This is a genomic window from Rhodococcus mengyinensis (assembly GCF_048381435.1).
Lineage (GTDB): Bacteria > Actinomycetota > Actinomycetes > Mycobacteriales > Mycobacteriaceae > Rhodococcus_F > Rhodococcus_F opacus_D.
The window spans coordinates 1-57,158 of the sequence record NZ_JBLWIT010000039.1 but is presented as its reverse complement, the minus strand read 5'-3'; the positions used below and the strand labels follow the sequence as shown (position 1 = coordinate 57,158).

Below are 57,158 nucleotides of genomic sequence, written 5' to 3'. Positions count from 1 at the left end.
CAAGGACTTCGCCCCCGACGCTGTCGCGGTGGTCGGATTCGAGGAGTCGGCGAAGATCATCACCCGTATGCACGAGGTCGGCATCGGCCCGTCCGACGGGATGAAGGTCTACGGCGTGGACGGCAACATGGGTAACGCGCTCGGCGAGTCGGTGGCCGCACCGCTGCTCGACGGCATGCAGGGCACCACGCCGCTCACGGACGTCGGTCCGGCCTTCCAGGATCGTCTCAAGGGCATCAACCCGGGGCTGATCGACTTCAACTACGCCGGTGAGTCCTACGACGCGGTAGTCGTTTCCGCGCTCGCCGCGGAAGCCGCGAAGTCGACGGCCGGTCGCGACATCGCCGCGAACATCAACGCCGTCACCGAGGGCGGAACCCCGTGCACGTCCTACCAGGAGTGCCTGCCGCTCGTGCAGGCCGGCACGGACGTCGACTACAACGGCATCACCGGCAAACTCGACTTCACCGCCGCAGGCGAGCCGTCCATCGGTTCGTACGGCAAGCTGAAGTTCGGTGCCGACAACAAGCTGACGACGGACGGATACATCGTCGTCGGCGGATGATCGCACTCACCTGAAACGGACTGTGGGCCAGGGAAACCTGGCCCACAGTCGTGTCCGGAACCACCGGACCTACTTCTTCTCCTGACTTCCCGCGAGGGTCCCGAGGTACAGCTCGATCACCTTCGGGTCGTGCATCAGGTTGGGTCCCGAGTCGGTGTACGCGTTGCGGCCCTGGTCGAGGACGTAGCCGCGGTCGCAGATCTGCAGGCACCGGCGGGCGTTCTGCTCGACCATGATCACCGAGACGCCCGCCGCGTTGATTCGCTTGCAGCGGATGAACACCTCGTCCTGGAACATCGGGGACAGTCCGGCGGACGGCTCGTCGAGCAGCAGCACGGACGGTTCCATCATCAGTGCCCGGCCCATCGCGACCATCTGCCGTTCACCGCCGGACAGGGCGCCCGCCTTCACCTTCTTCCGCTCGACGAGCAGCGGGAAGAGGTCGCCGACGAACGCGAATCTCTCCGCGAAGAGCTTGGGCCGCAAATACATCCCCATCTCGAGGTTCTCCTCGATGGTGAGCGACGGAAAGACGTTCTGCGTCTGCGGGACGTAGCCGACACCCTTCTGCACGAGAACGTGGGCGGGTTTGGACGTGATGTCCTCACCGCGCAGTGTCACCGAACCCTCACGCACCGGTATCAGCCCGAACAGCGACTTCAGGAGCGTGGACTTCCCGGCACCGTTGGGACCGATGATGCCGACGATCTCACCCTCGCGCAGGAAGAAGTTGCACTCGCGGAGGATGTTGACGCCGGGGATGTACCCGGCCACCACACCGTCCGCGCGGACGAGGGCACCCTCGGCGAGCCGGGCATGCTCCTCGGGTGTGGCCGCGAATTCCGCTGGGGTCAGTTCGGTCATGAGTTCTCACGCCTCAGCTCGGTGATGTCGGGTTCGGAGAGGTCGCCGCCGGTCTCGAGGGTTGCCGCCTCCGCGTTTTCGAGTGCCTCGGCCAGAACGGCCGTCGCGCCCACCGGATTCCCCTCGTCGTCGAACTCGAGCGCCTGATCGTGGTGGCTGCCCAGGTAGGCGTCGACCACCGCGTTGTTGGACGAGAGGTGTCCCGGTGTGGACTCGGCGATCACACTGCCCTGCGCCATCACCACCACCCAGTCGCTGATGTCGCGGATGACGTCCATGTCGTGTTCGACGAACACGACGGTCATGCCCTCGTCCCGAAGCGACTTGATGTGGCCGAGCAGGCTCTGGGTGAGCGCCGGGTTCACGCCGGCCATCGGCTCGTCGAGCATCACCACGGTCGGCTCGGTCATCAGCGCCCGCGCCATCTCGAGCAGCTTGCGCTGACCACCGGACAGCGAGCCGGCGAGATCGTCGGACTTGGTGTCGAGCTTGAACCGCGCGAGCAGTTCGTTCGCTCGTTCGGTGACGGCCCGTTCCTGCGCCTTCCACGTCCACGGCAGGAGCGTGTTGAAGATCCGCTCACCGCGCTGCCCGGTGGCGCCGAGCCGAACGTTGTCGAGCACCGTCAGCTTCGACAGCGCCTTGGTGAGCTGGAACGTGCGGACGACGCCGCGGCGGGCCACCTGGTGCGGATACATCCGGCCCAGCGACTGGCCATCCATCGACCACGTGCCGCTGTCCGGCCGGTCGAAACCGGTGAGCAGATTGAACAGGGTGGTCTTGCCTGCACCGTTCGGACCGATCAGTCCGGTGATGCAGCCGCGCTGGATCTCCAAATGCGCCACGTCGACGGCCTTGAGCCCGCCGAACGTCCGGGACACGTTGTCGACCACGAGGATCGGGTCGGGTTTCGGTGCGCCGGGGGAGTGCGGGACGTCGGTGAAGATCGAGGCCCGTTCCTCGTCGGTGAGAACGGTGTCGGTCTGCAGATGATCCGGCAGTCTGTGGTCAGGCATTGAGCTGCACCTCCCGCTTGTTGCCCAGTATGCCCTGTGGCCGGAAGACCATCAGCACCGCGATCATGATGCCGAGCAGGACGAACCGCATGGCCCCGACCTGCTGTTCCGTCAGCGGCAGCAGCGGCTCCGGCCCGGAGATCGCTTGTCGCAACAGGGCGTCCGGGATGGCCAGCAGGAACCAGAACAGCATCGCGCCGACCACCGGTCCGAAGACCGTGGCCGCGCCGCCGAGGATGAGGGCGCCGAACGCGAAGAACGTCTGTGCGGTGGAGTAGAAGTCGGGGTTGATCGACTTGGTCTGCAGTGCGTTGAACACGCCGCCGAGCCCGCCGATCATGCCGCCGAGGACCAGCGCCTGCATCTTGTAGACGAACACGTTCTTGCCGAGGGCGCGTGCGGCGTCCTCGTCCTCGCGGACGGCCTTGAGGACACGGCCCCACGGGCTGTGCGTCAGGAGGAACACGAACCCGCACAGCACCAGGACGAGAGTCCACCCCACGACCATCGACCAGAGGTCGTCGCCGTAGAACTTCACGCCGAGGAAGTTGTACTGCTTACCCGAGTCGAACGGGCTGAGCGTCGTGAACGGGTCCGCGAAACCGAACAACCCGTTGGTGGATCCGGTGATGGAATCCGATGCGGTGGAGCGGAAGATCAGGCGGAGGATCTCGGATGCGGCGATCGTGACGATGGCGAGGTAGTCGGCCCGCAACCGCAGCGTCGGGATACCGAGGACGACGGCCAGCAGTCCGGCCGCGGCGAGACCGACGAGGATGCCGACCCACAGCGGCTGCTGGTAGGTGACGGTCATGATCCCGACGCCGTAGCCGCCGAGGAGGGCGAAACCGATCTGACCGAAGTTGAGCAGTCCGGCGTAGCCGAAGTGCAGGTTGAGGCCGATCGCCAGCAGCGCGTAGAAGATCGCGGACGGGCCGATCAGCTGGGCGAGCGAGACCTGGAGTGCTCCTGCGATGTCCATGCCCTCACCCGATCCTTTGCCGGCTGCCGAGAATGCCCTGAGGCCGGACCACCAGGATGACGATCAAGATGAGCAGTCCTCCGATGTACTTGAGGTCGGGGTTGATCACCAGCGTCGACAGCTGGACGAGCAGACCGACGATCACGCAGCCGAGCAGCGCGCCGTAGGCGGTGCCGAGTCCGCCGAGCGTGATGCCGGCGAACATCAGCAGCAGGAGCTTGAAGCCCATCTCCCACTGCACGCGGCCGCCGAGTTCGGAGATGCCGAACAGGACGCCGCCGAGCGCGGCGAGACCGCCGCCGAGACCCCACACGAAGCGGATCACCCGTTCGACGTCGATGCCGGACGACGCGGCCAGGTCGCGGTTGTCGGACACCGCGCGCATGGCCTTGCCGATGCGCGTCTTCTGCAGCAGCAGGGCCACTCCGACGAGAACGACGAGACTGATGCCGATGCTCACGAGGTTGGCGTCGGTGATCGCGATCGGACCCCAGTGCCTCTCGACCTGGGCCTGGTAGTCGACGAACGGTTCCGCGCGATCGGAGAAGAAGATCAGGATCAGGTAGCGCAGGGAGATCGCGAGCCCGATCGACACCACCAGCTGCGCTATCAGGCCGGTCTTGCGTCGCCGCAGCGGTTTCCAGATCCCGGCGTTATTCAGCAGTCCGATCAGGATGCCCACGAACACTGCGAGGATGGTGGCCGGGATCAGCTGCACACCGAACGTCACGTTGATCACCCACGCCGCGACCGCGCCGAGGGTGACGAGTTCGCCGTGCGCGAAGTTCGTCAGGCCGGTGGTGCCGTAGATCAGGCTCAGCCCGACTCCGGCGATGGCGATCACGAGACCGAACCGGAGTCCGTCGATGGTCTGGCGAATCAGCTTCTCGTAGAACGGGACCGCGGAACCGGTACGGGCCTCGCCGAACGAGAAGATCACCGTGTTGGTGCGACCGGCCACCACTTCCCGCTGCACCGTGGCCTGCACGCTGACGTCGTCGGGAAGCGAGTCCGCCACGATCTCGAACGTGTACGTGCCGGGCGCGACCTGGAGTTCCCAGCGGCCGTTCGACTCCGACGTCGCCTTCGCCACCTCGTTGCCCGACGAATCGAGAGCGCGCACCTCGACGTCCGCGAGCCGTTCGCCGGCGTTGTTCAGATTGCCGCTGACCCGGACCGCGTTCTCCGGGGGCGTCGGTTGCCCGCTCGTCGCGGGCGGTGGGGGCGGTGGGGTGGGTTCCTGCGCCGCCGCGGGACCGCCGAACGCGATCGCCGCGACGAGGCCGAGCAGGACGAGGACGAACGCACGGCCGAGTTGCCGGGTGACCGACCCTCGTCTCGTGCGTTTCCTCGCGGATTTCGGTCGCGTCCTCACTGCTGGGAGTCGCTTCCTCACGGTTGGGGCCACGCAGGTCCTCCGGGGACGTGTAGATCGGTCAGGAACGTGCCGCGACGGACTCGACTACCGCCCGTGCCGCAATTTCCGGACTCTAACGGCTCCGGTCGCGCGAAATGGGGTTCTCGGATTTCCGGCACGTTTCGGTTGGGTATCGAACCATCCGGCTGATCGGTGTCGGATCCGCTCCCTAGACTGGGCAACCGTGAGCCCTGCAACCACCCCCCGGTCCACCACGTCCCCCGCGTCCGGCGCAGCAGCGTCGTCCGACGATCGCCCCACCCTGATGCTGCTCGACGGCCACTCGCTGGCCTTCCGTGCGTTCTACGCCCTGCCCGCCGAGAACTTCAAGACACACAGCGGTCAGGTCACCAACGCCGTCTACGGGTTCACGTCGATGTTGATCAACCTGCTGCGCGACGAACAGCCCAGCCACGTGGCGGCGGCGTTCGACGTGTCCAGGCAGACGTTCCGGGCCGAGAAGTTCCCGGAGTACAAGGCCAATCGCAGCAAGGCACCGGACGAGTTCAAGGGGCAGGTCGAGATCACCAAGGACGTCCTCGGGGCCCTCGGTATCCCGGTGATGGCCGAGGAAGGCTTCGAGGCCGACGACATCATCGCCACGCTCACCACCCAGGCCGAGGCGCTCGGGTACCGCGTCCTGGTGGTGACCGGCGACCGGGACTCGCTCCAGTTGGTCACCGACGGGGTCACGGTGCTGTACCCCAAGAAGGGCGTCTCGGACCTCACCCGGTTCACACCGGCGGCCGTCGAGGAGAAATACGGGCTCACACCTGCGCAGTACCCCGACTTCGCGGCGCTGCGCGGCGACCCGAGCGACAACCTGCCGGGCATCCCGGGGGTGGGGGAGAAGACCGCCACCAAGTGGATCAAGGAGTACGGCGATCTCGTCGGCCTGGTCGACAACGTCGACAAGGTCCGCGGCAAGGTCGGTGACGCGCTGCGCGAGAACCTGCCGAACGTCCTGCTCAACCGGGAACTCACCGAAATGGTGCGCGACGTCCCGCTGCCGTACACCCCGGACCAGCTGATGCTCGCGCAGTGGGATCGGGAGAAGATCCACGCGCTGTTCGACGACCTCGAGTTCAAGGTGCTGCGCGACCGGCTGTTCGCCACATTGGCCCCCGTCGAAGCCGAGGCCGAGGAGGGCTTCGAGGTGCGGGGGAGCGCGCTCGATCCCGGGGCCGTCGCGGACTGGCTGTCGGCGCACGCGTCGACGGGCGAGCGATCCGGCGTGTCGGTGGTCGGCACCCGCACCCCGTACGGCGGTGACGTGACGGCGATCGCCATCGCCGCCGCAGACGGCGAGGGCGCCTACATCGCCACCGCGTCCGCCACCCCGGAGGACGAGAAGGCGCTCGGCGACTGGCTCGCGGACGCCGGTCAGCCGAAGGCCCTGCACGAGGCCAAATGGGCGATGCACGCGCTGCGCGGACGCGGCAGGGTGCTCGGTGGTCTCACCAGCGACACCGCGCTGGCGGCCTACCTGGTGCGTCCCGGGCAGCGGACGTTCAACCTCGACGACCTGTCGCTGAGGTACCTGCGCAGGGAGCTGCGGGTGGAGGAGACCGGCCAGGAGCAGCTGTCGCTGCTCGACGACGCCGACCAGGTCGACGCGGAAGCCGCCGAGACCGAAATTCTCAGCGCCCGCGCCGTCCTCGACCTCGCGGCCGCGCTCGACACCGAACTCGACAACATCGAATCGACGGCTCTGCTGTCCGAGATGGAGTTGCCGCTGCTGGACGTGCTGGCCGACATCGAGGCGTCCGGTATCGCCGTCGACGGCACCCACCTGCACGACCTGCAGAGCCGATTCGCGGCCGAGGTCTCCGCGGCGGCGGAGGCGGCCTACGGGGTCATCGGCAAGCAGATCAACCTCGGGTCGCCCAAGCAGCTGCAGGTCGTGCTGTTCGACGAGCTGGAGATGCCCAAGACGAAGAAGACGAAGACCGGGTACACCACGGACGCCGAGGCGTTGCAGAACCTGTTCGAGAAGACGTCGCACCCGTTCCTCGAGCACCTGCTCGCGCACCGCGACGCGACGCGGCTGAAGGTCACCGTCGACGGTCTGCTCAAGACGGTCGCCGAGGACGGGCGGATCCACACGACGTTCAACCAGACCGTCGCGGCCACCGGCCGGCTGTCGTCGACCGAGCCGAACCTCCAGAACATCCCGGTGCGCACGGATGCAGGCCGGCAGATCCGGGACGGCTTCGTCGTCGGCGAGGGCTACGATTCGCTGCTCACGGCCGACTACAGCCAGATCGAGATGCGGATCATGGCCCACGTGTCCGGCGACGAGGGCCTGATCGAGGCGTTCAACACCGGCGAAGACCTGCACAGCTTCGTCGGCGCGCGTGCGTTCGGCGTTCCGATCGAGGAGGTCACACCGGAGCTTCGCCGCCGCGTGAAGGCGATGTCGTACGGGCTGGCGTACGGGCTGAGCGCGTTCGGTCTGGCCGCCCAGCTCAAGATCTCGACCGAAGAGGCCAAATCGCAGATGGAGGCGTACTTCGCCCGGTTCGGCGGGGTCCGCGACTACCTGCACGAGGTCGTCGAGCAGGCCCGCAAGGACGGCTACACGTCGACGCTGTACGGGCGTCGCCGCTACCTGCCCGACCTCACCAGTGACAACCGCCAGCGGCGGGAGGTCGCCGAGCGCGCCGCGCTCAACGCCCCCATCCAGGGCACGGCCGCCGACATCATCAAGGTCGCGATGATCAACGTGCAGCGATCACTGCGCGACGCGGGCCTGAAGTCGCGGATGCTGCTGCAGGTCCACGACGAACTCGTGCTCGAGGTCGTCGATTCGGAACGAGAACAGGTCGAACAGCTGGTCCGCGACAAGATGTCCTCGGCCATCGAACTGTCGGTGCCGCTCGACGTGTCCGTCGGCACCGGTCGCAGCTGGGACGCCGCCGCACACTAGGCGGCGGCGGTCCTCCGCCCTATTCGGCCGGGGCCTGCTCGGCGATCTGCTTACGCACCTCGTCCATGTCGAGGGCCTTGACCTGCGTGACCAGATCCTCGAGCGCCGCAGGCGGCAGCGCACCCGGCTGGCTGAACACCAGCACACCCTCGCGGAACGCCATGATGGTCGGGATCGACCGGATGTTCGCGGCGGCGGCGATGCCCTGTTCCGCCTCGGTGTCGACCTTGGCGTGTACGACGTCGGGGTGCTGCTCGGACGAGGCCTCGAAGGTGGGGGCGAAGGAGCGGCACGGACCGCACCACGATGCCCAGAAGTCGACCAGAACGACGTCGTTGCCGGTCACGGTCTCGTCGAAGTTCTGCTGAGTCAGAGTCTTGGTGGCCACAAGGGTCCTTTCGTTCGGTGACTGCTTTGCGTGTGCAACGCCGCGCCGCCGTCGATTCTTCCCTGCGGCGCCGTCAGCCGGTGCGCTCCGTGTCCCGGAACGTGCGGCGGTACGCCTGCGGGGTGGTGTGCCGCAGCCGCAGGAAATGCTGCCGCAGCACGGCGCCGCCGCCGAAACCGACCCGTTCGGCGATCACGTCCACCGACAGGTCCGAGTTCTCCAGCAGGTGCTGCGCGGCCAGCACCCGCTGATCGCTGAGCCAGCGGGCCGGGGTGGTTCCGGTCTCGGCCTGGAACCGCCGCGCGAACGTGCGGGGCGACAGGTTGGCCTTGGCCGCCACCGCGGTCACGGACAGGTCGAGGGCGAGGTGCTCGGTCATCCAGTCGAGCAGCGGGCCGAGGGTGTCGATCGTCGTCGACGGCAGCGGCATCGCCACGTACTGCGCCTGACCGCCGTCCCGGTGCGGCGGGACGACCATGCGCCGCGCGATCCCGTTGGCCACCCGGCTGCCCTGCTCCTTGCGCACGATGTGCAGGCACAGGTCGATACCCGCGGCGGTGCCCGCGCTGGTCAGGACGGGATCGTCGTCGACGTACAGGACATTCGGGTCGACCGTCGCAGCCGGGTGGAGGTCGGCGAGCCGCTGAGCGTGCCGCCAGTGGGTGGTGCACTTGCGTCCGTCCAGCAGTCCGGCCGCGCCGAGCACGAAGGCGCCGCTGCAGAGGCTGGCGACCTTGGCGCCCCGGTCCACCGCGGCCCGGAGTTTATCGAGGAGGGGGTCCATGCACGGGTCGGGGTCCTTCGCGCAGACGAAGGTGCCGTCCGCCTCGGCGTAGGTTCCGCCCGCGGGAACCACGATGAGGTCGGCGTCGTCGAGCCGGTCGAGGTCGTACGGGACGTCGATGCCGTAACCGAATCGGGTGCGGATGGGTTCCCGTGAGCCGGCGACGAGGGAGAAGTCGTAGGTGGGGAGTCCGTCGTCGGATCGGTCGAAACCGAACACCTCGCAGGCGACTCCGAGCTCGAACGCTTCGGTGAGCGGCATGAGCGGGACTACGACTTTATTCAGCACCATCCCACTATGGCAGAAATATGGTCAACAATGTCGTTTCTGCCACTATTTCTCGGACGCCGATGCTACGAGGCTGAAGACATGACAATCCTGGTCGTGGTACTCCTCGTGTTCCTGGCGCTCGACGCGCTGGCGCTCGCCGGCCGCACGCCCGACACGCACAACGAAGTCATCCAGCACGGGGACTTCCGGTTTTGAGAGGGAACCTGGCGGTCCAGTACGCGGGCACGGCGCTCGCCTGGGGCGCGAGTTTCCTCTTCATCAAGGTCGGGCTCGAGGGCCTGTCCTTCACGCAGGTCGTGCTGTGGCGACTCGTGTTCGGGGCGGTGACCCTCGGTGCCGTCCTCGGACTCACCCGGACGCGGTTGCCGCGCGAAGCGGCGACATGGGCGCACCTGTCGGTACTGGCGGTCGCCCAGTGTGTGGTGCCGTGGTTGCTGTTCAGCTGGGCCGAGCAGAGCATCAGTTCGGGCCTGGCCAGCATCTACAACGCGACCACACCGCTCATGACGATGTCGGTGGCACTGGCGTTCCTGCCGGGGGAGAAGCTTACGGATGCAAAGCTGTTCGGCCTCCTGCTCGGATTCACCGGGGTGGTCGTGGTGCTGGCGCCGTGGCAGGCGGGGATCATCGGCAGCGTCCCCGCCCAGCTCGCGTGCCTCGGTGCGACCGCGTCGTACGGCGTGGCACTGGTCTACCTGAGGCGGTTCATCCTTCCGCGAGGCGTCGGAACACCCACCATCGCGTTCATGCAGGTGTCGATCGCCGCGGCCGCCATGCTCCTCGCCACCCCGTGGGTCGCGAGCACGCCGATGCACCTGACCCCCGCGATCGTCGCCTCGATGATCGGGCTCGGGGCGTTCGGCACCGGGCTGGCGTTCGTGTGGAACACGAACGTGGTGCGCGGCTGGGGGCCCACCGCGGCCTCCACCGTCACCTACCTGACGCCGGTGGTCGGGGTCGTGCTCGGCGCGGTCGCGCTCGACGAGCACATCTCCTGGAACCAGCCCGTCGGGGCACTTGCGGTGATCGCGGGAATCGTCGTCACCCAACGGTCTTCGCGCAAGGCCGCCGAGACGGTCGCCGCGGACGCACCGTGATCACGGCGGTGCCGTGACCACCCACTCGCGTTTGGCGTCCCCGTCCCACCGGCGCACCACCGACGCCCGGCCGACGATGTCGCCACCGTCGAGCAGCCGCGCGGCCTCCGCGATCTGATCGGCAGGCAGTCGCCGCGCGAGAGTCACGTGCGGCGTCCACTCGCCCGGGCGGATGTGCGGCGTGATCTCCGTGGCGTGCGCCGCGAGATCGAACACGCTGCGGTGCAGGGACAGCAGGGCCTTCGACGGCACCACCAACCGCGACAGCGTGACGTGCCTGCCGCCGAACATCACGAGCCCGCCCAGCCTGATGTGGAACGAGGGCGTCGCGATCCGGCGGCCCAGCAGTTCGTCGATCTCGGGTGGGATGTGGCGTGCCACGAACAGGGTGATGTGGGGCCGATTCGATTCGGCGCGAACACGAGTGCGGCTGGGCATCCCGGCATCCCACAGGCGTTGCCACTCCGCGCGCACGGCAACGTCGGTCGCTTCGTCGAACAGCAGTTCCACCGACTGGACCATGGTAGGCAATGATGGCCTCATGAGCGGTGCCACGGCAAACATTTCCGATACCCGGATCGGCGTACTCCTCGGCGACGGCATCGGTCACGAGATCGTCCCGGCAACCCAGCGGGTGGTCTCGGCCGCGGTGGCCGCGGCGGGCGGCGGCGCCGTCGACTGGGTGGAACTGCCCCTCGGCCTGGGCGCCATCGAGTCGCACGGAACGCCGATCCCCGACTCCACGCTCTCCGCGCTGGACGAACTCGACGCGTGGATCCTGGGTCCGCACGACAGCGCCGCCTACCCGGAACCGTTCCGCGGCCGGCTGACCCCCGGCGGGGTGGTGCGCAAGAGATTCGACCTCTTCGCGAACATCCGCCCCGCCCGCTCGCTCGAGGGCGTCGCCTCGACGGTCCCGGACATGGACCTGGTGATCGTCCGGGAGAACACCGAAGGGTTGTACGCGGACCGGAACATGTTCGCCGGCAGCGGAGAGTTCATGCCGACCCCCGACGTGGCGCTGGCGGTCGGCGTCGTGACGAGGAAGGCGTGTGAGCGCATCGCGCACACCGCATTCGCGCTGGCGCGCACCCGCGGCCGCCACGTCACGATCGTGCACAAGGCCAACGTCCTGTCGATGACGACCGGACTGTTCCGCGACGTCTGCCGGGAGGTGGGGGAGCGCGACTACCCGGACGTGCGGATCGACGACGAGCACGTCGACGCCATGACCGCGCACCTCGTCCGCAGGGGGCGCGACTTCGACGTCGTGGTGACGGAGAACATGTTCGGCGACATCCTGTCGGATCTGACGGGTGAGCTGTCCGGCTCGCTCGGCACCGCCCCGTCGATCAACAGTTCGGAGACCAAGGTGATGGCGCAGGCGGCGCACGGAGCCGCCCCCGACATCGCGGGCCACAACCGGGCCAATCCCACGGCGCTGATGCTGTCGGCCGCGATGATGCTCGAATGGCTCGGGGACCGCCGCGCAGACCGGCATCTGGGCGGCGCGGCACACCGGATCCGCGACGCGGTCCGTGCGACGATCGCGTCCGGAGTCGCCACGGCTGACCTGGGTGGACTCGCGTCGACCGGTGAATTCACCGAGACCGTCCTCGCCCGGACACTGCGTCGCTGAAACCGCCGCCACGGGCCGGGACAGGCCGTTAATGTTCGGTAACGACGTCCGCAGATGCGGGTGCCGTAACCTACCGTTCGACTATTCGGAGTTCGAGAGTTCTCCGTCGCCGTAGCTCGCTCGGTGTACCACGATTTCCTTGGAGGACATGCCAGTGTCTGGTCGATCCGTCTTCGCGCGAGGCCGAGTGGCCCGCACCATCTGTGCACTGGCGGGCGGCAGTGCTCTGCTGCTCGCCGGATGCGCCAGCAACACCGAGGGCGGCGGTACGCCTTCCGGAGAAGAGACCGTCGCCGTGGAAGTCGACAAGGTGGATGCCATCGCGGCGACACTGCCCGAGAAGATCGCCTCGTCCGGCAAGATCATCGTCGGTGTCAATATTCCCTACTCGCCCAACGAGTTCAAGGATCCGAGCGGCAAGATCGTCGGCTTCGACGTCGACCTCGTGGACGCCGTGAGCAAGGTGCTCGGCGTGACACCCGAGTACACCGAGGCGGACTTCGACAAGATCATCCCGTCGATCCAGGCCGGCAGCTACGACATGGGTATGTCGTCGTTCACGGACACCAAGGAACGCGAGCAGTCGGTCGACTTCACCACCTACTTCAGCGCCGGAGTGCAGTGGGCGCAGCCCGCAGGCAAGTCCGTCGACCCCACCAACGCCTGCGGCCTGCGGGTCGGCGTGCAGACCACCACCATCGAGGATCTCGAGGAGGTGCCCGCCAAGAGCGCGGCGTGCGTGGCGGCCGGGAAGCCGCCCATCGAGATCGTGAAGTTCGACAGCCAGGACGACGCCGCCAACGCCGTCGCGCTCGGCAAGGTCGACGCGATGTCCGCCGATTCGCCCGTCACCGCCTACGCGATCAAGCAGAGCGACGGCAAGATCGAGGCCGCGGGCGAGGTCTTCGACGCCGCGCCGTACGGCTGGCCCGTCGCGAAGGGTTCGCCGCTCGCGCAGACCCTCCAGCAGGCGCTGCAGCACCTCATCGACGACGGCACCTACCGGACGATCGCGGAGAACTGGGGTGTCGAGGCGGGCGTCATCACCACGTCCCAGATCAACGGCGCCACGAGCTGAGCGGTTGACGAGTGTCTGACGTGGAGAAGGCTCCGGACCGGTCCGGCACCGAGGCGGGGCAGGAACCGGAACCGATCAAGGCGATCCCGCTGCGGCGGCCCGGCCGCTGGATCGCCGCGATCGTCGTCGGTCTGTTGCTGGCGCTGTTCGTCAACGGTGCGCGCACCAACGAGGCGTACCGCTGGGACGTCTACGCCCGGTATCTGTTCGATGCACGGATCTCGGCCGCGGCGTGGAACACCATCCAGCTGACGATCCTGTCGATGGCGATCGCCATCATCCTGGGTGTCGTCCTCGCCGTCATGCGACTGTCGCCGAACCCGGTGCTGAAGGCGGCGTCGTGGGGTTACCTGTGGATTTTCCGCGGGACCCCGGTCTACGTGCAGTTGGTGTTCTGGGGACTGTTCCCGTCCATCTACAAGCAGCTGGATCTGGGCATCCCGTTCGTCCACCAGTTCGTGCACATCGACCTGCAGGGGATCAACGCGGCGTTCCTGTTCGCGGTGATCGGTCTGGGACTCAACGAGGCCGCGTACATGGCCGAGATCGTCCGGGCCGGCGTGAACTCGGTGGCCGAGGGGCAGACCGAGGCGTCGGTGGCGCTCGGCATGACATGGTCGCAGACCATGCGCCGCACGGTCCTGCCGCAGGCCATGCGGGTGATCATCCCGCCCACGGGCAACGAGCTGATCAGCATGCTGAAGACGACATCGCTGGTCACCGCGGTGCCGTACAGCCTGGAGTTGTACGGACGTGCCAGAGACATCTCGGGTGCGAACTTCCAGCCGATCCCGCTACTGATGGTGGCCGCCACCTGGTACCTCGCCATCACCAGCCTGCTGATGATCGGCCAGTTCTACCTGGAGCGCTACTACTCGAAGGGTGCGTCCCGCAAGCTCACCCCGCGGCAACTGCAGGCGCTCGCCGACGCGCAGGGCAAGCCGCTGGTGATCGAACCCGGGCCCGAGACCTTGCCCGACACTCCCGGAGGGGAACGACGATGACGCCGATGGTCAAGGCGGACCGGGTCTGCAAGAACTTCGGGGCGCTGAAGGTACTCAAGGGTGTGTCGCTGGAGATCGACGCCGGCCAGGTCCTGTGCCTGGTCGGGCCCTCGGGCTCGGGGAAGTCGACGTTCCTGCGGTGCATCAACCACCTCGAGCAGGTCAACGCCGGGCGGCTGTACGTCGACGGCGAGATCGTCGGGTACTCCGAGCGGGGCGGCAAGCTCTACGAACTCCATCCCAGGGCGGCCGCGAAGCAGCGCCGCGACATCGGGATGGTGTTCCAGCACTTCAACCTCTTCCCGCACCGGACGGCACTCGAGAACATCATCGAGGCGCCCATCCAGGTGAAGAGGCTGAGCAAGAAGAAGGCGCTCGAGCGAGGACGTGACCTCCTCGAGCAGGTGGGCCTGAGCGAGAAGGCGGACGCGTACCCGGCGCAGCTGTCGGGTGGTCAGCAGCAGCGCGTCGCGATCGCCCGCGCGCTGGCGATGGACCCCAAGCTGATGCTGTTCGACGAGCCGACGTCCGCCCTCGACCCGGAGCTGGTCGGGGAGGTGCTGACCGTGATGAAGGATCTCGCGGCCGGCGGCATGACGATGGTCGTCGTCACGCACGAGATGGGCTTCGCACGCGAGGTGGCCGACCAGCTCGTGTTCATGGACGCCGGCGTCGTCGTCGAATCGGGGAACCCCCGCGAGCTGCTCGCCAATCCGCAGCACGACCGCACCAAGTTGTTCTTGTCGAAGCTGCTGTAGTGGCCTCCGGCCCCGTGAGTACTTCTCAACCGCGGGCGGTTAAGAAGTACTCACGGGTTTGCGGCAGCTGAAGATGGCGGTGCCGGGGAAGATCTGTCCCCGCAGCGGGCTCCACTGCCCCCATTCCCGGTCGAGCCATTCGGGCCACTCCGGCTCGATGATGTCGCGTACCTCCAGTCCGGCCGCCACGATCTCGCGCACCCGGTCGCCGATGGTCCGGTGGTGCTCGACGTAGGTGGGGACGCCGTCGCCGTCGACCTCCACGTAGGGGGTGCGGTCGAAGTAGGGGAGCGACGCGGTGAGCCCTCGGGGGCCCGGGTCGTCCGGGAAGATCCAGCGGATCGGATGGTTGACGGCGAACACCCACGCACCGCCCGGGCGGAGTACCCGGGCCACTTCACTCATCACCTGCTGTGAGTCCGCCACGAACGGAACCGCTCCAAAAGCCGAACACGCGATGTCGAAGCTCGCGTCGGCGAAGGGGAGGTGCTCGGCTCCCGCATGAACGAGCGGCACGGTCGCGCCGCCCGCCCGCATGGCCTCGAGCCCGCGGGTCAGCATCGACATGGACAGGTCGAGCCCGACTGCCCGGGCGCCCCGGCCGGCGAGCCACCGCGCGCAGGGCGCGGAACCGCAGCCCACCTCGAGGACGTCCTTGCCCGCCACGTCACCGAGAAGGTGGTAGTCCCCCTCGTGGAGGCCCTCCGGACACCAGACGAACTCACCCTCGGACGAGTCCACGCCGAGGAACTCGCCGTGGGTGCGGTGGTAGTCGTCCGCATCGGCGTCCCACCAGGCACGGCTCGCGCGTTCGCTGGACTCGGAATCGACGCGGACGCGGCTCACCCCGGACGTTCCGAGCACGCTGTTGGCGGTGCCGTGTCGGTCGTCTTCCGGGGAGAGAGGAGAATCGGACGGGCGAGGATCGGGCATGGGCAACAGAGTAGAGCGTGGGAACGTGCCCGGGTTTGCCCAGCTTGCCCACGGGCGCGTAGCCTATTGCACGCGAGTGTCTATGTGTGCGGCATCGGATTCGGTTCAGTTCGAGTTTGTTCGGTTCCAGTCGGGTGTCGTTCACTGCGCTTGCGGTGATCTGATTCGGCGGAGTGTTTCGTCGGTTCAGGTTGCTTGTCCGACAGAACACCATCAACCGACCACAACCCGTCCGGAGCAACTCAACACATGCCCTCCACCACCGTGACCTCGCCGCAGGTAGCCGTAAACGACATCGGCTCCGCCGAGGACTTCCTCGCCGCCATCGACGCAACGATCAAGTACTTCAACGATGGCGACATCGTCGAAGGCACCATCGTCAAGGTCGATCGCGACGAGGTCCTGCTCGACATCGGTTACAAGACCGAAGGCGTCATCCCTTCCCGTGAGCTCTCCATCAAGCACGACGTCGACCCCAACGAGGTCGTCTCCGTGGGCGATGAGGTCGAAGCTCTCGTCCTCACCAAGGAGGACAAGGAAGGCCGGCTGATCCTGTCGAAGAAGCGCGCTCAGTACGAGCGTGCCTGGGGCACCATCGAGGAGCTCAAGGAGAAGGACGAGGCCGTCAAGGGCACCGTCATCGAGGTCGTCAAGGGCGGCCTGATCCTCGACATCGGCCTGCGTGGCTTCCTTCCCGCTTCGCTCGTCGAGATGCGCCGTGTCCGCGATCTGCAGCCGTACGTCGGCAAGGAGATCGAGGCCAAGATCATCGAGCTCGACAAGAACCGCAACAACGTCGTCCTCTCGCGCCGTGCATGGCTCGAGCAGACGCAGTCCGAGGTTCGCAGCGAGTTCCTGCACCAGCTGCAGAAGGGCCAGGTCCGCAAGGGCGTCGTGTCCTCCATCGTCAACTTCGGTGCCTTCGTGGACCTGGGCGGCGTCGACGGCCTGGTGCACGTGTCCGAGCTGTCCTGGAAGCACATCGACCACCCGTCCGAGGTTGTCGAGGTCGGCACCGAGGTCACCGTCGAGGTTCTCGACGTCGACCTGGACCGCGAGCGCGTCTCCCTGTCGCTCAAGGCGACGCAGGAAGACCCGTGGCGTCAGTTCGCCCGCACGCACGCCATCGGCCAGATCGTGCCCGGCAAGGTCACGAAGCTGGTTCCGTTCGGTGCCTTCGTGCGCGTCGAAGAGGGAATCGAAGGCCTCGTCCACATCTCCGAGCTGGCCGAGCGCCACGTGGAGGTCCCGGACCAGGTTGTCGGCGTCAACGACGATGCGCTCGTCAAGGTCATCGACATCGACCTCGAGCGTCGTCGCATCTCGCTGTCGCTGAAGCAGGCCAACGAGGACTACAACGCCGAGTTCGATCCGTCCAAGTACGGCATGGCGGACAGCTACGACGAGCAGGGCAACTACATCTTCCCCGAGGGCTTCGATCCCGAGACCAACGAATGGCTCGAGGGCTTCGACAAGCAGCGCGAAGAGTGGGAGAACCGCTACGCCGAGGCTGAGCGTCGTCACAAGATGCACACCGCTCAGATGGAGAAGACCGCTGCAGACGAGGCCGCCGAGGCTGCCACCGCTGCTGCCGGCTACTCCTCCGAGTCGGGTGCCGGCGACGCCGACGCCGCTTCGGCCGCCAGCACCTCGTCGTCCGAGTCTGCCGGCGGATCGCTGGCCAGCGACGCACAGCTCGCCGCTCTGCGCGAGAAGCTGTCGGGCAACGCCTAGCAAGTCCGCCTGACTCGTCAGGCAAAGCCGAAGACCCCGCTCCTGCACTGCAGGGGCGGGGTCTCGTCGTTGCAGGACGTCCGAACATGACTGTGGCCCAACCTCTCCGGAGGTTGGGCCACAGTGGTGTGGGGGGTGAGGCTGGTGCTCAGTTCGCGGTGGCGGGAATCCAGTAACCGGACGACGGCTGTACGTCGGCGCGCTTGCGCATCGTTGCGAAGCTGTGCCTGCCCTGGCTGATGAGTGCCGTGAGCCAGGTCCGGCGGTGGTCGGCGAGCGCGGAGGCCACCTCGGGGATCTCCATGCAATGCACCCCGCCCGCAATGCCGAGGCGGTGCCGACCGAACTGGTTGCGGTGATCGCGCATGGCGTTCCTCTTCTTCGAGAAGGTGCAGGTCGGGTGCGTTCGCTAGAACATAACCGACCGTGTCGGACATCTGTGGTATTTGGGGCAGGTGAGTCTGCAGAGGGAGGAGAGGGTGGAGATCGGCGAGGGACGTGCGTACTCGGTGCGCGGCGGGTGCAACACTGGGAGGCGTGTTGAGAATCGGCCTCACTGGAGGCATAGGAGCCGGTAAGTCCACCGTGTCGAAGGTCCTCGCCGAACTCGGGGGAGTGATCGTCGACGCCGATCTGATTGCGCGGGAGGTCGTCGAACCCGGAACACCCGGCCTCGCCGCGCTCGTCGACCGGTTCGGCGAGGAGATCCTGACGGAGGACGGCACACTCGACCGGCCCGCCCTGGCTGCCCGCGCCTTCGCCGACGACGAATCGCGGCTCGCGCTGAATGCGATCGTTCACCCGCTCGTCGGGGCGCGCACCACCGAGACGATCGAATCGGCGCCCAAGGACGCCATCCTCGTCCAGGACATTCCGTTGCTGGTCGAGGGCGGAATGGGCGCGGCCTTCCACCTGGTCGTCGTCGTGTTCGTCGATGCCGAGGAGCGGGTGCGGCGGCTTGTCGGATCGCGGGGAATGCCCGAGACCGATGCGCGCGCGCGGATCGCAGCCCAGGCCGACGACGATCAGCGGCGGGCGGCGGCGGACGTCTGGCTCGACAACAGCGGTGCCCCTGGCGCGCTCGAGCCGGCGATCCGGGCACTGTGGTCGGAGCGTCTCGTGCCCTTCGAGTCCAACATCCGCACGCGGACCGTCGTCCGGGTCCTGCCCGAACTCGCTCCGCCGAATCCGCAGTGGCCGGCGCAGGCCGACCGGCTGATCGCTCGCGTGAAACTGGTGTGCGGCGACCGCGCCGTCCGGATCGACCACATCGGGTCGACGGCCGTCGAAGGATTGCCCGCCAAGGACGTCATCGACGTCCAGGTGACCGTCGCGAACCTCGAGACCGCGGACGACCTCGCCGAATCCCTCGCCGACGCCGGGTTCCCCCGCATCGAGCACATCACCGCCGACGACCCGAAGCCCTCGTACCAGGGCGGAGAGACCGACCCGGCCCTGTGGGGCAAGCGAATCCACGGCGGTGCCGATCCCGGACGGCCCGTCAACATCCACATTCGCGTCGACGGGTGGCCCGGACAGCAGTTCGCGCTCGTCTTCCGCGACTGGCTCCGCGCCGACACCGAGGCCCGGACCGAGTACCTCGCGGTCAAGGAAGGTGCGGCGGAGAAGGCGGCCGGTCACACGGACTACCGGGACGCGATCACCGCCTATGTGGACGCGAAGACCCCGTGGTTCGACCGCGCCTATCACCGGGCGTGGGAATGGGCCGAGCGGACCGGCTGGAGCGCGTAGGTCACCGCCAGTCGATCGGCATCCCGATCGAGGCCAGCCAGCGGCCGAGGTCGTGGCCGTGCGCGGCGATGCCGTCGATCGCCGTGGTGGCGGTGAGGATCGCCCGCTCGGCCGTCGCCGTGTCGAGCAGGCCGGTGGTGTGCGCCTCCATCAGCTCGTCGACGTCGAGGAGTTCGGTGTCGCGGCCGGTGCGGACGACCAGGTCCAGGTAGTGGTCCTCGGACTTCCACACGTCGTCACCCCGGGTGAAGCTGCCGATGTCGACGTAGTGGTCCTGATCGCGCTGGTGGTAGGGGTGGTAGTGGAAGATCGACGCCCGCAGGCCGAGGTCGGGGAGCAGCCACGACTCCAGGTAGTGGAACTGCCGGTGGTCGGAGGTGCGCGCCATGTACAGCCCCCACGGTTCGACGCGGTAGTGATCGACGTGGCGGACGAACCCCTTGGGGTCGGTGTTGGTGTGATCTCGTAGGTCGAAGTACTCGACCTTCGGTGGGTGGATGTCGTGACTCGCGCCTGCCATGGTGGGGAACCTACCGGGTTTTTCAGCTGACGGAGATCGTCGGAGAGTTTGTCGGTACCTGCGCCTACCCTGGTTGTATGGCGTTTGCATCCGAGCACCCCGTGGTGGCACATTCCGAGTTCCGTCCCATCGGGGAGATCGAGCGGTCGGAAGCGCGGTTCGAGGTCGTCAGCGACCACAAGCCGGCCGGCGATCAGCCCACCGCGATCGCCGATCTGGAACGCCGCATCAACGCCGGCGAGAAGGACGTGGTCCTGCTCGGCGCCACCGGTACCGGCAAGTCCGCCACCACGGCGTGGCTGATCGAGAAGGTGCAGCGGCCCACCCTGGTGATGGCGCCCAACAAGACGCTCGCCGCGCAGTTGGCCAACGAGCTGCGCGACATGCTGCCCAACAACTCCGTCGAGTACTTCGTCTCGTACTACGACTACTACCAGCCCGAGGCGTACATCGCGCAGACCGACACCTACATCGAGAAGGACTCGTCGATCAACGACGACGTCGAGCGGCTGCGCCACTCCGCGACGTCGAGCCTGCTGTCGCGGCGGGACGTGGTCGTGGTGGCGTCCGTGTCGTGCATCTACGGTCTCGGCACCCCGCAGTCGTACCTCGACCGCTCGGTGCAGCTCGAGGTCGGGGTGGAGGTTCCGCGCGACGCTCTGCTGCGGCTGCTGGTCGACGTGCAGTACACCCGCAACGATCTGGCGTTCACCCGCGGATCCTTCCGGGTGCGCGGCGACACCGTCGAGATCATTCCCTCGTACGAGGAGTTGGCGGTCCGGATCGAGTTCTTCGGCGACGAGATCGAGGCGCTGTACTACCTGCATCCCCTCACCGGGGACGTGGTGCGGAAGGTCGACTCGGTGCGCATCTTCCCGGCCACGCACTACGTCGCGGGTCCCGAGCGGATGGAACGTGCCGTCAAGGACATCGAGGCCGAACTCGAGGAACGGCTCGCCGACCTCGAGAACAAGGGCAAGCTGCTCGAGGCGCAGCGTCTCCGGATGCGCACCCAGTACGACCTCGAGATGATCAAGCAGGTCGGGTTCTGCTCCGGCATCGAGAACTACTCGCGTCACATCGACGGTCGCGGGCCGGGTACGGCGCCCGCCACGCTGATCGACTACTTCCCGGAGGACTTCCTCCTCGTCATCGACGAGTCCCACGTGACGGTCCCGCAGATCGGCGCGATGTACGAGGGCGACATGTCGCGCAAACGGAATCTCGTCGAGTTCGGGTTCCGGTTGCCGTCCGCCACCGACAACCGCCCGCTGACGTGGGAGGAGTTCACCCAGCGCATCGGGCAGACGGTGTACCTGTCGGCCACACCCGGCAAGTACGAGCTCGGGCAGGCAGGCGGGGAGTTCGTCGAGCAGGTCATCCGCCCCACCGGTCTCGTCGACCCCCAGGTGGTCGTCAAACCGACCAAGGGGCAGATCGACGACCTCGTGCACGAGATCCGCGAACGTGCCGACCGGGACGAGCGCGTCCTCGTCACCACGTTGACGAAGAAGATGGCGGAAGACCTCACCGACTACCTCCTCGAACTCGGTATCCGGGTGCGGTACCTGCACTCGGACATCGACACCCTGCGACGGGTCGAGTTGCTCCGGCAACTTCGTTTGGGGGAGTACGACGTCCTGGTGGGTATCAACCTGCTGCGGGAGGGCCTCGACCTCCCCGAGGTGTCGTTGGTCGCCATCCTCGACGCCGACAAGGAGGGCTTCCTCCGGAGCTCGACCAGCCTCATCCAGACGATCGGCCGCGCGGCTCGTAACGTCTCCGGCCAGGTCCACATGTACGCCGACAAGATCACCGACTCGATGCAGCACGCGATCGAGGAGACCGAGCGGCGGCGTGAGAAGCAGATCGCCTACAACGAGAAGATGGGCGTCGATCCGCAGCCGCTGCGGAAGAAGATCGCAGACATCCTCGACCAGGTCTACGAGGAAGCCGAGGACACGGCCAGCGGAGTCGACGTCGGCGGTTCCGGCCGCAACGCCACTCGCGGGCGCCGCGCCCAGGGCGAGGCCGGGCGCTCGGTCAGCGCCGGGGTGTACGAGGGCCGCGATACGAAGTCGATGCCGAGGGCGGAGTTGGCAGATCTGGTCAAGGAATTGACCGATCAGATGATGAACGCCGCCCGAGATCTGCAGTTCGAACTCGCCGGACGACTGCGCGACGAGATCGCTGACCTGAAGAAGGAGCTGCGCGGCATGGATGCCGCGGGCCTGAAATAGCGGGCGCGCCCAGGCAGTACGGTCTGAAGCATGGATGCACACAACGCAGGTCGTACCGCCCGGTCCTTGGAGTTGCTTCATTCGCTCAGCTATTTCGTTCCCGAGGTCGAGAATCGTCTGGTCGAGGCGGGCCTCGCACCGGGTCGGATGGGCTACTTCGCGGGCCGCTCCGCGCCGATGGGCGCGGTCGGTGCGGGCGTCGTCACTGCGACCTTCTACAACTTCAGTCCGGCCGTGATCGAGTCGGTCATTCCGCGTGCCTGGGGTCTGGCCACGCCCGCGGCAGTCGTCGACGCGCGGTACCGGGCGGTCGGGGAGGCGTATGTGCGACTTCTCGGCGAATCGGTGACGAATTCACCGGAGATGGCCGAGGCCGCCGAACTCGCGTCGATCGCGGCCCGCGGAATCCCGGGTGTCGAGGGACGGCCGCCGTACGCGGGGTACGCGGGGGTGGAGTGGCCGGACACACCGCACCTCGCCTTCTGGCATGCCCTCACATTGCTGCGGGAGTACCGCGGCGACGGTCACGTCGCCGCCCTGCAGACGGCGGGACTGAGCGGACTCGAATCGCTGATCACGCACACCGCGACCGGGTTCGGCTTCCAGAAGAAGTTCGCGATGACGCGCCGCGCCTGGACCCAGGACCAGTGGGACTCGGCGAGCGACAGTCTGCGTGACCGCGAGATCCTGGATGCGCGGGGCGAACTCACCGCCGACGGCAAGGAGTTGCGCGAACTGGTCGAGGATCTCACCGACGATCTCGCGCTGGCTCCGTGGGCCGCGCTGGGGGAGGACGGGGCGGCCCGGCTCGTCGAACTCGCAACCCCGTGGCGCGACGCGATCGTCGCGGCGGGCGTGTTCCCCGCCGGCGTGTTCGGTCCCAAGGTCGGCACGTCACGCTGACGCTGATCACAGCCGAAGCGCCTCCGGAATGTGATCCGTCATGCACTGGGGATATCCCCTGTGGCATGTGTTGCAAATGCACCTATGCGGGCACCGATACAGCTAGGGTCAGCGCAGTGGCTGCTGGGTCCAGGCATGACGTATGTCCGGACCCCGGCCAATTGACCACCGCAGACATGGAGGAATGAATGAGCGCCTACCGGACCGTTGTCGTCGGAACTGATGGCTCCGAGTCGTCGTTTCTGGCCGTCGAGAAGGCTGCTGCCATCGCGGGGGACGCCGGTGCCAAGCTGATCATCGCCTGCGCGTACTACCCGGCCGATCCGAAGGACGTCGGGCAGGCCGCCGACGCGCTCGGTGACGAGGCCTACCAGATCACCGGTTCCGCCCCGACGTACGAGATCCTCCGCACCGCGAAGGAACGCGCCCACGCCGCCGGCGCCAAGGAGGTCGTGGAACGCGCCGTCGTCGGTGCGCCCGTCGAGTCGCTGCTGAACCTCGTCGACGAGGTCGAGGCCGGTCTTCTGGTGATCGGCAACCGCGGACTCAACACCCTTACCGGGCGTCTCCTCGGCTCCGTTCCGTCGGATGCCGCACGCAAGTCGACGTCCGACGTCCTCATCGTCCACACGGTGCGCTGACGCACCACGCGGATCAGCAGTAATTCGCCTCGGCGGCATCGAGATAGACCTGCGCCACCTGTTCGGTGGTGAGGCCGATATCCGACGTCGCCGAGGCGAACTGCGCCATCGGGGTCAGATGCGCGAGGATCGTGGCCTCGTCCGTCCCCTCGGACAGCTGGCCGCAGATCCCGTTGGCGAGAGCCATGACCGTGTCGTCAGGCAGCGCCGGTATGCCGGCCCCGGTCAGCGACTCCTTGTAGCGCAGGCCACGGGCGTCGAGGTGTGATGCGGCAGTGGTGGCGGCAACCGAGGCCGTCGACGGCGGGTCGGAGGCGGTGGCCTCCGAACACGCGGTCGACACGATCGCGGTGAGGACGAGCCCACACCCGATCAGCCGACCGCGACCGCCCGGTGTCACGACAGGATCCCGACCTCGGCCGGACCGAGATCGGACAGCACCGCGGGCAACGTCTTCGTATGCACCACACCGAGTCGTTGCGTCGCGCGGGTCAGGGCGACGTAGAGGTCGTTCATCCCCCGCGGCGACTCGTCGAGAATGTCCTGTGGCTCGGCGATGAGCACCGAGTCGAACTCCAGCCCCTTGACGTCCCGCACCGTCAGGACGCTGACGGTGTCCGACTTCAGATCGGCGAGTGCGGCGACGAGGTCGTGGCCCCCGATCACGACAGTCGTGCCCGGTGCGGTTTCCCGGGACACACACGTGCGCACGGTGTCCGCGAGATCGGGTTCGGACACCTGCAGCGCCCACGGCGCGAATCCGGATTCGCGCACCGACCGCGGCACGGTCTGCTCGGCGTCGATCTCGGCGAGAACCCGCCGTGCCGACGTCATGATCTCCGCCGGAGTGCGGTAGTTGACGGTCAGTTCCGTGAGCTTCCACCGTGCGGCCACGTACGGCTCGAGGATCCGTTGCCACGACGACGTACCCGCCGGGTCGCCGGTCTGCGCCGTGTCGCCGACCAGCGTCATCCAGCGATTCGGTATGCGCCGCATCAGCATTCGCCAGGCCATCTCCGAGAGTTCCTGCGCCTCGTCGACGATGACGTGGCCGTAGGTCCAGGTTCGGTCGCCCGCTGCGCGCTCCGCGGTGGTCTGGTGCTGTCCCACGTCGTGGCGTTCGGCCAGCTGGCTGGCGTCGATCAGGTCGTACGCCATCAGAATTTCCGGGTCCAGCTCGTCCTCGAGATCCTGCGGCGCCGAACCGGTCAGGATGTCCAGGGCGCCCTGGGCATCCGCGATCTGTGCCCGCCACTGGCGGCGGGCGCGCTCCCGTTCGGCGGCGTCGTCGACGCCGAGCAGTTCCGCCAACTCGTCGAGGAGTGGCGCGTCGGCGGCACTGAAGCCGCGCATGACGGGGCGTCGCAACGACTCACGTTGCGTTTCGGTCAGATTCGGCGCGGCATCGGCCAGCCGCTTCGGCGAGGCGTACAGCTCGGCGAGGACCTGCTGCGGCGACAGTTCCGGCCACAGCGCGCTGATCGCCGTCATGATCTCCGGGTCTTCACGCATCTCGTCCCGCATGTCGGCGATGTCGTCCCGGCTCAGCAGGTTCCCGCCGTCGACGACGTTGGCGCCCAGTGTGTCCGCGAGTTGCTGGGCGAGTGCCTCGATGACCGACGAGACGAAGATGGGCCGTGCCAGGTTGTGCGGGCGCCGCGACGACCTCGCCCGGCCACGAGCGCGGGTGACGACCTTGCGGTCGAGGGTGATCCGGTAGGTGTCGAACGTCAGCTCGACGGGACGCGACGGCACTTCCTGCCGATCCCGGACCGCCTTCTTGAGCACGTCCAGCATGTCGAGCGAGCCCTTGATCTCGCCGGCGTCGAGGCTGTCCTCGACGGTGGCGCGGACGCCGGGGTAGAGGTCGCCGATGGTCGAGAGCAGCACACCGGTCTCGCCGAGCGACGGCAGCACCTGGCCGATGTAGTCGAGGAACGTGGCGTTGGGGCCGATGATGAGGACGCCGGCCTTCGCGAGCTGCTGCCGGTAGGTGTAGAGCAGGTAGGCGGCGCGGTGCAGAGCGACCGCGGTCTTGCCGGTTCCCGGTCCTCCCTGGACGACCAGCACACTCTTGTGCTCCGACCGGATGATGGCGTCCTGCTCACCCTGGATGGTCTCGACGATGTCGTTCATCTGACCGGTGCGGGCCGCGTTGAGCGCGGCGAGCAGTGCACTTTCACCCGCGACGCCGTCCGAGCCGGTGATCGTGCCCGCGGCCTCTGCCGCCGCCAGATCCAGATACTCGTCGTTGACGGCCGTCACCCGGCGGCTCCGCGTCCGGATGTGCCGCCGACGGGAGACGCCGTCGGGGGCTGCGGGGGTGGCGAGGTAGAACGGGCGGGCAAGGGGCGCACGCCAATCGAGGAGCATCGTCTCGTAGTCGTTCTCCTCGTCGAGGATGCCGAGCCGGCCGATGTAGCGGTGCTCGCCGTCGAGATCGATGCGTCCGAAGCACAGCCCGTTCTCGGCGGCGTCGTACTTGGCGAGGTCTTCGGTGTAGAGCTGGTTGAACGACTCCCGCTCGCTGCGGGCCTGCGGGGTCCCGCCGGTTTCGAGCAGTACACGGCTCAGCCGGTTCGCCGCGTACTGGCGAAGGCCGTCCAGTCGGGTGTAGAGCATCGTCACGTACTGCTGCTCGAGCTCGCGCTCGTCGCGTGACGTGTCCTCGTCGGGCAAGAGGTCTCCTTGACTGGTTCGGCTGCAACCGGATCGGCTGCAAAAGTGCCTGGACAGTCTAGTCGGCCCCGGAGGCCGCCCGCTGACATTGCAGGTCAGGGGTGATCTCCGGGGCCGATCAGATCGATTATCCGGCGCAGGTCGGCGCCGCGGCTCGGGGTCAGTGGGACAGTTCGTCCCGCTTCGCTCGGGCCTTCTCGAGCGCGGCTTCCGCCTGCTTGCGGGCCCGCTTGCTCAGCACCTCGCCGCGTTCTACGGCGGTGCCGGCCCATTCGCCGCCCTTCTCGCGGGCGACGTCGGCCAACTCCGGGCCGCGTTCCTTCGCGACGTCGACGAGTTCCGCTCCGCGTTCCTTCGCCAGTTCGACGAGTTCCGCGCCGCGCTCCTTGGCGACCTCGGCCCACTCGGAGCCGTGTTCCTTGGCGACCTCGGCCCACTCGGAGCCGTGTTCCTTCGCGACGTCCGCCCATTCGGGGCCGCGATCCGCCGCGACCTTCGCGAATTCGGCGCCACGGTCTTTCGCGACCTCGAGGATTTCGGACCCGCGCTCGGCGGCCTCACCGGACAGGATGCGTGCGCGCTCCGACGCCGCGGCCAAAGCCTCCCCGATCTCGGGACCGTGATGGTCGTGACCCGATCCGAGCGGCAGAGCCGCGGCCACGGCCTCCTGTGCGTGCCGGGCGGCGCGACGGCCACGCCAGCCGAGGGACGGCCTGCCCTCGGTGTCGACGGCGGCGATCAGCAGTCCGCCGAGCAGGCTGACGTTCTTGAGGAACTGAGTGCGCTGCGCCGCTTTCTTCGCCGGGTCGGTCTCGTTCCAGAAGTCGTGCCCCACAACGGTAGTGGGCACAAGGCTGCCGGCCAGCGCGAGCGATGCGAGTCGCGGCGCCTTCCCGGTGGCGAGAAGAATTCCGCCGCCGATCTGCACGGCGGCGTTGATCTTGACCAACGTCTCCGGGTCGGACGGGATCTTCTGGGTGACGGACTCGGGGAGCGTCTCTGTGGACTTGTCGATCAGTGGTGCGGCGGCCTGTGCTCTCTGCGCCGGATTTCGAAGTGCATCGATCCCTCCGCTGATGAAGACTGCGGACAGCAGTGGGCGAGCGATACGACGGACAAGCATTCCTGGCCTCCCAATCTCGAGTTCTCCCGTCTCACACTAACGAGAGTTCAGGGCAGTCGTCGGCGTACGACCATGTTGCCGAACCGACAGGCTGCCCATTCACCAGTACCCAGGGAGGCCGATCGTCAATCGCGGACCGTCCGGTGCGCAATCGGCGATCGGATGCGGTCACCAGCCGCGCTCGCGCCACTCCCCGAGGTGGGGGCGCTCGGTGCCGAGGGTGGTGTCGTCACCGTGGCCGGGGTAGACGACCGTGTCGTCGCCGTAGCGGTCGAAGAGCTTGGTTTCGACGTCGGTGAGCAGTGATGCGAACTTGCCGGCGTCGGCGGTCTTGCCCACGCCGCCGGGGAAGAGGGAGTCACCGGTGAAGAGATGGACGCGTGTGCCGCCGGTCTCGGTGAGCGCGAGCGCGACGGAGCCGGGGGTGTGGCCGGCGAGATGGATCACGTCGAGAGTGACGTCGCCGACGGTGACCGTGTCACCGTCTTCCAGGAGACGGTCGGGCCGGATGGGCAGAGCGTCGGCGTCGAGTGGATGCGCGGCGGTGTCCACGCGGGTGGCTGCCGCGACGTCCTCCAGCGCCAGCCAGTGGTCGCCGTGCTGGTGCGTGGTGACGATCAGCTCGAGGGATGGAGCGTGTTCGCCGATCAACTGGTTGACGCGGTCCGCCTCGTTGGCGGCGTCGATGAGGACGGATTTTCCGGTTGTGGAACAGACGACCAGGTACACGTTGTTGTTCATGGGGCCGACGGACATCTTCGTGATCGTGGCTCCCGGAACCGTGCGGCGCTGCGGCGCCGAACCGGGGGAGACGTGGCCGGTGTACGAGTCTTCTATCACCATGGGCTGCTCGGTCATGATGGGGAGGCTACCGTCGAATACAGGCAGGTGAGTGGCAGGGCGGCCATGCGTCCCACAGAACGTGTCGGTGCCCCGGCTTACCATGGCACGGCCAGAGGGCCCAGCGTTCATGCGCGTCCTCGGCTGTCGAACAATGAAGGGACTTGGAGTGGCGGATCGCCTTATCGTGCGGGGTGCCCGTGAGCACAATCTGCGAGGGGTCGATCTCGATCTGCCCCGCGACAGCCTGATCGTGTTCACCGGGCTGTCGGGCTCGGGCAAGTCGAGTCTGGCGTTCGACACGATCTTCGCCGAGGGCCAGAGACGTTATGTCGAGTCGCTGTCGGCGTACGCGCGCCAATTCCTCGGCCAGATGGACAAGCCCGACGTCGACTTCATCGAAGGTCTGTCGCCGGCGGTGTCCATCGACCAGAAGTCGACCAACCGCAACCCGCGGTCGACGGTCGGCACCATCACGGAGGTTTACGACTACCTCCGTCTGCTATACGCCCGGGCGGGCACCGCCCACTGCCCGGTGTGTGGCGAGCAGATCGCGCGGCAGACGCCGCAGCAGATCGTCGACCAGGTCCTCGGCATGGAAGAAGGCACCCGCTTCCAGGTGCTCGCTCCCGTCGTGCGGACCCGCAAGGGTGAATTCGTCGACCTGTTCGACCAGCTCAACATGCAGGGCTATTCGCGTGTGCGAGTCGACGGCGTGGTGCATCCGCTCTCCGATCCGCCCAAGCTCAAGAAGCAGGAGAAGCACGACATCGAGGTCGTCGTCGACCGCCTCACCGTCAAGGCCAGCTCCAAGCAGCGACTTACCGATTCCGTCGAGACCGCGCTGCGGTTGGCGGAGGGCATCGTCGTCCTCGACTTCGTCGACCGCGAAGAGAACGCCGCAGACCGGGAACGCCGATTCTCGGAGAAGCTGGCGTGTCCGAACGGCCACGCGCTCTCCATCGACGACCTCGAACCGCGGTCGTTCTCGTTCAACTCCCCGTACGGCGCCTGCCCCGAGTGCACCGGTCTCGGAATCCGTAAGGAGGTCGACCCGGACCTCGTTGTCCCCGACCCCGAGCTGTCCCTCGAGGACGGAGCCATCGCGCCGTGGTCGATGGGGCAGAGTTCCGAATACTTCGGCCGCCTGCTGTCCGGGCTCGGCGACATTCTCGGCTTCGACATGAAGACGCCGTGGAACAAGCTGCCCGCGAAGGCGCGCCGCGCGATCCTCGAGGGAAGTGAGGAGCAGGTCCACGTCCGGTACAAGAACCGGTACGGGCGTACCCGTTCCTACTACGCCGAGTTCGAGGGCGTCATGCCGTTCCTGCACCGCCGCCTCGAGCAGACCGAGTCGGACCAGATGAAGGAACGCTACGACGGCTACATGCGCGACACCCCCTGTCCCGCGTGTGGTGGTGCGCGTCTGCGCCCCGAGATCCTGTCGGTCACGATCGCGAACGAGAAGTTCGGTATGAAGTCGATCGCCGAGGTCTGCGAACTGTCGATCTCCGATTGCGCCGACTTCCTGAACAGCCTCACATTGGGCAGCCGCGAGGAGGCCATCGCCGGTCAGGTGCTCAAGGAGGTCCAGGCACGTCTCGGCTTCCTGCTCGACGTCGGCCTCGAATACCTGTCGCTCGCCCGCGCAGCCGGCACCCTGTCCGGTGGTGAGGCGCAGCGTATCCGCCTCGCCACCCAGATCGGTTCGGGCCTGGTGGGCGTCCTGTACGTGCTCGACGAGCCGTCGATCGGTCTGCATCAGCGCGACAACCGGCGTCTCATCGAGACCCTGACGCGCCTGCGCGACCTCGGGAACACGCTCATCGTGGTCGAACACGACGAAGACACCATCCGCACGTCCGACTGGGTGGTCGACATCGGACCGCTCGCCGGCGAGCACGGAGGCAAGGTCGTCCACAGCGGGCCGTACGAGGAACTACTCGACTGCGAGGAATCCCTCACCGGCGCGTACCTGTCGGGCCGCAGTCACATCGAGATTCCGGCCATTCGCCGACCGGTCGACCGCAAGCGGCAGGTCACGGTCATCGGTGCGCGCGAACACAACCTCGGGGGCATCGACGTCAGCTTCCCGCTGGGCGTGCTCACGTCGGTCACCGGCGTGTCCGGGTCCGGTAAGTCGACGCTCGTCAACGACATCCTCGCGACGGTGATGGCGAACAAGCTCAACGGCGCCCGCCAGGTGCCGGGCAGGCACACCCGCATCAACGGGCTCGACCAGCTGGACAAGCTCGTCCAGGTCGACCAGTCGCCGATCGGCCGCACCCCGCGGTCCAATGCGGCCACCTACACCGGGGTGTTCGACAAGATTCGCACCCTGTTCGCCGCCACTACCGAGTCGAAGGTGCGCGGCTACCAGCCGGGCCGGTTCTCGTTCAACGTCAAGGGCGGCCGGTGCGAGGCCTGCTCCGGAGACGGCACGTTGAAGATCGAGATGAATTTCCTGCCCGACGTGTACGTGCCGTGCGAGGTCTGCCACGGCGCCCGGTACAACCGCGAGACGCTCGAGGTCCACTACAAGGGCAAGACCATCGCCGAGGTCCTGGACATGCCGATCGAGGAGGCCGCGGAGTTCTTCGAGCCCATCACCTCGATCCACCGCTACCTCAAGACCCTGGTCGAGGTCGGTCTCGGGTACGTGCGGCTCGGTCAGCCCGCGCCCACGCTGTCCGGTGGTGAGGCGCAGCGCGTGAAACTCGCCGCCGAACTGCAGAAACGTTCGACGGGCCGCACGGTGTACATCCTCGACGAGCCCACGACGGGTCTGCACTTCGAGGACATCCGCAAGCTGCTGGGGGTGGTCAACGGGTTGGTCGACAAGGGCAACACGGTGATCGTGATCGAGCACAACCTCGACGTGATCAAGACGTCCGACTGGGTGGTCGACATGGGGCCCGAGGGCGGGTCCGGCGGCGGAACCGTCGTCGCACAGGGCACCCCGGAGGAGGTTGCGCAGGTTCCGGAGAGTTACACGGGGCGGTTCCTCGAAAACGTCCTCGAGGTGACGGCGCCTCCCGCTGCGGCGAAGTCGAAGGCGGCCAAGTCGTCGTCGACGCGGAAGTCCGCTTCGGCGAAGAAGACTGCCGCGGCCGCCACGGCGACACCGCGCAAGCGGGCGCCGAAGAAGGCCGCAGCAGTCGGCTGAGTTCGGTCAGTCCCTCGCGGCCGTGTCGATCGCGGTCGCGAGGTCTGCGGGCCGCGACCACATCGGCCAGTGGCCGGTCGGCAGATCGACGTAGTCGACCTTCGCGATCTGCGCGAGTTCGGCGGCCATCGGATGGCCCGCGCCGGCCATCTGCTGGATGACCTCCGACGGGAAACTGGTGCAGATCACCGTGGTCGGCACGTCCAGACGGCTGCTGTCGCGGAGTTCGAGCCTGTCCCTCGCGGGACCGGCGGGTTCCGGCACCGCGCGGCTGCGGAACGTCTCGAGAATGGCGTCGTCGAGTCCGTCGAGACTGCTGCCGTCGGCTTCGAGTTCGGACCACGACGGGAGCGGGATCTCGGTGACCGACGCATCGAGATCCTCACGGAGTGCGGTGCCGTTCTGCAATGGCCCCGAGTCGACGTAGACGATGCGGGCCAGCCGGCCGGGCACCCGGTCGCTCGCCGCGTAGGCCACCGGTCCCGCACCGCTGTGCGCGACGAGCACAACCCGCTCCGACGACGGTGTGTTCGCGACGACGTCCGCGATTGCGGAGATGTGATCGTCCAGTCGGATGCCGGCGCGGTCGCTGTCCGAGGAGTGAAGCCCGGGCAGTGTCACCGCGGTGACGTGGTGTCCTCGCCGGATCAGGTCGGAAGCCACTGCCTCCCACGCCCATGCGCCGAGCCAGAATCCGGGAGCCAGGATGATGTGAGTGCCTGTGCTGTCGTGTGATTCGTTTGTCTGGGTCATGGGACAAGAGTGAACCCGCAACGGTGACATCTGCGTGTCACCGTAAGTGTCACAGTCGTATAACGGAATCGGTCGGCGAGAATCGGGACTTTGCCGCGGTCGTTCGGCAGACTGCCCTCATGGACCGTCCAGCCCGCCTTCACGCCCTGACGGAAGAACTACGCCGCGCGGGGGACCGGGGCCGGACCGCGGAGCAGTTGGCGGCGCAGTTCGAGGTGACCGCCCGGACGATCAAGCGGGACGTCGCCGTGCTGCAGTCCTCGGGCGCCCCGATCTGGGCCACTGCCGGGCCGGGTGGGGGATACGGGATCATCGGGAACGGCACGTTACCGCCCGTGAATTTCACTCCCGCTCAAGCGGTCTCGGTGGCACTGGCCCTGACGGCGTTTCGCGATGCTCCGTTCGCGACCGACGGCCGCGCCGCGCTGGCCAAGCTGCTCGACGTGATGGATTCCGAGTCGAGGGAGCGGGTGGAGCGCCTCGGCGCGAAGGTGTGGATCCGCCGAGACGCCGACACGGCGAGCGCGGAACCACGCGTCCGCCGCGTCGTCGAAGACGGATTGCAGCGCGAACTGATGGTGTCGCTCCGATATGTGGACCGGGACGGCGAGCGCACCGAACGGGTCGTCGAACCGCACCTTCTCGCTCACACGAGGGGATCGTGGTTCCTCATCGCGTGGTGCCTGAGCCGGGCGGGTGTGCGGTGGTTCCGGCTGGACCGGGTGTCCGACGCCACCCTCACCGGCCGGTCGTTCGTCCCGCGCGATCCGAGCCTTTTCGGCGAACCGCCTGCCGACGCGCGCAGCGTGTTCGAACGGTGAGATTCGATCAGAGCGCGCGGGCGGCGGCCACGGATCGGTTCAGCAACGAGACGAGAACCGACTCGTCGACGTCGGCGAGCTTCTTGACGTAGAGGCAGCCCTTGCCGAGCGTGTGCTTGCCGAGTGCGGCGAATTCGGCCTCGTGCTCGGTGAGGTCGAGCGAGAGGTACAGGGTGAGTGCCGCGGCCCGGGGCGAGAAGCCGATCAGTGCAGTATCGCCCTCGTGTCCGCTGGCATACCTGTAGTGGCGGGAGCCGAACCCGACGATGCTCGTGCCCCACATCGCGGCGGGCTCTCCGCTCGCAGCGGTGAGCAGCTCCACCAGTCGTACGCTGTCGGCGCGCTTGACCGGATCGGCGATCGTGGCGAGGAACTCGTCGACGCAGGCAGGCGTCTGCGCGGTCTTGTTGCGGCTCGCCATGTCAGTACACGGGGCCGGTGTACTTCTCGCCCGGACCCTTGCCCGGCTCGTCCGGGTGCGAGGACGCTTCGCGGAACGCCCGCTGCAGCGCCTGGAGGCCTTCGCGGATCGGTCCCGCGTGCGGTCCGAGGTACTCGATGGACGCGGTCACCAGGCCGGCGAGGGCGGTGATGACCCGCCGGGCCTCGTCAAGGTCGCGGTGCGGGCTGGAGTCGGGGTCGGCGTCGGACAGGCCGAGCTTCTCGGCTGCCGAACTCATGAGCATGACCGCGGCGCGGCTGATGACCTCGACCGAGGGAACGTCGGCCAGTTCCCGGACGTCGGTATTCTGGTCACCGTCGGTCGGGGTGCCGTCGTTCGGGGTGTCATCGATGTTGTCCGTCATGCCTTAGAGGATTCCACCAGGGCCCTGTGGCGCAACGTCCCGGTATCGATTAGCTCGCGACGTGCGCAAATGTTACTCTTGACGCAACGACCGCCTTCGGATTTGTCGGGGGCAGCAAGTGGAGTCCGACTCCCACCTCTGCGCGGCAGGTAAAACTGCAGTTCAGTGGTCCGGTCGCTCGGTCCGAGGTTACTCGGTTCGAGTTCCTCGAATGTGAGGAGATGAGGGATCGGCGTGAGCCGTGAGTTCGTCTGATCGGTCGACATCGGGCCCCGCATGGTGAGAGTCATTCACCGCCGCGGGGCTTTTTTGTTGGGAATCCGGGCGTACGGGCTGCTGGCGGTCTCGAGACAAGACCGTTCAACCTAGGAGGCCCCATCAGCACTGAGACCCGCATCAACGATCGCATCCGAGTTCCCGAGGTCCGCCTCGTCGGACCCGGAGGTGAACAGGTTGGCATCGTGCGTGTTGAAGATGCACTCCGCTTGGCCCTCGAGGCCGATCTCGACCTGGTCGAGGTGGCCCCCGACGCTCGCCCGCCGGTCTGCAAGATCATGGACTACGGCAAGTTCAAGTACGAGGCCGCGCAGAAGGCGCGTGAGTCGCGCAAGAACCAGCAGCTCACGGTCATCAAGGAGCAGAAGCTCCGCCCCAAGATCGACGATCACGACTACGAGACGAAGAAGCGCAACGTCGTGCGCTTCCTCGAAGCGGGATCCAAGGTCAAGGTCACGATCATGTTCCGCGGACGTGAGCAGTCGCGTCCGGAGCTCGGATTCCGGCTGCTGCAGCGTCTCGGTGCAGACGTCGCGGATCTCGGGTTCGTGGAGACGTCCGCCAAGCAGGACGGTCGAAACATGACGATGGTGCTCGCTCCGCACAAGGGCGCGAAGACCCGTGTGAAGGCGCAGGAAAGCGCCGCTGCGCCGCCGGCGCAGCGGGCAACTCCCGCGCCGGCCGCACCGGCACAGGCTCCGGCGGCACCTGCGGAGCAAGCGGGCGACAGTGCGCCCGGCGAAGCGCCGACCAGCTAGTCCGACTACACCAGCACGACCCGGATCACGGTCCGGATACAGAGAACTGAGGACTCCATGCCCAAGTCGAAGACCCACAGCGGCACCGCGAAGCGATTCAAGGTGTCCGGCAGCGGAAAGATCCTGCGCCAGAAGGCCGGTCGCCGCCACCTGCTCGAGCACAAGGCCACGAAGGTGACCCGTCGCCTCGATGGCGTGGCTGTCGTCAGCAAGGCTGACACTCCTCGCATCAAGCGCCTGCTCGACATCTGAGTCGACACCCTTTTACTGACCACCCGGGGCAGCTCACCGCCCCAAGATTGACAGGATTTTTCAGTGGCACGCGTAAAGAGGGCGGTAAACGCCCAGAAGAAGCGTCGTTCGATTCTCGAAGCCTCCAGCGGCTACCGCGGACAGCGCTCGCGCCTGTACCGCAAGGCGAAGGAACAGCAGCTCCACTCGCTGACCTACGCGTACCGTGACCGCCGCGCGCGCAAGGGCGACTTCCGCAAGCTGTGGATCACGCGTATCAACGCTGCTGCACGGGCGAACGACATCACGTACAACCGCCTGATCCAGGGTCTGCGTCTGGCCGAGATCGAGGTCGACCGCAAGAACCTCGCCGAGCTGGCCGTGTCCGACGCGGCGGCATTCGCCGGCCTCGTGGCCCTCGCCAAGGCGGCGCTCCCGGCTGACGTGAACGCTCCGGCCGGAGAAGCAGCCTGAGTCTCGCAGCACCCCGGCCTTCAGAGCCCCGGCCTTCAGAGCCTCGGAAACGACCCGTGGACCCGCTCACCGAGCGCACCCCACGGGTCGTTTCTGCTGTCAAGCTGCTGCGCACCGCGGAACGCCGCAAGGTCGGGCGTTTTCTGGTGGAGGGCGAGAACTCCGTCGGCGAGGCACTCGACACCCGCCCCGTGCACGATCTCTTCTACACCGAGGACGCCGAGCAGCGGTACGCGAGGCTGATCGACCGGGCACACACGGCGGGCGTCCGTACGTCGTTGGTGACGGACCGGGCGGTTCGAGCGCTCAGCGACACGGTGACCCCGCCGGGTCTCGTCGCGGTGTGCGATCTCCTCGACGTTCCGCTGGCGGAGGCGATCGGACCCGGAACCCGTCTGCTCGCGGTCCCGGTGGCGGTCGCGGAGCCGGGTAACGCGGGCACCGTCATCCGGGTCGCGGACGCGGTGGGCGCGGACGCGGCCATTCTCGCGGGCGACAGCGTCGACCCGCACAACGGCAAATGCGTCCGGGCGTCCGCCGGAAGCCTGTTCCACCTTCCGGTGGTGCGTGAACGGGACACCGCGGCGGTCCTCGACAGCATCAGCGCGGCGGGAATTCAATTGCTCGCCACGGCGGCAGACGGCGAGGTCGATCTGGACGACGCCGACGAACTGCTGGCCCGCCCCACGGCGTGGCTGTTCGGCAACGAGGCCCACGGCCTCGACGCGGCCACGTCCGCGCGAGCCGATCACCGGGTGCGGATTCCGATCCACGGTCGAGCCGAGAGCCTCAACCTGGCGACGGCGGCGTCGATCTGCCTGTATTCGAGCGCGCGGGTCCAGAATCGCAAGCGAACCGACAGCTGAACCGGCGAAAATCGGATCGCATAGGATTTGACGGCGAGCTGTTTCGGTTTCGTCGAGAGTGTTGACTGAAAGAACTTAAGGAGTGGCACCGGTCGTGGCTAAAAAAGAGGGCGCTGCCTCCACGGGCGTCGAAGGCGGCGCGGTCGATGCGAGTGCGCTCACCGAAGACGCTCTGACTGCGGCAGCGGAGAGCGCCGAGAAGGCGTTCGCGTCGGTGGCGGATCTCGACGACCTGGCGAAGGCCAAGGTCGAGCACATGGGCGACAAGTCGCCGATCGCCCTCGCCCGACGCGGACTCGGAGCCCTCCCTGGCAAGGAGAAGGCGGACGCGGGCAAGCGCGTGAACGTCGTCCGCACCCGGATCAGTGCGGCGTTCGACGAGCGCCGCGCCGTCCTGCTCGCCGAACGGGACGCGGCCGTGCTCGTGGCCGAGGCCATCGACGTGACCCTGCCGTCGCAGCGTCAGCCGGTGGGCGCCCGCCACCCGATCAGCATCATCTCCGAGCAGGTCGAGGACGTGTTCGTCGCGATGGGCTGGGAGGTCGCCGAGGGCCCGGAGGTGGAGACCGAGCACTTCAACTTCGATGCCCTCAACTTCCTGCCCGATCACCCCGCGCGGACGATGCAGGACACGTTCCACATCGCACCGGAGGGCTCGCGCCAGGTGCTCCGCACGCACACGTCGCCGGTACAGGTGCGCACCATGCTCTCGCGCGAGGTGCCGATCTACGTGGTGTGCCCCGGGCGGACGTTCCGCACCGACGAACTCGACGCAACCCACACCCCGGTCTTCTCTCAGGTGGAGGGTCTCGCCGTCGACAAGGGCCTCACCATGGCCCACCTGCGCGGCACGCTCGACGCGTTCGCCCGCGCACTGTTCGGTCCCGAGACCCGCACCCGGATGCGCCCGAACTACTTCCCGTTCACGGAACCGTCCGCCGAGGTGGACGTCTGGTTCCCGAACAAGAAGGGCGGCGCAGGCTGGGTCGAGTGGGGCGGCTGCGGAATGGTCAACCCGAATGTGCTGCGCGCCTCCGGCATCGACCCCGACGTGTACACCGGGTTCGCGTTCGGCATGGGGCTCGAGCGCACACTCCAGTTCCGGAACCGGATCCCGGACATGCGCGACATCGTCGAGGGCGACGTGCGGTTCACGCTGCCCTTCGGTGTCCAGGGCTGACTTCGCGTCACCCGAATCCCGCCCACCACAGTCACGACATCTTCACGAACGAGAGAGCTGAGCAGACGTGCGAGTAGCGCAATCCTGGCTGACCGAGATCCTCCAGCGTGCCACCCCGGACTGGGACGTCACCGCCGAGGAACTCGACGCAGGTTTCGTCCGGGTCGGGCTCGAGGTCGAGGAAGTCGACCGGCTCGAACCCGTCGACGGCCCCCTCGTGGTCGGCAAGGTTCTCGAGATCACCGAGCTCACCGAGTTCAAGAAGCCGATCCGCTTCTGCAAGGTGGATGTGGGGGCGGCCGAACCGCAGGGCATCGTGTGCGGCGCCCGGAACTTCGCCGTAGGCGACCTCGTGGTGGTCGCACTCCCCGGCGCAGTCCTTCCCGGTGGTTTCGCCATCGCGTCCCGCAAGACGTACGGGCAGGTTTCCGACGGGATGATCTGTTCGGTGGCCGAACTCGGCATCGGCAAGGACCATTCGGGCATCCTCGTCCTCGAGCCGGGCACCGCGCTCCCCGGCGCGGACGCCAACGAGTTGATGGGCCTGCACGACACGGTCATCGAACTCAACATCACCCCGGACCGCGGCTACTGCTTCTCCGTCCGCGGGCTCACCCGTGAACTGGCGTGCGGGTTCGACCTCGACTTCGCCGACCCGGCGTCGGTGGCGCCGTACCCGGCGGAGGGGGAGGCCTGGCCGATCCGCGTCGAGCCGGAGTCGAAGGCGACGCGTTTCGCCGCCCGCCGGGTGACGGGTATCGATCCGAAGGCGGTCAGCCCGTGGTGGCTGCAGCGCCGCCTGCTGCTGTCGGGGGTCCGCCCGATCTCGCCGGCCGTCGACGTCACCAATTACGTTCTGCTCGAACTGGGCCAGCCGCTGCACGCGTTCGATGCCGCGAAGATCAGCGGCGAACTCGTCGTGCGCCGCGCGGTGGCGGGGGAGAAGCTGACCACTCTCGACGAGACCGAGCGCGTCCTCGACCCCGAGGACGTCGTGATCTCGGACGATTCGGGCGTCGTGTCGCTGGCCGGGATCATGGGTGGCGCGTCCACCGAGGTCGGGTCGGAAACCACCGACATCCTGCTCGAGGCGGCCACGTGGGATCCGCTCGCGGTGTTCAAGACCGCGCGCAGGCACAAGCTGACGAGCGAGGCCAGCAAGCGTTTCGAGCGTGTGGTCGACCCCGAGATCCCCGTCGCGGCACTGGACCGGGCGGCCGCGCTGCTCGTCGACATCGCCGGCGGGCGGGTCGAGCCGGCGCTCACCGACATCGGTGAGGTCACCCCGCACGAGCCCATCCACATGGACATCGACCTCCCCGACCGCGTGGCGGGCGTCGACTACCCCAACGGCACCGCTGCGCGCCGGCTGACGCAGATCGGCTGCAACGTCGAGGTCGGGGTCAGCGACAGCGGACACGGTCAGCTCGTCGCCGGGCCGCCGTCGTGGCGACCCGACCTGGTGCAGCCTGCCGACCTGGTGGAGGAGGTGCTGCGCCTCGAGGGGCTCGAGAAGATTCCGTCGGTGCTGCCCGCAGCCCCCGCGGGTCGTGGGTTGACTCCTGCGCAGCGCCGCAAGCGCGCCGTCGGCCGTGCCCTGGCGTTCTCGGGATACGTCGAGATCCTTCCCCCCGTCTTCCTGCCCCCCGCGATCTTCGACACGTGGGGCCTGGACCCCGAGGATCCGCGCAGGAACACCAGCACGGTGCTGAACCCGCTCGAATCGGATCGGCCGGAACTGGCCACCACGCTCCTGCCCGGACTTCTCGAGGTTCTCGCGCGCAACGTCTCCCGCGGTCAGCGCGACCTGTCGCTGTTCGGCATCGCGCAGGTCGTGCTGCCCGGCGCCGACACCAAGCCGGTCGAGGCACTGCCGGTGGATCGCCGCCCGACCGACGAACAGATCACGGCACTGCTGCAGTCGTTGCCGGACCAGCCGGTGCACGTGGCGGCGGTGCTCACGGGGCAGCGTGAGCCGAGCGGCCCGTGGGGCGCGGGACGCGCAGCCGATGCCACCGACGCGTTCGCCGCCGCCCGGACGGTCGCTGCCGCGGCCGGTGTCGAACTGGAGTTCCGCGCGACGCAGTACCTGCCGTGGCACCCGGGCCGCGGCGCGGAACTGCTCGTGAACGGTGTCGTCGTCGGCCACGCGGGCGAGTTGCATCCCGCCGTGCTCGAGCGCGCCGGGCTTCCCCCGCGGACGAGTGCCGTGGAGATCGATCTGGACGCCCTGCCGCTGGTGGAGAACCTGCCCGCGCCGAAGGTCTCACCCTTCCCCGCGGTCCTTCAGGACGTGGCGGTCGTGGTCGACACGGCGGTACCCGCCGCCGAGGTCCAGGCGGCCCTGCGGTCGGGTGGAGGAGAGCTCCTCGAGGACATCCGGCTGTTCGACGTGTTCGAAGGTGCGCAGGTCGGGGAGGGCCGGAAGTCGCTGGCGTTCGCGCTGCGTTTCCGCGGCGTCGACCGCACCCTGACCGAGGATGAGGCGAGCGCCGCCCGCGACGCCGCGGTGGCCGCGGCGTCCGCTGCCGTGGGTGCCGAACTGCGCAGCTGACCCGTAGCCTGGGTGGAGGGCCCGAGGCGGTGAGGAGCAGTGCGATGACCGAAGTGCGCGACGTCGTGGCGGCGGCGAGTCAGTTGACCGACGCCGAGTTCCTCGAGGTGGTGCGCGCGGTGGCCGCGGGTCGTCCGGGTCTCGGGGCGCTCCTCGCGGCGGTGGACGTGGGCGCGGCGATTCCGGCCGAGGATCCGGTGACCGCGGAGGTCGTGCCCCACATCGCGCCCGCTGTGCCCGAGCCGGACTACACGCCGGGCGGGGTCCCGACGTTCGACCGCGTGCGTGAGCGGATCGAGGGACGGTTCGGGACGGCGATGGGCTCCTCCGAACTCGCGCACGACAGCCCGTCGGGGCAGTCGCTGGACGAGGCGTGGGAGAAGCGGGAGAAGGCGGGAAAGGCCAAGCTCGACGAGATTCGGCGGTCGCTCGGCAAGCAGTGACCACGCATTCCGTCCCGTCGAGAGACCGCGGTGTGTATTAGCTTGCATGATGATGCATAATCAATCGTATGACTGAGCACGCGGGAAAACCGATCAGGATTGCCGTCGCCGGCGCGAGCGGATACGCCGGTGGCGAAGTGCTGCGTCTGCTGCTGGGGCACCCGTCGTACGCGGACGGTTCGCTCGTCATCGGTGCGCTCACTGCCGGCGGCAACGCCGGATCGACTCTGGGCTCGCACCATCCGCACCTGCTTCCCCTCGCCGACCGAGTGCTCGAGGACACCACCGTCGAGACGCTCGCCGGGCACGACGTGGTGTTTCTCGGTCTGCCGCACGGCAATTCGGCGCAGTACGCGAAGGCGCTGCCCGAGTCCACGGTCATCATCGACTGCGGCGCCGACTTCCGGCTGACGAACGCCGAGGACTGGGAGCGGTACTACAAGAGCCCGCACGCAGGTAGCTGGCCATACGGACTCCCGGAACTGCCGGGTGCCCGCGAGAAACTCGTCGGCGCCACACGCATCGCCGTCCCCGGGTGCTTCCCGACGGTGTCGAGCCTGGCGATGGCCCCGGCGGTCGCGGCGGGTGTCGTCGAACCACGGGTCACGATCGTCGCCGTCACCGGTGCCTCCGGCGCGGGCCGCGCACCCAAGGCCGACCTGCTCGGCTCCGAGGTGATGGGTTCGGTCCGTGCCTACGGTGTCGGCGGCGTGCACCGCCACACCCCGGAGATCATCCAGAACCTCTCCGAACTCGCCGGTCAGCGCGTCACCGTGTCGTTCACCCCCGTGCTGGCGCCGATGCCGCGCGGCATCCTCGCCACCTGCACCGCGGCCACCACGGCGTCCGAGGACGAGGTGCGCGCGATCTACGAAAAGGCGTACGCGGACGAGCCGTTCGTGCACGTCCTGCCCCAGGGTGTGCTGCCGCAGACCGGTGCCGTCGTCGGATCGAACGCGGTCCAGATCGCGGTGACGGTCGACGCCGACGCCGGTCAAATCGTCGTGGTCGCGGTGATCGACAACCTTGCGAAGGGCACCGCCGGCGGAGCGGTGCAATCGATGAATCTTGCGCTTGGACTACCCGAGACCGCCGGTCTCTCGACAGTGGGAGTTGCCCCGTGAGCAGTGACAGCACGATCGATCCGCACCCGACCCGGGAGGTCGCCGGCGGCACCCTGGTCCGAACCCAGGGAGTGTCGGGGCCCGCGGGCTTCCGCGCGGCCGGGATCAAGGCGGGTATCAAGGCGAGCGGCAACGCCGACCTGGCTCTCGTCGTCAACGAGGGACCCGAGCTCGCGGCGGCCGGCGTCTTCACCGCGAACAAGGTGAAGGCCGCCCCCGTGCTGTGGTCGCAGCAGGTGCTCACCACGGGCAGGCTGCGCGCCGTCGTGCTCAATTCCGGTGGGGCCAACGCGTGCACGGGTGCGGGCGGGTTCCAGGATGCGCACAAGACGGCCGAGGAAGTGGCATCCGCGCTGAGCAACTGGGGAACCGAGACCGGAGCCGTCGAGGTCGCGGTGTGTTCCACCGGTCTGATCGGCGACCGCCTGCCGATGGAGAAGGTCCTGGCCGGGGTCACGGAGGCGGTGCACGAACTCGCCGGGGGAATCTCGGGTGGCACCGACGCCGCGTACGCGATCATGACCACCGACACGGTGCCGAAGCAGGCCGCCCTGCACCATGCGGACAAGTGGAACGTGGGCGGAATGGCGAAGGGCGCAGGCATGCTGGCCCCCGCGCTGGCGACGATGCTGTGCGTCGTGACGACCGACGCCGTCGCGACCGCGGCGCAACTCGACGCTGCGCTGCGGGCGGCCACCCGGGTGACGTTCGATCGGCTGGACGTCGACGGTGCCACGTCGACCAACGACACGGTGCTGCTGCTGGCGTCCGGTGCGAGCAACGTGACACCGACCCAGGACGAACTGAATGCGGCCGTGACGGCCGTCTGCGACGATCTGGCCGATCAGATGATGGCCGACGCGGAGGGCGTCACCAAGCGGGTGCGGATCACGGTCCGCGGCGCGGTCAGCGAGGACGACGCCCTGATCGGCGCCCGGACGGTGGCGCGGGACAGTCTCGTCAAGACGGCGCTGTTCGGATCCGACCCCAACTGGGGCCGGGTACTCGCCGCCATCGGCATCGCGCCGATCGAACTGGACCCCGACACGATCTCGGTGTCGTTCAACGGCGCCCCCGTCTGCATCGACGGCGTCGGCGCACCGGGTGCGCGGGATGTGGACCTGAGCGACATCGACATCTCCCTAGACATCGACCTCGGTCTGGGCGAGCACGCCGTGACCATCCGGACCACCGACCTGTCGCACGCGTATGTCGAAGAGAACTCGGCGTATTCGTCATGACAGCGACCAGCGAGGCACTCAGCGGCATCACCGATCACCAGAAGGCGCACGTCCTGGCGGAGGCTCTGCCGTGGCTGCAGCAGTTCCGTGACAAGGTCGTCGTCGTGAAGTACGGCGGCAACGCCATGGTCGACGACGCGCTGAAGACGGCGTTCGCGGCCGACATGGCGTTCCTGCGGACGGTCGGAATTCAGCCGGTCGTCGTGCACGGCGGCGGCCCCCAGATCAATGCCATGCTCGGAAAGCTCGGCATGACAGGCGAATTCAAGGGCGGCTTCCGCGTCACCACTCCCGAGGTCATGGACGTCGTCCGGATGGTGCTGTTCGGTCAGGTCGGCCGCGAACTGGTCGGACTGATCAACGCGCACGGACCGTACGCCGTCGGCATCTCCGGTGAGGACGCGCACCTGTTCACCGCCACCAAGCGCACCGTGATGGTCGAGGGCACGCCGACCGACATCGGTCTCGTCGGCGACGTCACGACGGTGAACCCGGAGGCCGTCCTGGATCTGATCCGTGCGGGCCGAATTCCCGTGGTGTCCACCATCGCCCCCGACTCGGACGGTGTGGTGCACAACATCAACGCCGACACCGCCGCCGCCGCGCTCGCCGAGGCCATCGGCGCCGAGAAGCTGGTGGTCCTCACGGATGTCGAAGGGCTGTACACGAACTGGCCGGACCGCGATTCGCTGGCCACCGAGATCGACGTGGACGCGCTCGCGCAACTGCTGCCCAGCCTCGACGCCGGCATGGTGCCCAAGATGGAGGCCTGCCTGCGCGCCGTCCGCGGCGGCGTGCCCACCGCGCACGTCATCGACGGCCGCGTCGCCCATTCCGTTCTGCTCGAACTGTTCACCGGCGAGGGCATCGGCACGATGGTCACGCCCGGCCCGACTTCACCTACCGAGGGAGTTGCCTCATGACCGGAACCCCGGAACTCCAGCAGCGCTGGTCCGGCGCTCTGATGAACACGTACGGCGTCCCCCGGGTGGCACTGACGCGTGGTCAGGGAGCGGTGCTGACCGACGCCGACGGCAAGGAGTACGTCGACTTCCTCGCCGGCATCGCCGTCAACATCCTCGGGCACGCGCACCCGGCGATCATCGAGGCCGTCACGACGCAGTTGTCGACCCTCGGGCACGTGTCGAACCTGTACGCCAGCGAGCCGGCGATCGAACTGGCCGAGAAGCTGCTGTCCCACCTGGGCGCCCCCGGACGTGTCTTCCTGTGCAATTCCGGCACCGAGGCCAACGAGGCGGCGTTCAAGCTCGCGCGGGCCACGGGCCGATCGAAGATCATCGCCGCGGAGAACTCCTTTCACGGCCGGACGATGGGTGCTCTCGCGCTCACCGGCCAGGCCGCCAAGCGCGCGCCGTTCGAGCCGATGCCCCCGGGTGTCGAGCACGTGCCGTACGGCGATCTCGACGCACTCGATCGCGCCGTCGACGCCGACACCGCTGCCGTGTTCCTGGAGCCGATGATGGGTGAGGGCGGTGTCGTCGTTCCGCCGGAGGGATACCTCGCGGGCGCACGGCGGATTACCGCCGATCGCGGCGCCCTGCTCGTGCTCGACGAAGTGCAGACCGGGATCGGGCGCACGGGCTGGTTCTACGCACACCAGGCGGTCGGGATCGTGCCCGACGTCATGACCCTCGCGAAGGGTCTCGGTGGCGGGATGCCGATCGGCGCGTGCATCGCGACCGGCGCGGCCGCGGACCTGTTCGGGCCGGGCAAGCACGGCACGACGTTCGGCGGGAACCCCGTCTGCGCGTCGGCGGCCCTCGCCGTGCTGCGGACGATCGCCGAGGACGACCTCATCTCCCGCGCCGACACGCTCGGCAAGTCGCTGTCGGCCGGCATCGAAGGTCTCGGACATCCGCTGATCGACCACGTCCGCGGCGCCGGGCTGCTGCTCGGCATCGTCCTGACCCAGGACGTGGCCCCCGCCGTGGAGAACTCCGCGCGCGAGGCCGGATACCTGATCAACGCCGCGCAACCGGGCGTCGTCCGGCTTGCTCCGCCCCTGGTCCTCACGGACGATCAAGCCGAAGGATTCGTCGCGGCGCTGCCCGCGATTCTCGACAACGCGCAATCGGCCGCTCAGCCGGGAAAGCAGTGACGACCGTGGTGAAACACTTTCTCCGGGACGACGACCTCACCCCTGCGCAGCAGGCCGAGGTCCTCGAGCTCGCCGCCAGGCTGAAGAAGGCCCCGTTCGCCGAGCGTCCGCTCGAAGGCCCCCGTGGGGTCGGCGTGATCTTCGAGAAGAATTCGACGCGCACCCGGTTCTCGTTCGAGATGGGCATCGCGCAGCTCGGCGGTCACGCGATCGTCGTCGACGGTCGCAGCACCCAACTCGGCCGCGAGGAGACGCTGCAGGACACGGGCCGTGTCCTGTCGCGGTACGTCGACGCCGTGGTGTGGCGCACGTTCGGGCAGAAGCGGCTCGAGGCGATGGCGTCCGGCGCCGACGTCCCGATCGTCAACGCGCTGTCCGACGAGTTCCACCCGTGCCAGGTCCTGGCCGATCTGCAGACGCTCGTGGAGCGGAAGGGTTCGCTGAAGGGGCTGAAGCTCACCTACCTCGGCGACGGCGCCAACAACATGGCGCACTCGCTGATGCTGGGCGGTGTGACCGCCGGCGTCAACGTGACCATCGCCAGCCCCGAGGGATTCGCGCCCCTGCCGTGGGTGGTCGAGGCAGCCCGCGCGCGGGCGGCCGAGACCGGCGCGACCATCACCCTCACCGGTGACCCACAGACGGCGGTCGTCGGCGCGGACGCACTCGTCACCGACACCTGGACGTCGATGGGCCAGGAGAACGACGGGCTCGACCGCGTCGGCCCGTTCCGCCCGTTCCAGATCAACGAGGCGCTGCTCGCAAAGGCCGACGCCGACGCGGTGGTCCTGCACTGCCTGCCCGCCCACCGCGGGGAGGAGATCACCGACGACGTCCTCGACGGACCGCAGAGCGTCGTCTGGGACGAGGCGGAGAACCGGCTGCACGCACAGAAGGCACTGCTCGTGTGGCTGCTCGCACAGCGAACCGGGGACCGTCCGTGAGTGCGGCACCTCCGCAGAGTGCAGGTGCGGCTCAGCCGCAGCGTGCAAGTGCGGCACCGCCGCAGCGTGCAAGTGCGGCACCGCCGCAGCGCCCCGCGAACGCGGCGACGGCACCCACACGGGCGGGACGGCAGGCACGCATCGTCGCGATCCTGTCGAACAACCCGGTCCGCAGCCAGACCGAACTCGCGGCGCTGCTCGCCGCCGAGGGCATCGACGCCACCCAGGCCACGCTGTCGCGGGATCTCGAGGAACTGGGTGCCGTGAAGCTTCGCGCCGCAGATGGCGGCGCCGGGGTCTACGTGGTGCCCGAGGACGGAAATCCCGTCCGCGGCGTCTCCGGCGGAACCGACCGGCTGTCGCGGTTGCTGGGGGAGTTACTGGTGTCGACCGATGCCAGTGGCAACATGGCGGTGCTGCGAACTCCCCCGGGGGCAGCGCACTATCTGGCGAGTGCACTCGATCGGGCATCATTACCTGACGTCGTGGGAACCATCGCGGGGGATGACACCATTCTCGTGGTGGCACGGGAGCCGCTGAGCGGGGCGGAACTCGCGGCCAAGATCGAATCCCTCGCCTGACAACTGAATCATCTCTACAGATCTTCAACCTAAGGAGCACAAGGACCATGGCCGATCGCGTCGTACTCGCCTACTCGGGCGGGCTGGACACCTCAGTCGCCATCAGCTGGATCGGCAAGGAGACGGGCAAGGAAGTTGTTGCTGTCGCCATCGATCTCGGCCAGGGCGGCGAGGACATGGAGGTCGTGCGTCAGCGTGCACTCGACTGCGGTGCGGTCGAGTCGGTCGTGGTGGACGCGCGCGACGAGTTCGCCGACGAATACTGCCTGCCGACCATCCAGGCCAACGCCCTCTACATGGACCGCTACCCGCTCGTGTCGGCCATCAGCCGCCCGCTGATCGTCAAGCACCTCGTCGAGGCCGCGCGTGCCCACGGCGGCACCACGGTCGCGCACGGCTGCACCGGCAAGGGCAACGACCAGGTCCGGTTCGAGGTCGGCTTCGGATCGCTCGCCCCCGACCTCGACGTGATCGCACCGGTCCGCGACTACGCGTGGACCCGGGAGAAGGCGATCGCGTTCGCCGAGGAGAACGAGATCCCGATCAACGTCTCCAAGAAGTCGCCGTTCTCGATCGACCAGAACGTGTGGGGCCGCGCCGTCGAGACCGGGTTCCTCGAGGACCTGTGGAACGCGCCGACCAAGGACGTCTACGACTACACGCAGGACCCGACCGTCAACTGGCAGGCACCCGACGAGCTGATCATCAGCTTCGAGGCCGGCCGGCCCGTCGCGATCGACGGCAAGCCGGTCAGCGTCCTCGAAGCGATCCAGGAGCTCAACCGCCGCGCCGGCGCTCAGGGTGTCGGCCGCCTCGACGTCGTCGAGGACCGTCTCGTCGGCATCAAGAGCCGTGAGATCTACGAGGCTCCCGGAGCGATGGTCCTCATCAACGCCCACCAGGAACTCGAGCACGTCACGCAGGAACGCGAACTCGGCCGCTACAAGCGTCAGACCGAGCAGCGCTGGAGCGAGCTGGTGTACGACGGCCTCTGGTTCTCCCCGCTGAAGGTCGCGCTGGACACGTTCATCGAGAAGACGCAGGAACGCGTCTCCGGCGACATCCGGCTTGTGCTGCACGGCGGTGCGATCATCGTCAACGGCCGCCGCAGCAACGAGTCGCTGTACGACTTCAACCTGGCGACCTACGACGAGGGCGACACGTTCGACCAGTCCTACGCCAAGGGATTCGTGCAGATCCACGGACTGTCCTCGAAGGTCGCGGCGAAGCGCGATCTGGGCCTCTAGGTATGAGTGCTCACGGCACCAACGAAGGAGCCCTCTGGGGCGGCCGGTTCGAGTCCGGACCGGCCGCCGCCATGGCGGCGCTGAGCAAGTCCACCCACTTCGACTGGGTGCTGGCCCCGTACGACGTGCGCGCGTCCCAGGCGCATGCCCGGGTGCTGCACAAGGCCGGCCTGCTCGGTGACGAGGACCTGGCGGCGATGCTCGACGGTCTCGGCAGGCTCGCGGCGGACGTCGCGAGCGGCGAGTTCGTCCCGAGCGAATCCGACGAGGACGTGCACGGGGCGCTCGAGCGCGGGCTGATCGATCGGGTCGGTCCGGAGGTCGGGGGACGCCTGCGCGCCGGGCGTTCGCGCAACGATCAGGTGGCGACGCTGTTCCGGATGTGGCTGCGGGACGCCGTCCGCCGGGTGGCGGCGGGTGCTCTCGACGTCGTCGATGCCCTCGCGACGCAGGCAGCCGCGCACCCCTCCGCGGTGATGCCGGGCAAGACCCACCTGCAGGCCGCGCAGCCGGTGCTGCTCGCGCACCACCTGCTGGCGCACACGCATCCGTTGCTTCGTGACGTTCAGCGGCTGCGGGACTTCGACGTGCGGGCGGCCGTGTCGCCGTACGGTTCCGGAGCGTTGGCCGGCTCGTCACTCGGACTCGATCCCGAGGCGATCGCCGCGGAACTCGCCTTCGATTCGTCGGCCGAGAACTCGATCGACGCCACGTCGTCGCGGGACTTCGCGGCCGAGGCGGCGTTCGTGCTCGCGATGATCGGCGTCGACCTGTCGCGGATGGCCGAGGAGGTGATCCTGTGGAGCACTCCGGAATTCGGCTACATCACGCTCGCCGACGCCTGGTCGACCGGCTCGTCGATCATGCCGCAGAAGAAGAACCCGGACGTGTCCGAGCTCACCCGCGGCAAGTCCGGGCGGCTGATCGGTAACCTGACGGGTCTGCTGGCCACCCTGAAGGCGCAGCCGCTCGCGTACAACCGGGATCTGCAGGAGGACAAGGAGCCGGTCTTCGATTCGGTGGCGCAGCTCGAGTTGCTGCTCCCGGCGATCACCGGACTGGTCTCCACTCTCGAATTCCACACGGACCGAATGGCGGAACTGGCACCGGCGGGATTCACGCTGGCCACCGACATCGCCGAGTGGCTCGTTCGTCAGGGCGTCCCGTTCCGGGTCGCGCACGAGGCGGCGGGGGCGTGCGTCCGCGTTGCCGAGGCGCGGGGCGTCGGACTCGAGGATCTCACCGACGACGAACTCGCCGGGGTCGATCCGGCGCTCACTCCGGACGTGCGGGAGGTGCTCACCGTCGAGGGCTCGATCGCCTCGCGTAACGCCCGCGGCGGTACGGCCGGTATCCGTGTGGCCGAACAGTTGGGCGGGGTCCGTCAGCTGTCCGAGTCGCTGCGTGAGTGGTGTCGATGACGCCCGTGTCGGACGCCCCGGATTAGGGGCTGTGTGAATCGTCGAGCGCAGTAGGGTGAGGGCGGGCGGCAGTGAGACGTGCGTCACGGTTCGAGAGTCTGGGAGAGTGTTCGTGGGACTGAATACCGAAACGGTGATGGGCCCGATCCGTCGCGTGGTGGCGACGGCGCAGAACGGGTTGGAGGTAGTTCGCCTCGGCGGACTCGAGACGGACCTCACCACGTCGCCGTTCGAGGTGGTCGAACGCGCACCGATGTATCGGCTCCGCAGGTATTTCCCCGACACCGACCCTGCCGACGCCGGGCCCCCCATCGTCCTGGTCCCGCCGATGATGATGTCGGCCGACGTCTACGACGTGACCCGGGATCAAGGCGCAGTCGGCATCCTGCACTCGATGGGGATCGACCCGTGGGTGGTCGACTTCGGATCGCCGGATTCCGAAGAGGGCGGGTGGGATCGGAATCTCGCCGACCACATCGTCGCGATCAGCGAGATCATCGACCAGGTGCGGGCGCACACCGGTCACGACGTCTACCTGTCCGGATACTCGCAGGGCGGCATGTTCGCCTACCAGGCCGCCGCCTATCGCCGCAGTCGCAACATCGCCGGCCTCGTGACGTTCGGCAGTCCGGTCGACACGCTCGCCGGGCTGCCGTTCGGCATCCCGGCGGGGTTCGCCACCGACGCTGCCGGCTTCCTCGCGGACCACGTCTTCAACCGGCTCGCGGTGTCGGGGTGGATGGCGCGCACCGGTTTTCAGCTTCTCGATCCCGTCAAGACACTGAAGTCGAGGCTCGACTTCCTGCGTCAGTTGCACGACCGGGAAGCGTTGTTGCCGCGGGAGCAGCAGCGGCGCTTCCTCGCGACGGAGGGCTGGGTGGCGTGGTCCGGTCCTGCTGTTGCGGATTTGCTCAAGCAGTTCATCGTGCACAACCGCATGATGACCGGCGGGTTCGTGATCAAGGACCAGGTCGTGTCGCTCGCGGAGTTGACCTGCCCCATCCTCGCGTTCGTCGGGGAAGTCGATGACATCGGTCAGCCGTTGGCCGTCCGCGGTATCCGCCGGGCCGCCCCACGGGCGAATGTGTACGAATCAACTTTGCGGGCAGGACATTTCGGCCTCGTCGTCGGTTCGGCTGCAGCGACCCACACGTGGCCCACGACCGGGAAATGGGTGCTGTGGAACGAGGGTCTCGGCCCACGGCCCACCAATATCGAGCTCATGCGCTACGACGAACATTTCGGCAGCGAATCCGGAGTCTCCATCAGCGACCGCATCATTCACACCGTGGCGTCGGTCGCCGAGGTCGGCGTCGGTGTCGGCAAGGGGATCAGTGATTTCGCTTCGGGGGCGCTGCGGGGAACGGTGGAGCTGTCCGGCGAGGCCACGCGGGCGCTGCCGCGGCTGGCCCGGCTCGGTCAGATCCAGCCCCACACCCAGATCTCGCTCAGCCGGTTGCTGGCCGAACAGGGGCGGAAGGCGCCGGGCGGCGAGTGCTTCCTCTTCGACAATCGCGTCCACACCTACGCGGCGGTCAATCAGCGGATCGACAACGTGGTGCGCGGCCTGATCCAGGCCGGTGTCCGTCCCGCCGCTCACGTCGGCGTCGTGATGCAGACGCGCCCGAGTGCGCTCGCCGCCATCGCGGCGCTGTCCCGTCTCGGTGCCGTGGCTGTCCTCCTGCCCCCGGGCCGGGAGGTCCACACCGCGATCCGCATCGACGGTGTCGAACGCATCGTCACCGACCCGGAGAATCTCGACGCGGCGATCGCGACCGGGATGCAAGTCCTGGTTCTGGGCGGTGGCGACCAGCGCGACCTCGACGTCGATCCCTCGGCGAACGTCGTGGACCTCGAGAAGATCGACCCCGCCGCAGTGACACTGCCGGGCTGGTACCGGCCCGATCCCGGTCTGGCTCGTGAACTGGCATTCATCATCTGCAGTGAGTCCAACGGCCATTGGGAGACGAAACAGATCACCAATTACCGGTGGGCGCTGTCGGCGTTCGGAACGGCCTCAGCCGCCGATCTGGACCGTGGCGACACCGTATATTGCCTTGCACCCCTGCATCATTCGTCGAGTCTGCTGGCCGCGATCGGTGGTGCCGTGGCAGGTGGCTCCCGGATCGCGCTCTCACGCGGAGTCGATCCCGAGCGGTTCGCCGAGGAAGTCCACCGCTACGGGGTGACCGTGGTGAGCTACACGTGGACGATGATGCGAGAAATCCTCGACGCCGAGAACCTCGCGCTCGACGGCAGTCACCCCGTCCGGCTCTTCATCGGATCCGGAATGCCGCAGGGGTTGTGGCGTCGCACGACGGAGCGGTTCGCACCGGCGAAAGTCCTCGAGTTCTACGCGTCCACCGAGGGCGACGTGGTTCTCGCGAACGTCGCAGGCGCGAAGGTCGGGGCAAAGGGACGCCCCCTCCCGGGGAGCGCGGAGGTCCGGCTCGCGGCCTACGACCCGATCGCCGGCCGACTGCTGGAGGACGAGCAGGGGTTCATCCGGGAATGCCAGGACGACGAGGTCGGTCTGCTCCTCGGCAGGGCGGGCGTGCACGCCGAGATGTCCGGCGGCGCGATGCGGGGGATCTTTGCCGCGGGCGACGCCTGGATTCCGACGGAGAACCTCTTCCGTCGCGACGCCGACGGGGACTACTGGCTGGTCGACCACCGGAAGACCGTCATCGCGACTCCGAGGGGAGCCGTGTTCACCCAGCCGATCGTCGATGCGCTCGTGTCCGTCGATCGCGTCGACCTCGCTGTTGCCTACGGGGTGGAGGTCGGAGGCCGGACACTGGCCGTGGCCGCGTTCACCCTCCGCGAAGGGCGGGCGCCGAGGCTGGCGGAAATCTCCGACGCCTTCGAGGTGCTTCCTCCCGCGCTGCGACCCGACATCATCCAGGTGGTGGAGGACATCCCGCTGGGGTCCTCGTACCGTCCGAACGCCGAGGCGCTGAGCGCGGCCGGACTGCCCAAGCCGGGAACCCGTGTGTGGTACGTCGATCCGGAATCGCAGCAGTACAAGCGACTGACCAAGGCAGTGGCCGCGGAGTTTCAGAACGGCTCGGCCGGGGTGCCTGCCGGTGCGCGGTAACCTGACACTGCTCACCCGAACGGTTGGAGAGGACTTCCGTGGTTATTGATCCGACGTTGCTCGGCATTCTCGCGTGCCCACAGGACAAGGGTCCTCTGCTGTTGGTCGGCGACGAGTTGCTCTACAACCCTCGCCTGCGACGGGCGTATCCCATCGAGAACGGGATTCCCGTCCTCCTCATCGACGAGGCCCGGGACGTCGGCGCGGACGAGCACGAGACGTTGCTCGCCCGGGCTGCCGGCGAGGCCTGATCACACCTGACTCGGGTGAGCCCGATCACACCGGCAGAGCGCCGGTGAGGTAGCGCTGCAACGTCGGTCCGACGATCGCGACGAGGTCGTCGACGGGCAGCGACGCGAGTGGCTCGAATTCGAGGATGTACCGCGTCACCAGAACCCCGGCCATCTGGGATGCCACCAGCTGCATGCGCAGCATCCCGGTTCCCGGCGGCTCGTCGACGCGCGGTCCGAGGTCTCGGAGCACGACCTCCAGCAGGAACGTGCGAATGAGATTCGGTTCGTTTCCCGCCATCGCGGACCGGAACGCCGCGACCACGGCGGGCTTGTGGGGCGACTCCCAGATGGAGAAGACGGCCCGGGCGAGGTGACTGCCGACCTCGCCCGTCGGAAGGTCGAGCACCGGAGCGATCACCTGCGTCGGATCCACGGGAATGTCCACCGAGGCGAGGAACAGATCTCGTTTCGTTCCGAAGTAGTGGTGGATCAGGGCGGAGTCGACGCCGGCCCCGGTGGCCACGGAGCGCACGCTGGTTTTGTCGAAGCCGTTCTGTGCAAACAGTTTCCGTGCACTCGCCAGGATTCGTGACCGTGTGTCCGGGTTGCCCGGGCGTCGTCCAGTGCGCAGACCCGGGGTGGCGTCCGCGCGTGTCGCGGGGCCGGTCATGGTGTGCGACGCCTCAGGGTCGCGGCGCCCAGCGACAGTGCGAGGAGCGCGAAGGCGGCGACCACCGCCAGGTCGCGCCACATGAGCCCCGTCGCCCCGGGATGGGTGGCGACCTGTTGCAGCGCCTCGACCGCGTAGCTCAGCGGGAGGACGTTGCTGATCCACTCGAGCCACGTGGGGAGCTGATCTCGCGGAACGAGCAGACCGCACAGGAAGAGCTGGGGCACCACGACCACCGGCATGAACTGCACCGCCTGGAACTCGGTGCGCGCGAAGGCGCTGCACAACAGGCCGAGGGCGACGCCGAGTATCGCGTTCAGCACGGCGATCAGCAGCACCCACGTCACGCTGCCCTCGGTGGTGAGGCCGAGGAATCCGAACGAGACGACGCACGCCAGCGCCGCCTGCGCGGCAGCGGCCGTGGAGAACGCCGCCGCGTAGCCGCCGAGCAGGTCGAGTTTGCCCATCGGGGTCGTGAGCAGGCGTTCGAGTGTTCCCGACGTCCGTTCGCGCTGCATCGCGATCGACGTGACGAGGAACATCACGACGAACGGAAGGATGCCGAGCATCGTGATCGCGACGCGCTCGAACAGCGACTGCTGACCGGGCGGCGCCGGAACGTTCTGATACAGGAAGTACAGCAACACCATCAGCAGACTGGGTACCACCAGAATCATGGCGACAGTGCGGTGATCCGTTCGCAGTTGCGCGAGGATCCGTCCTGCAGTGGCCGCGAAGATCGTGACGTTCATCAGTTCTCGCTCCCGACATGTGATGCGCGAATGAGGTTCAGGAAGGCGTCTTCGAGGCTCGTCTCACCGGTCTGCTCCCGGAGTTCGCCGGGGGAGACCTGCGCGAGAACGTAGCCGTCGCGCATGAGGAGCAGCGAAGCGCAATGTTCGGCCTCGTCCATGACGTGGCTCGACACGAGCAGGGTGGTACCGGCGTCGGCGAGGGCTTCGAACCGTTCCCACAGTTCGACGCGCAGGAGTGGGTCCAGTCCGACGGTCGGCTCGTCGAGCACGAGGATCTCGGGGCGTGCCACCAGCGCGCAGGCGAGGCTGACCCGTCCCAGCTGTCCTCCCGACAGATCCGCGGCCTTCTGGGTTGCGAAGCGGGTCAACCCCACCGCGTCGACGGCTTCGGTGACCGCGTCCGAGGGCTGGCCGTAGAGCGCGGCGAAGTAGGCCACGTTCTTCTTGACCGAGAGGTCGGCGTACACGCTGGGGGACTGGGTGACGTATCCGACGCGGCTTCGTAACGAGACCGAGCCTGCGGGGGAGCCCAGCACCGTGACCGTCCCCGATTCCACGATCTGCGTGCCGACCACGCACCGCATCAGCGTGGTCTTTCCGCAGCCGGAGGGTCCGAGGAGGCCGGTGATGGATCCGCTCGGCACCTGGACGTCGATGCCGTGCAGCACTTCGTTCTTGCCTCTTCGCACGTGCAGATCTCGGATGTCGATCGCCGGGCTGCCGGTCATGGCGGGCCTCAATTCATCACTGGGTGAATTCATTGCTTGATGAATTATGCGACCGCCGGGGTGGCGACGTCAACGGTTGTGGAGAATCGGGACGTGACCATCGATCGACTTGACCGGGCCGAACCCGTCGACGCCGCGCGAATCGTCCTCGGATCCACGCTGATCGTCGGAGACGTCCGCATCCGCATCGTCGAAGTGGAGGCGTACGGCGGGGAGAAGGACGGCCCGTGGCCCGACCCGGCATCGCACTCGTACCGGGGAAGGACGCCGCGCAACGAGGTGATGTTCGGACCGGCCGGGCATCTGTACGTCTACCGCAGCTACGGAATGCACTTCTGTATGAACGTGTCGTATGGGCCCGTCGGAATCGCGGGCGGGGTGCTGCTCCGGGCGGGCGAAGTGCTCGACGGTTGCGCGACGGTCCAGGCGCGCAGGCCCCGCGTCACGCGACCCGCGGAGTGGGCGCGCGGTCCCGGCAACCTGGGGTCCGCGACCGGCGTGACCCTCGCGGAGAACGGTGCGGCACTCTTCGAGTCCGATTCACCGGTTCGACTGGAGGTCGGGGAGTCGGACGGCTGGGTGAGTGGCCCCCGGGTCGGTGTCAGCACGGCCGCCGACCGGCCGTGGCGCTTCTGGATTCCCGAGTCGCCGGCCGTGTCCGCGTACCGGAGAAGCCCGCGTGCGATGCCCGCCGACGAGCAGATGGGATGATCGGAGCCGTGACTGAGAACATCATCGATGAACTGACCTGGCGCGGGCTCATCGCCCAATCAACCGATCTGGACGCGCTGCGCCGTGATCTCGACGCCGGACCGGTCACGCTCTATGCCGGTTTCGATCCGACCGGACCGAGTTTGCACGCCGGTCATCTCGTGCCCCTGCTCGCGCTGAAGCGATTCCAGCGTGCGGGCAACCGCCCCATCGTGCTGGCCGGTGGAGCGACCGGTCTGATCGGCGATCCCCGCGACGTCGGTGAGCGGACGATGAACTCCGCCGACACCGTGGCCGAATGGGCCGATCGGATCCGGGGGCAGCTCGAACGTTTCGTCGACTTCGACGACTCGGCGAGCGGCGCGATTATCGAGAACAACATGAACTGGACCGGCAAGCTGTCGGCCATCGACTTCCTGCGCGACGTGGGCAAGCACTTCTCCGTCAACGTGATGCTCGCGAGAGACACCGTCAAGCGGCGCCTCGAATCCGACGGCATGTCCTACACCGAGTTCAGCTACATGCTGCTCCAGGCCAACGACTACCTGCACCTGCGGCGCAGTCACGGCTGCTCGCTGCAGGTCGGCGGCTCCGACCAGTGGGGCAACATCATCGCGGGCGTCGAACTGAACCGTCGCATCGACGCCGAGTCGGTGCACGGTCTGACCGTCCCGCTCGTCACGTCGGCGGACGGCAAGAAGTTCGGGAAGTCGACCGGCGGCGGAAGCCTGTGGCTCGACCCGGAGATGACGAGTCCCTACGCGTGGTACCAGTACTTCGTGAACACCGGCGACGCCGACGTGATCAAGTACCTGCGGTGGTTCACCTTCCTCACGGCCGAGGAGTTGGCGGAACTGGAGACGGCGACGGCCGAGCGGCCGCATGCACGCGAGGCACAGCGAAGGCTCGCCGCCGAGATGACGACGCTCGTGCACGGCGAAGCCAACACTCGCGCGGTGGAGCTCGCGAGCCAGGCACTGTTCGGTCGCGCGGAACTGCAGGACCTGGACGAGCCGACCCTCGGTGCCGCCCTCCGCGAGGCGTCCGTCGCGGAACTTGCGCCGGGGGAGCCCGCGGGCATCGTCGACCTTCTGGTTCTCAGCGGATTGTGCGAGAGCAAGGGTGCGGCCCGCCGCACCGTCAAGGAAGGCGGCGCGTCGGTGAACAACCAGAAGATCTCGAGTGAGGACTGGACCCCGGCACCGACCGATCTGCTGCACGGAACGTGGCTCGTGATTCGCCGGGGAAAGCGCAACTTCGCCGGCATCAAGGTGCTGTCGAACTAGCGTGCGGCGGGTCACACCGGCGTAATTCGGCGGACTCCGGTCCGGTGGCCCGCGCGCAGCGCGGGCCACCAGCGGATTTTACCTGCCGGATGCGTGTGACCTGGGGATTTGACGCTCCGTTTCCCGTCGCGTAACTTATTCCAGGTCAGAGCGACACGGACACCAACCCCGACCGAGAGGCCGGGGACACGAGGTTGGACGCAGGCGCCTGAACTTCCCGAGAATACCGAACTTGGTTCGATGTTTTCGAGATGTCCTGATCGCCCCGGTTTGCGCCGGGAAGCGGCAGGAGATAAGTTGGAACGGTTGCCCCGGAGCGGCTGGCGAGTGTGCCAGTGGTGATGGTGTGTGCGTGTTCTTTGAGAACTCAACAGTGTGTCGATGAATGTCAGTGCCAAATGTTTTGGTACTCCGCATCACGGATGATCAACTGGCCCTTCGGGTTTGGTTGTGAGTTGTGGTGTGGGTATTTGCTGGCTCTTCTCCTTCTTCCGTC

53 protein-coding genes (1 of these 53 running past the window's edge) are annotated in these 57,158 nt (G+C 67.7%); 33 read left to right on the top strand and 20 right to left on the bottom strand.

Translation table 11 applies throughout. The annotated features are described in order from the left end of the window. Window positions 1-565, top strand: partial view of an ABC transporter substrate-binding protein gene (locus ACNJ7E_RS07405; protein ID WP_007295814.1) — the final stretch only. 758 nt of this gene lie to the left of the window's left edge; the window shows 565 of its 1,323 coding nt (coding positions 759-1,323); its start codon lies beyond the left edge, outside the window; its stop codon occupies window positions 563-565. 69 nt (window positions 566-634) lie between these two features. Here ACNJ7E_RS07405 and ACNJ7E_RS07400 read toward each other — a convergent pair whose 3' ends face one another. Genes ACNJ7E_RS07400 through ACNJ7E_RS07385 form a run of 4 tightly spaced genes read right to left on the bottom strand, consistent with a single transcriptional unit; the run spans window position 635 to window position 4,802 of the window. After that, window positions 635-1,429, bottom strand: a complete 795-nt coding sequence (locus tag ACNJ7E_RS07400; RefSeq protein WP_005247455.1) for an ABC transporter ATP-binding protein — start codon at window positions 1,427-1,429, stop codon at window positions 635-637. Further along, entirely contained in the window at window positions 1,426-2,445 is a 1,020-nt protein-coding gene (locus tag ACNJ7E_RS07395) for an ABC transporter ATP-binding protein (RefSeq protein WP_105413707.1), read from the bottom strand. The genes ACNJ7E_RS07400 and ACNJ7E_RS07395 overlap by 4 nt, the downstream gene beginning before the upstream one ends. Then, complete coding sequence (locus ACNJ7E_RS07390; RefSeq protein ID WP_009473649.1) at window positions 2,438-3,427, bottom strand: branched-chain amino acid ABC transporter permease; 990 nt, start codon at window positions 3,425-3,427, stop codon at window positions 2,438-2,440. The genes ACNJ7E_RS07395 and ACNJ7E_RS07390 overlap by 8 nt, the downstream gene beginning before the upstream one ends. Before the next feature lie 4 nt (window positions 3,428-3,431). Then, on the bottom strand, window positions 3,432-4,802 hold the full coding sequence (locus ACNJ7E_RS07385; protein ID WP_280782500.1) for a branched-chain amino acid ABC transporter permease: 1,371 nt from the start codon (window positions 4,800-4,802) through the stop codon (window positions 3,432-3,434). Window positions 4,803-5,028: 226 nt separating this feature from the next. On the opposite strand from ACNJ7E_RS07385, the gene polA reads away from it, so the two are divergent. Beyond that, window positions 5,029-7,773, top strand: a complete 2,745-nt coding sequence (polA, locus tag ACNJ7E_RS07380) for a DNA polymerase I (RefSeq protein ID WP_418339487.1) — start codon at window positions 5,029-5,031, stop codon at window positions 7,771-7,773. A 19-nt stretch (window positions 7,774-7,792) separates the two neighbouring features. Here polA and trxA read toward each other — a convergent pair whose 3' ends face one another. Further along, entirely contained in the window at window positions 7,793-8,161 is a 369-nt protein-coding gene (gene trxA / locus ACNJ7E_RS07375) for a thioredoxin (protein WP_005247443.1), read from the bottom strand. A 73-nt stretch (window positions 8,162-8,234) separates the two neighbouring features. After that, complete coding sequence (locus tag ACNJ7E_RS07370; RefSeq protein ID WP_418339486.1) at window positions 8,235-9,236, bottom strand: helix-turn-helix domain-containing protein; 1,002 nt, start codon at window positions 9,234-9,236, stop codon at window positions 8,235-8,237. A 191-nt stretch (window positions 9,237-9,427) separates the two neighbouring features. Between ACNJ7E_RS07370 and ACNJ7E_RS07365 the strand changes: the two genes are divergently transcribed. After that, window positions 9,428-10,333 carry a DMT family transporter gene (locus tag ACNJ7E_RS07365; RefSeq protein ID WP_280782497.1) on the top strand — a complete coding sequence of 302 codons (906 nt, stop codon included), beginning with the start codon at window positions 9,428-9,430 and terminating at the stop codon, window positions 10,331-10,333. Here the strand turns inward: ACNJ7E_RS07365 and ACNJ7E_RS07360 are convergent, their stop codons facing one another. Then, window positions 10,334-10,855: a 2'-5' RNA ligase family protein gene (locus tag ACNJ7E_RS07360; RefSeq protein WP_280782496.1), complete on the bottom strand. Its 522-nt coding sequence runs from the start codon at window positions 10,853-10,855 to the stop codon at window positions 10,334-10,336. A 19-nt stretch (window positions 10,856-10,874) separates the two neighbouring features. Between ACNJ7E_RS07360 and ACNJ7E_RS07355 the strand changes: the two genes are divergently transcribed. From ACNJ7E_RS07355 to ACNJ7E_RS07340, 4 genes are all read left to right on the top strand, one after another. Then, complete coding sequence (locus ACNJ7E_RS07355) at window positions 10,875-11,972, top strand: isocitrate/isopropylmalate dehydrogenase family protein (protein WP_280782495.1); 1,098 nt, start codon at window positions 10,875-10,877, stop codon at window positions 11,970-11,972. Between the two features lie 148 nt (window positions 11,973-12,120). After that, a complete protein-coding gene (locus tag ACNJ7E_RS07350; protein ID WP_050787246.1) occupies window positions 12,121-13,050 on the top strand; it encodes an ABC transporter substrate-binding protein in 930 nt (309 codons plus the stop codon). Between the two features lie 20 nt (window positions 13,051-13,070). Further along, a complete protein-coding gene (locus ACNJ7E_RS07345; protein WP_280782602.1) occupies window positions 13,071-14,054 on the top strand; it encodes an amino acid ABC transporter permease in 984 nt (327 codons plus the stop codon). Further along, window positions 14,051-14,812 (top strand): amino acid ABC transporter ATP-binding protein, encoded by a 762-nt coding sequence (locus tag ACNJ7E_RS07340; RefSeq protein ID WP_005247428.1) that lies wholly within the window; start codon window positions 14,051-14,053, stop codon window positions 14,810-14,812. The genes ACNJ7E_RS07345 and ACNJ7E_RS07340 overlap by 4 nt, the downstream gene beginning before the upstream one ends. A 39-nt stretch (window positions 14,813-14,851) precedes the next feature. Here ACNJ7E_RS07340 and ACNJ7E_RS07335 read toward each other — a convergent pair whose 3' ends face one another. Continuing rightward, window positions 14,852-15,745 (bottom strand): class I SAM-dependent methyltransferase, encoded by an 894-nt coding sequence (locus ACNJ7E_RS07335; RefSeq protein WP_418339485.1) that lies wholly within the window; start codon window positions 15,743-15,745, stop codon window positions 14,852-14,854. A 249-nt stretch (window positions 15,746-15,994) separates the two neighbouring features. On the opposite strand from ACNJ7E_RS07335, the gene rpsA reads away from it, so the two are divergent. Further along, entirely contained in the window at window positions 15,995-17,479 is a 1,485-nt protein-coding gene (rpsA, locus tag ACNJ7E_RS07330; protein ID WP_005260398.1) for a 30S ribosomal protein S1, read from the top strand. A 148-nt stretch (window positions 17,480-17,627) separates the two neighbouring features. Here rpsA and ACNJ7E_RS07325 read toward each other — a convergent pair whose 3' ends face one another. Next, window positions 17,628-17,846 carry a hypothetical protein gene (locus ACNJ7E_RS07325; protein ID WP_280782493.1) on the bottom strand — a complete coding sequence of 73 codons (219 nt, stop codon included), beginning with the start codon at window positions 17,844-17,846 and terminating at the stop codon, window positions 17,628-17,630. A gap of 170 nt (window positions 17,847-18,016) precedes the next feature. Here ACNJ7E_RS07325 and coaE point away from each other — a divergent pair, with 170 nt between their 5' ends. Next, window positions 18,017-19,231 carry a dephospho-CoA kinase gene (gene coaE / locus ACNJ7E_RS07320; RefSeq protein ID WP_280782492.1) on the top strand — a complete coding sequence of 405 codons (1,215 nt, stop codon included), beginning with the start codon at window positions 18,017-18,019 and terminating at the stop codon, window positions 19,229-19,231. Between the two features lies 1 nt (window position 19,232). On the opposite strand, the gene ACNJ7E_RS07315 is transcribed toward coaE, so the two are convergent. Further along, window positions 19,233-19,751: a ribonuclease FAU-1 family protein gene (locus tag ACNJ7E_RS07315; RefSeq protein WP_105413716.1), complete on the bottom strand. Its 519-nt coding sequence runs from the start codon at window positions 19,749-19,751 to the stop codon at window positions 19,233-19,235. 77 nt (window positions 19,752-19,828) lie between these two features. On the opposite strand from ACNJ7E_RS07315, the gene uvrB reads away from it, so the two are divergent. The 3 genes from uvrB to ACNJ7E_RS07300 all read left to right on the top strand — a co-directional run bounded on the left by uvrB (window position 19,829) and on the right by ACNJ7E_RS07300 (window position 23,535). Further along, on the top strand, window positions 19,829-21,991 hold the full coding sequence (gene uvrB, locus ACNJ7E_RS07310) for an excinuclease ABC subunit UvrB (RefSeq protein ID WP_280782491.1): 2,163 nt from the start codon (window positions 19,829-19,831) through the stop codon (window positions 21,989-21,991). Window positions 21,992-22,021: 30 nt separating this feature from the next. Then, window positions 22,022-22,894 carry an SCO6745 family protein gene (locus tag ACNJ7E_RS07305; protein ID WP_418339484.1) on the top strand — a complete coding sequence of 291 codons (873 nt, stop codon included), beginning with the start codon at window positions 22,022-22,024 and terminating at the stop codon, window positions 22,892-22,894. 188 nt (window positions 22,895-23,082) lie between these two features. Next, entirely contained in the window at window positions 23,083-23,535 is a 453-nt protein-coding gene (locus ACNJ7E_RS07300; protein WP_005247414.1) for a universal stress protein, read from the top strand. A gap of 13 nt (window positions 23,536-23,548) precedes the next feature. Here ACNJ7E_RS07300 and ACNJ7E_RS07295 read toward each other — a convergent pair whose 3' ends face one another. The 4 genes from ACNJ7E_RS07295 to ACNJ7E_RS07280 all read right to left on the bottom strand — a co-directional run bounded on the left by ACNJ7E_RS07295 (window position 23,549) and on the right by ACNJ7E_RS07280 (window position 28,195). Further along, complete coding sequence (locus ACNJ7E_RS07295) at window positions 23,549-23,935, bottom strand: DUF732 domain-containing protein (protein ID WP_280782489.1); 387 nt, start codon at window positions 23,933-23,935, stop codon at window positions 23,549-23,551. Next, window positions 23,932-26,214 carry a HelD family protein gene (locus tag ACNJ7E_RS07290; protein ID WP_418339483.1) on the bottom strand — a complete coding sequence of 761 codons (2,283 nt, stop codon included), beginning with the start codon at window positions 26,212-26,214 and terminating at the stop codon, window positions 23,932-23,934. The genes ACNJ7E_RS07295 and ACNJ7E_RS07290 overlap by 4 nt, the downstream gene beginning before the upstream one ends. Window positions 26,215-26,374: 160 nt before the next feature. Then, window positions 26,375-27,337: a DoxX family membrane protein gene (locus tag ACNJ7E_RS07285; RefSeq protein WP_418339482.1), complete on the bottom strand. Its 963-nt coding sequence runs from the start codon at window positions 27,335-27,337 to the stop codon at window positions 26,375-26,377. A gap of 168 nt (window positions 27,338-27,505) precedes the next feature. Further along, complete coding sequence (locus ACNJ7E_RS07280; RefSeq protein ID WP_280782486.1) at window positions 27,506-28,195, bottom strand: MBL fold metallo-hydrolase; 690 nt, start codon at window positions 28,193-28,195, stop codon at window positions 27,506-27,508. A 151-nt stretch (window positions 28,196-28,346) separates the two neighbouring features. Between ACNJ7E_RS07280 and uvrA the strand changes: the two genes are divergently transcribed. After that, window positions 28,347-31,343 (top strand): excinuclease ABC subunit UvrA, encoded by a 2,997-nt coding sequence (gene uvrA, locus ACNJ7E_RS07275; protein ID WP_418339481.1) that lies wholly within the window; start codon window positions 28,347-28,349, stop codon window positions 31,341-31,343. Window positions 31,344-31,349: 6 nt separating this feature from the next. Here uvrA and ACNJ7E_RS07270 read toward each other — a convergent pair whose 3' ends face one another. After that, the gene (locus tag ACNJ7E_RS07270) at window positions 31,350-32,096 is read right to left on the bottom strand and encodes an alpha/beta fold hydrolase (protein WP_418339480.1); all 747 of its coding nucleotides are present in this window, start codon (window positions 32,094-32,096) and stop codon (window positions 31,350-31,352) included. 119 nt (window positions 32,097-32,215) lie between these two features. On the opposite strand from ACNJ7E_RS07270, the gene ACNJ7E_RS07265 reads away from it, so the two are divergent. Next, window positions 32,216-32,917, top strand: a complete 702-nt coding sequence (locus ACNJ7E_RS07265; protein ID WP_280782484.1) for a helix-turn-helix transcriptional regulator — start codon at window positions 32,216-32,218, stop codon at window positions 32,915-32,917. Between the two features lie 7 nt (window positions 32,918-32,924). Here the strand turns inward: ACNJ7E_RS07265 and ACNJ7E_RS07260 are convergent, their stop codons facing one another. After that, window positions 32,925-33,338, bottom strand: a complete 414-nt coding sequence (locus ACNJ7E_RS07260; RefSeq protein ID WP_418339479.1) for a DUF1801 domain-containing protein — start codon at window positions 33,336-33,338, stop codon at window positions 32,925-32,927. Window position 33,339: 1 nt separating this feature from the next. After that, entirely contained in the window at window positions 33,340-33,723 is a 384-nt protein-coding gene (locus ACNJ7E_RS07255) for a DUF1844 domain-containing protein (RefSeq protein WP_280782482.1), read from the bottom strand. 377 nt (window positions 33,724-34,100) lie between these two features. Here ACNJ7E_RS07255 and infC point away from each other — a divergent pair, with 377 nt between their 5' ends. The 17 genes from infC to ACNJ7E_RS07170 all read left to right on the top strand — a co-directional run bounded on the left by infC (window position 34,101) and on the right by ACNJ7E_RS07170 (window position 52,530). After that, entirely contained in the window at window positions 34,101-34,757 is a 657-nt protein-coding gene (gene infC, locus ACNJ7E_RS07250) for a translation initiation factor IF-3 (RefSeq protein ID WP_080606194.1), read from the top strand. 57 nt (window positions 34,758-34,814) lie between these two features. Further along, window positions 34,815-35,009, top strand: a complete 195-nt coding sequence (gene rpmI, locus ACNJ7E_RS07245; protein WP_005247390.1) for a 50S ribosomal protein L35 — start codon at window positions 34,815-34,817, stop codon at window positions 35,007-35,009. A 63-nt stretch (window positions 35,010-35,072) separates the two neighbouring features. Next, on the top strand, window positions 35,073-35,462 hold the full coding sequence (rplT, locus tag ACNJ7E_RS07240; protein WP_005247385.1) for a 50S ribosomal protein L20: 390 nt from the start codon (window positions 35,073-35,075) through the stop codon (window positions 35,460-35,462). A gap of 56 nt (window positions 35,463-35,518) precedes the next feature. Beyond that, window positions 35,519-36,328: a TrmH family RNA methyltransferase gene (locus ACNJ7E_RS07235; RefSeq protein WP_011594147.1), complete on the top strand. Its 810-nt coding sequence runs from the start codon at window positions 35,519-35,521 to the stop codon at window positions 36,326-36,328. Between the two features lie 94 nt (window positions 36,329-36,422). Continuing rightward, window positions 36,423-37,508, top strand: a complete 1,086-nt coding sequence (gene pheS, locus ACNJ7E_RS07230) for a phenylalanine--tRNA ligase subunit alpha (protein WP_418339478.1) — start codon at window positions 36,423-36,425, stop codon at window positions 37,506-37,508. A 67-nt stretch (window positions 37,509-37,575) separates the two neighbouring features. Then, the gene (gene pheT, locus ACNJ7E_RS07225) at window positions 37,576-40,062 is read left to right on the top strand and encodes a phenylalanine--tRNA ligase subunit beta (protein ID WP_418339477.1); all 2,487 of its coding nucleotides are present in this window, start codon (window positions 37,576-37,578) and stop codon (window positions 40,060-40,062) included. Window positions 40,063-40,106: 44 nt separating this feature from the next. Next, window positions 40,107-40,505 (top strand): hypothetical protein, encoded by a 399-nt coding sequence (locus ACNJ7E_RS07220; protein ID WP_280782479.1) that lies wholly within the window; start codon window positions 40,107-40,109, stop codon window positions 40,503-40,505. A gap of 68 nt (window positions 40,506-40,573) precedes the next feature. Beyond that, on the top strand, window positions 40,574-41,629 hold the full coding sequence (gene argC / locus ACNJ7E_RS07215) for an N-acetyl-gamma-glutamyl-phosphate reductase (protein WP_280782478.1): 1,056 nt from the start codon (window positions 40,574-40,576) through the stop codon (window positions 41,627-41,629). Beyond that, window positions 41,626-42,870 (top strand): bifunctional glutamate N-acetyltransferase/amino-acid acetyltransferase ArgJ, encoded by a 1,245-nt coding sequence (argJ, locus tag ACNJ7E_RS07210; protein WP_280782477.1) that lies wholly within the window; start codon window positions 41,626-41,628, stop codon window positions 42,868-42,870. Before argC ends, argJ begins: the two co-directional genes overlap by 4 nt. Continuing rightward, window positions 42,867-43,793, top strand: a complete 927-nt coding sequence (argB, locus tag ACNJ7E_RS07205) for an acetylglutamate kinase (RefSeq protein ID WP_005571081.1) — start codon at window positions 42,867-42,869, stop codon at window positions 43,791-43,793. The genes argJ and argB overlap by 4 nt, the downstream gene beginning before the upstream one ends. Next, window positions 43,790-44,989 carry an acetylornithine transaminase gene (locus ACNJ7E_RS07200; RefSeq protein WP_280782476.1) on the top strand — a complete coding sequence of 400 codons (1,200 nt, stop codon included), beginning with the start codon at window positions 43,790-43,792 and terminating at the stop codon, window positions 44,987-44,989. Before argB ends, ACNJ7E_RS07200 begins: the two co-directional genes overlap by 4 nt. Beyond that, on the top strand, window positions 44,986-45,933 hold the full coding sequence (gene argF / locus ACNJ7E_RS07195; RefSeq protein WP_280782475.1) for an ornithine carbamoyltransferase: 948 nt from the start codon (window positions 44,986-44,988) through the stop codon (window positions 45,931-45,933). The genes ACNJ7E_RS07200 and argF overlap by 4 nt, the downstream gene beginning before the upstream one ends. Then, window positions 45,930-46,514: an arginine repressor gene (locus ACNJ7E_RS07190; RefSeq protein ID WP_418339476.1), complete on the top strand. Its 585-nt coding sequence runs from the start codon at window positions 45,930-45,932 to the stop codon at window positions 46,512-46,514. The genes argF and ACNJ7E_RS07190 overlap by 4 nt, the downstream gene beginning before the upstream one ends. A gap of 47 nt (window positions 46,515-46,561) precedes the next feature. Then, window positions 46,562-47,761 carry an argininosuccinate synthase gene (locus ACNJ7E_RS07185; protein WP_009473614.1) on the top strand — a complete coding sequence of 400 codons (1,200 nt, stop codon included), beginning with the start codon at window positions 46,562-46,564 and terminating at the stop codon, window positions 47,759-47,761. A 2-nt stretch (window positions 47,762-47,763) separates the two neighbouring features. Further along, window positions 47,764-49,182 (top strand): argininosuccinate lyase, encoded by a 1,419-nt coding sequence (gene argH, locus ACNJ7E_RS07180; protein ID WP_418339475.1) that lies wholly within the window; start codon window positions 47,764-47,766, stop codon window positions 49,180-49,182. A gap of 106 nt (window positions 49,183-49,288) precedes the next feature. Further along, window positions 49,289-52,279 (top strand): acyl-CoA synthetase, encoded by a 2,991-nt coding sequence (locus ACNJ7E_RS07175; RefSeq protein ID WP_280782472.1) that lies wholly within the window; start codon window positions 49,289-49,291, stop codon window positions 52,277-52,279. Between the two features lie 38 nt (window positions 52,280-52,317). Continuing rightward, on the top strand, window positions 52,318-52,530 hold the full coding sequence (locus ACNJ7E_RS07170) for a Trm112 family protein (RefSeq protein WP_005247353.1): 213 nt from the start codon (window positions 52,318-52,320) through the stop codon (window positions 52,528-52,530). Window positions 52,531-52,555: 25 nt separating this feature from the next. On the opposite strand, the gene ACNJ7E_RS07165 is transcribed toward ACNJ7E_RS07170, so the two are convergent. The 3 genes from ACNJ7E_RS07165 to ACNJ7E_RS07155 are packed head-to-tail and all read right to left on the bottom strand — an operon-like array spanning window position 52,556 to window position 54,665. After that, window positions 52,556-53,182 carry a TetR/AcrR family transcriptional regulator gene (locus ACNJ7E_RS07165; protein ID WP_280782471.1) on the bottom strand — a complete coding sequence of 209 codons (627 nt, stop codon included), beginning with the start codon at window positions 53,180-53,182 and terminating at the stop codon, window positions 52,556-52,558. Then, entirely contained in the window at window positions 53,179-53,934 is a 756-nt protein-coding gene (locus ACNJ7E_RS07160) for an ABC transporter permease (RefSeq protein WP_280782470.1), read from the bottom strand. Before ACNJ7E_RS07160 ends, ACNJ7E_RS07165 begins: the two co-directional genes overlap by 4 nt. Next, complete coding sequence (locus ACNJ7E_RS07155) at window positions 53,934-54,665, bottom strand: ABC transporter ATP-binding protein (RefSeq protein ID WP_280782469.1); 732 nt, start codon at window positions 54,663-54,665, stop codon at window positions 53,934-53,936. The genes ACNJ7E_RS07160 and ACNJ7E_RS07155 overlap by 1 nt, the downstream gene beginning before the upstream one ends. A 39-nt stretch (window positions 54,666-54,704) precedes the next feature. Here ACNJ7E_RS07155 and ACNJ7E_RS07150 point away from each other — a divergent pair, with 39 nt between their 5' ends. After that, the gene (locus ACNJ7E_RS07150) at window positions 54,705-55,376 is read left to right on the top strand and encodes a DNA-3-methyladenine glycosylase (RefSeq protein ID WP_280782468.1); all 672 of its coding nucleotides are present in this window, start codon (window positions 54,705-54,707) and stop codon (window positions 55,374-55,376) included. An 8-nt stretch (window positions 55,377-55,384) separates the two neighbouring features. After that, a complete protein-coding gene (tyrS, locus tag ACNJ7E_RS07145; RefSeq protein WP_280782467.1) occupies window positions 55,385-56,662 on the top strand; it encodes a tyrosine--tRNA ligase in 1,278 nt (425 codons plus the stop codon). Window positions 56,663-57,158: the final 496 nt, after the last annotated feature.

Bases quoted from the DNA above. Each gene is read 5' to 3' on its own strand.
- ACNJ7E_RS07400 (WP_005247455.1), bottom strand. From the start codon at position 1,429: ATGACCGAACTGACCCCAGCGGAATTCGCGGCCACACCCGAGGAGCAT.
- ACNJ7E_RS07395 (WP_105413707.1), bottom strand. From the start codon at position 2,445: ATGCCTGACCACAGACTGCCGGATCATCTGCAGACCGACACCGTTCTC.
- ACNJ7E_RS07390 (WP_009473649.1), bottom strand. From the start codon at position 3,427: ATGGACATCGCAGGAGCACTCCAGGTCTCGCTCGCCCAGCTGATCGGC.
- ACNJ7E_RS07370 (WP_418339486.1), bottom strand. From the start codon at position 9,236: ATGGTGCTGAATAAAGTCGTAGTCCCGCTCATGCCGCTCACCGAAGCG.
- ACNJ7E_RS07360 (WP_280782496.1), bottom strand. From the start codon at position 10,855: ATGGTCCAGTCGGTGGAACTGCTGTTCGACGAAGCGACCGACGTTGCC.
- ACNJ7E_RS07355 (WP_280782495.1), top strand. From the start codon at position 10,875: ATGAGCGGTGCCACGGCAAACATTTCCGATACCCGGATCGGCGTACTC.
- ACNJ7E_RS07350 (WP_050787246.1), top strand. From the start codon at position 12,121: ATGCCAGTGTCTGGTCGATCCGTCTTCGCGCGAGGCCGAGTGGCCCGC.
- ACNJ7E_RS07340 (WP_005247428.1), top strand. From the start codon at position 14,051: ATGACGCCGATGGTCAAGGCGGACCGGGTCTGCAAGAACTTCGGGGCG.
- ACNJ7E_RS07335 (WP_418339485.1), bottom strand. From the start codon at position 15,745: ATGCCCGATCCTCGCCCGTCCGATTCTCCTCTCTCCCCGGAAGACGAC.
- rpsA (WP_005260398.1), top strand. From the start codon at position 15,995: ATGCCCTCCACCACCGTGACCTCGCCGCAGGTAGCCGTAAACGACATC.
- ACNJ7E_RS07325 (WP_280782493.1), bottom strand. From the start codon at position 17,846: ATGCGCGATCACCGCAACCAGTTCGGTCGGCACCGCCTCGGCATTGCG.
- ACNJ7E_RS07315 (WP_105413716.1), bottom strand. From the start codon at position 19,751: ATGGCAGGCGCGAGTCACGACATCCACCCACCGAAGGTCGAGTACTTC.
- uvrB (WP_280782491.1), top strand. From the start codon at position 19,829: ATGGCGTTTGCATCCGAGCACCCCGTGGTGGCACATTCCGAGTTCCGT.
- ACNJ7E_RS07305 (WP_418339484.1), top strand. From the start codon at position 22,022: ATGGATGCACACAACGCAGGTCGTACCGCCCGGTCCTTGGAGTTGCTT.
- ACNJ7E_RS07300 (WP_005247414.1), top strand. From the start codon at position 23,083: ATGAGCGCCTACCGGACCGTTGTCGTCGGAACTGATGGCTCCGAGTCG.
- ACNJ7E_RS07285 (WP_418339482.1), bottom strand. From the start codon at position 27,337: ATGCTTGTCCGTCGTATCGCTCGCCCACTGCTGTCCGCAGTCTTCATC.
- ACNJ7E_RS07280 (WP_280782486.1), bottom strand. From the start codon at position 28,195: ATGACCGAGCAGCCCATGGTGATAGAAGACTCGTACACCGGCCACGTC.
- ACNJ7E_RS07270 (WP_418339480.1), bottom strand. From the start codon at position 32,096: ATGACCCAGACAAACGAATCACACGACAGCACAGGCACTCACATCATC.
- ACNJ7E_RS07265 (WP_280782484.1), top strand. From the start codon at position 32,216: ATGGACCGTCCAGCCCGCCTTCACGCCCTGACGGAAGAACTACGCCGC.
- ACNJ7E_RS07260 (WP_418339479.1), bottom strand. From the start codon at position 33,338: ATGGCGAGCCGCAACAAGACCGCGCAGACGCCTGCCTGCGTCGACGAG.
- ACNJ7E_RS07255 (WP_280782482.1), bottom strand. From the start codon at position 33,723: ATGACGGACAACATCGATGACACCCCGAACGACGGCACCCCGACCGAC.
- rpmI (WP_005247390.1), top strand. From the start codon at position 34,815: ATGCCCAAGTCGAAGACCCACAGCGGCACCGCGAAGCGATTCAAGGTG.
- ACNJ7E_RS07220 (WP_280782479.1), top strand. From the start codon at position 40,107: ATGACCGAAGTGCGCGACGTCGTGGCGGCGGCGAGTCAGTTGACCGAC.
- argC (WP_280782478.1), top strand. From the start codon at position 40,574: ATGACTGAGCACGCGGGAAAACCGATCAGGATTGCCGTCGCCGGCGCG.
- argB (WP_005571081.1), top strand. From the start codon at position 42,867: ATGACAGCGACCAGCGAGGCACTCAGCGGCATCACCGATCACCAGAAG.
- ACNJ7E_RS07200 (WP_280782476.1), top strand. From the start codon at position 43,790: ATGACCGGAACCCCGGAACTCCAGCAGCGCTGGTCCGGCGCTCTGATG.
- ACNJ7E_RS07185 (WP_009473614.1), top strand. From the start codon at position 46,562: ATGGCCGATCGCGTCGTACTCGCCTACTCGGGCGGGCTGGACACCTCA.
- argH (WP_418339475.1), top strand. From the start codon at position 47,764: ATGAGTGCTCACGGCACCAACGAAGGAGCCCTCTGGGGCGGCCGGTTC.
- ACNJ7E_RS07165 (WP_280782471.1), bottom strand. From the start codon at position 53,182: ATGACCGGCCCCGCGACACGCGCGGACGCCACCCCGGGTCTGCGCACT.
- ACNJ7E_RS07160 (WP_280782470.1), bottom strand. From the start codon at position 53,934: ATGAACGTCACGATCTTCGCGGCCACTGCAGGACGGATCCTCGCGCAA.
- ACNJ7E_RS07155 (WP_280782469.1), bottom strand. From the start codon at position 54,665: ATGACCGGCAGCCCGGCGATCGACATCCGAGATCTGCACGTGCGAAGA.
- ACNJ7E_RS07150 (WP_280782468.1), top strand. From the start codon at position 54,705: ATGAATTATGCGACCGCCGGGGTGGCGACGTCAACGGTTGTGGAGAAT.